The following is a 52,793-nucleotide window of genomic DNA, read 5'->3' on the forward strand; positions in this document are numbered from 1 at the left end:
ACAGCATCTTAGCTTTGTCGAACGCTGCATGGAAGACCAGCAGAAGGCCCGGCGCAACGAACTGATCGCGCGGCAGCGGCTGGAACATGAGGTTGGCAACTCGGACGGTTGAGGCCCTCCGCCTCTCACTGTGCCTTCGACCCCAGCGTTTCATAAAGGCGCCTGTACTGCTCGGCCACGATTGGCATCGCGTAGCTCTGCAGGGCATGTTTGCGCGCGGCATTCCCGTCGCGCTTCTGTCCTTGAACGTGGCAGGAACGCTGATCATCGATCACCCCCTTTAGGCAATCCGCCAAGTCCCGCGCATCAAACGGCTCGGCCAGCCGCCCGCACCCGGGGTTCGGGACCAGATCGGGCAATCCGCCGATCTTGAACCCGACGATCGGAATACCGCAAGAAAGCGCCTCGACGCCGGTGTTGGGTAGGTTGTCTTGTCGGGACGGCAACGCAAAAACGTCCGCGCACGCGTAAACAGACCGCAGTTCCTCGGGCACTGAATGTTGTCCAGTGAAATGAGCCGGAAAGGGCAGATCTACCTCATGCGCATCCGCGCCGAATATCAGAACGCGGATATCAGATCTTTCCTGTTTCAGAATCGACAAAGCTTCCTTGAGGTGCCGAAATCCTTTGCGCGGATCGCTGTCGCCCCCCATGGCCCCAAAACCGATGACAGCAGAATCGCGTGGCAGACCCAATCGGTCTCTGGCCGCGTCTCGGTCGGTGGGGCGCCAGACGTCGGTGTCGATTGCGTTGGGAATGACTGAAACGGGCCATTCCTGCGTCAAGGCGCTTTGCCGGGCGCAATCCGCCAGCCAGCGGCTGGGTGCAACAAGATGGAAAGGCCGCGTCCAAAACCGCTGTTTTGTTTTCCAAACACGGCGGTTCAGCCTGCTCGCTCGGCTATCCTGCTCGGTCGCGTAGCCGTTTTTCCAGTCATCGCCCTCAGAGTAATGCTCCACCCCACAGAACGGCCACATGTCATGCATAGTCCATACAACCGGATGAGACAGGTTTCCGATCTCGCGGATCGACATCAGATCCGAATTGACCCAGTGCAGGTTCAGAATTTGCGAGGGCTGTTTGTTCAGGTACTGCGCCAAACCCGAACGGACCTGACCCAGCGAAATCAAACCCGAGAAATCCGCTTCATGCCGGCGCCGGATACTGCGCGCCATTTCCCGTTGGATCATTCGTCCCAGACCCTTGGTCGGCTTGAACGTCGTGATGCCCGGCCCTTCCTGACCTCGCGCAACGGTCATGATCGAATTCACGCCGCTGGCGTTCAGGGCCATATGCAGCCTGTGCGCCGCAATCGCCGCGCCCCCCTCAGAACTACTGAAACTGATGTGATTTACGCGTTCCAACTCTTGTGCCTGAATTGATGCCCCAAATCTGGATTGATCCAACCGACAACGCCGTATTTTTGCGAATTCAGCGGGAACACTTGCAACACTGTCTACTGTGCCGCATAGCAGACACAACCCTTAAGACGCCAAAGTCACTGGATACATGCTCTCGTTTCTAAAACTCATCCGCCGCAAACTGTACATGGCTATCGCCCGTCCGATCGCCAAAAGGCTTCCCTATTCGGACAGAGGCGACAGGTGGTTCTACTGGCACCATTTCTTCACGCAGCACGACCGGTGGCCCGGCAAGCGCATGCTTTTCAACGATGTGCTCTACCGCCTCAAGTCAGGGCCGGAAATCGTGTCGCCCTTGCGGTTAAAAACAACAGACAAGGAACTGGCAAAGGAATTCATCGCGGAACGTGCAGGAGCGAAATACAACGTCCCCACGATTGCCGTGCTGCGCAACAAGGAAGATATCGACAAATTCGACTTTCCCGAAGAATGCGTCATAAAGCCAACGCATGGTTGCGGCGGCGTGACGATCCTGCAAGGCGGGGCGCAGCCGGACCGGGCCGCGTTGGCAGAACAGCTTACCGGCAACTACTACTATGCTGCGCGGGAACGGAACTATCGCGACTTGACCGGGAAACTGATCGTTGAACCTCTTCTGTTTCAGGGGCATGACGTGCACGACTTCAAAGTCTTTTGCTGGAAGGGCAAGGCTCGCTGTATCCTTTACGTCAACGACCGCAACGTGGCCTTCTATCGTCAGCTCTACGACACCAACTGGTCGCTCCTTCCGATCGAGCTGTCCCCCTACGGGATAGACAAACCCACCGTTGACCGCCCTCTCGTTCTGCAGGAAATGCTGGAGGTCGCGGAAAAGCTCTCGGCGCCATTCGACTTTGTGCGGATCGACTTCTACATCGACGACAAAACCCTACTGGTCGGTGAAATCACCCATTGCCACTGGGGGGCCAACGACAGATTTCTCAGCCTTGACGATGAGAAAGCGCTTTCTCGACTGATTTTCGACGAGACCTGACTGTCAATCGGTTCATTACCCAAACAGCTTGCGGGTAAGTTTTCGCAGCTTTCGGGCAAGACGCCGGTGCAACGAAGGCCTACGGGTATAATAGTCCTTCAACTGCCCCAGCGCCGCGGCGTCTTCAACAGTCTTGGCCGGCCATATCGGATCTATCGAGGTGTTCAGACCCGCTCGGCCATACGAGCTGTTGACCACGCCATGACTGCCAGAGCCGTCAAATCCGATGTTTTCGACGTAGGAGAATTGGGGGGACAAGCAAAGCCCCCTATTGCGGAAGATCGTGGCGTACCAGAACACGGCCCAAGTCTTCAGTTCCCCACTCTTATTGGCAAGAACCTGAGCCCAGAAGTCATTTGCTCCGTCCAGGTTGAAACGGTGGATGTCTTCATCCGTAAACAGACTGACCAACTCGTCCGGATCGCGCGAGTAATGGGTCCATCTATCAGCCCACGTCGCCCAGCCCCAACAACTCATGAACCGCCACAGACTCGCATGGTTCGAGCCTCTGTTCTGCGGAATATCCTCATTGTACCCGGCTATATGCCAGACATCTGGGGTATCCTTGTAACGCTCAAGAGCAAGGTTCATATATTGGAGAAAGGCTGGCGAAGTGAGGATATCATCCTCGAGAATGATCGCACGGCCATGCTCGGCCATCATCTGCGAAACACCCTCCTCGATCGATACGGCCAGCCCTGCATTCCGGTCACGTCGGCGCAGCTCGATACTTGCGAAGCCCTGCTGCGTTTCGGCGACCTGCGCAACAGCGTCAACAATCGGCTTTTCGGCATCATTGCGGGGACCGTCGATGAATACGGTCAAGGATGTCGACGCGGCCAAGGGCGATTGGGCCAGGGCGTCCAACGTCCGCCGCGTATGTTCGGGTCGGTTGAATGCGAACACGCACACAGGCGCAGGATCAACAATCTTGGTATGTCCGGATGTCATCGTACCTCACCGAAACGCCACAAGCTGACTGCCCTGAATCAACAGACAATGACACGGGCTACAAGCAAAAAACCCGAAAGCAGGTAGCTTTCGGGTTTTGGAAATTGAGATTGGCTCACGCCGAACAGCTCAGTGCAGCTTGTCACCGACCTCGGAGATCGCCGAGTCAATCAGCTTGTTGGCTTGCGCCGCAGTCATCTGCTTGGCCAGCACGGACTTGGCCGCCGCAACGGCCGCAGTAACAGCCTGGTCGCGCACTTCCTTCACCGCCGAGGCCTCGGCCGATGCGATTTGATCCTGTGCGGCAGCCAGACGACGCGCGATAGATTTCTCCAGATCCGCCTTTGCCTGTTCGGCAGCCAGAACCGAATCTTCCTTCGCCGCGGCCACGATGGCTTCGGCCTGAGTCTGCACTTCGCGCTGCTTGCGCTCGTATGAGGCCAGCAGGCTGCGCGCTTCTTCATGCAGGGCACGGGCTTCGTCCAGCTCGGCCTTGATCCCTTCGGCGCGGTTGTCCAGCGCCCCACCGATCATCGACGGAACCTTGAAATAGAACAGGACCGCAATGAATACGATGAAGCCCAGCGTCACGACGAAGTCGGTGTTCGCCAGCGAGAAGAACGGGCCGCTTGCGGCCAGCGCCGGGCTGGCGAAGCCTGCGGTCAGGATAAGAGCAAGTGTATTCCGCATGTCACTTATCCTTTCATCTGTGCGCTGACGGCACTGCTGATGGCTTTGGCATCCGCCTCGCCGCCCAGCGCAGTCACCAGTTCGGCCGCCGTATCGTTGGCAACCTGTTGAATGCTTTCCAGCGCTCCGGCACGGATTTCGGCAATTGCCTTCTCCGATTCTGCCGCCTTGGCCGCGATTTCCGCATCTGCCTTGGCAATCGCGTCATCCAGATCCGCCTGGATTTCGGCGCGCGCTTCGGCTGCGATCCGCTGAGCCTCGGCACGGGCATCGGCCAGCGCCTTGTTGTAGGCCTCTTCGGCCTCGACCGCCTTGGCCTTCAGGTCTTCGGCCGCAGCCAGGTCATTTGTAATGGTCCCCTGACGCTCGGCCAGGATCGCCGCGATGCGCGGCAGGGCCACGCGGGACAGGACCAGAAAGATGACGACCAGCGTAATGACCAGCCAGAAGATCTGGTTGGGGAACCAATCGAAGCAGAGCTGCGGCATCCCGATGGCCGAGCCATGGGAATCGACGCATTTGCCGACTGCTTCTGCAGCTATGGGTTCTGTCGCCATGATGTCCTCCGTCGGAACGTTGTCTTTACAACAGGTGGGCCGCTATGGCTTGGGCCCACCTGCGCGTAAGGATCAGGTTCCGCAGATTATACGGCGAACATCAGCAGCAGCGAGACCAGGAATGCGAAGATCCCCAGGGCTTCTGCGAATGCGATACCGATGAACAGGGTTGCGGTCTGCGAAGCAGCCGCCGAAGGGTTGCGCAGAGCGCCGGCCAGGAAGTTGCCGGCCACGTTGCCCACCCCGATTGCGGCCGCGCCGGAACCGATTGCTGCCAGGCCTGCGCCGATGTGTGCGAGATCGCCTTCCATGATGTATCTCCTTACGAATTGGAAGTTTCGATTTTGGGTTATCGTTCCTGTGCTCAGGGTCGCCCCTGATCAGTGATGCGGATGCAGAGCGTCCTTCAGGTAAACACAGGTCAGAATGGTGAATACGTAGGCCTGGATGAAGGCCACCAGGACCTCGAGGCCGTACATTGCGGTGATCGCCAGAACCGATACGGGCGAGATCACGGCGACCGCGGCGAAGCCGGCGAAAACCTTGATCACAGCGTGGCCGGCCATGACGTTACCTGCAAGACGAATGGAGTGGCTGACCGGGCGCACGAAGTACGAGATCAGCTCGATGATCGCCAGGATCGGGCGCAGCGCCAGCGGCGCGCTGGACACCCAGAACAGGCTGAGGAACCCAGCACCGTTCTTGACAAAGCCCAGAACGGTCACGGTCAGAAACACGGCCAGCGCCAGCGGAATGGTGACCGCGAAATGCGATGTCGTGGTAAACGAGGTCGGGATCAGGCCGAGGAAGTTCGCGGTGACGATGAACATGAACAGGGTCATGACATAGGGGAAGTATTTGACGCCTTCCTTGCCACAGATGTCTTCCAGCATCTTGTAGATGAAGCCGTAGGCCAGCTCGGCGATCGACTGCATGCGGGTCGGGACGATGGCGCGCTTCGAGGTACTCAGCACCAGCAGGCCGATGATGGCCAGAACCGCGAAGAACAGCCACAGGGTCACGTTGGTGGGCGTGTACCAAGCCATCTCACCGCCGAAAAGCGGCTTGACGATGAACTGGTCCATCGGATGGAAAACCAGGCTGCTGCCTTCTGCTGCGGTGGTCTCGGTCGCCACGTTCAGTCCCTCTCGTCCTTCTCGGCCTGTGTCGAGGCCGCCTGTTTCTCTTGAGCTTCTTGCGCGCTGCGGAGCATGACCTTCACGCCCGCGACAAGGCCCAGCAATGTGAACAGCACCAGGAAGATCGGGATCGTCCCGAACAGGCTGTCCAGCCCGTACCCGATGCCAAATCCGATCCCCAGACCGGAAACCATCTCGATGACCATCCGCCAGGCCAGCTCGCCCCCGGATATGTCAGAGTCCGCACGAGGTTTCGGCGCTTTGGCCTTTTTTGCCGCGTCGATCTTGGCCTCAAGCTGCGTCAGGCGCTGCTTTGGGTCGTCATCGGTCACGGGCGTTTCCCTCGCACAGTCTTGGCGCAGTTGCTAAGCGGCCTCGCGCGCAGAGTCAACGCTGTTGATGGCTCCAATTGACGCAGCTTAAGTATGTGTTTTCAAATGAATTTTATGGACATGCTCTGACTGACGATCGGGCCGCGAACAAACCATGCCGCTGGAAACATCGGATTCCGCATATTCAACCAAATGGTTGACCAAACTTTCCCGCTGTGGTTCAGCGGGGTCATGTCCGATGACCTCGATACCGTCTTTGCGGCCCTGGCCGACCCCACGCGGCGCGCGATACTGGCGATGCTGCTCGAGGATGACATGGCCGTCACCGACGTGGCCCAGCCGTTCGAGATGTCGCTGGCGGCGATCTCGAAGCACCTTACGATCCTGACCCGAGCCGGGCTGATCAGCCAGGAAAAGCGTGGCCGGGTGAAATGGTGCAAGCTGGAACCCGACGCCCTGCGCGCGGCCTCGGTCTGGATGCAGGGGTTCGGGCAGTTCGAACCCGTGAATCTGGACGCGTTCGAGCGGTTCCTGGAAAACCAGCTTTCCGCGGGTGACGAGGCCTAGCGCACTACGAAGACCGACATGCCGGCATGTTTGGCCAAGTATCCGGCATGGCTGGACAGGATGAAGTCGGTAATCCGCGGCGCATGGGTGCCCACCACGATCAGGTCGGCACCGATCTCTTCAGCGGTGCGGGCCAGGTCACCATCCACTTCGACCGCCACATCCACCGAATGAATGTTGCGGAAATCAACTTGCGCTCCGCTGGCCTGGGACAACTCGTCCGCCAGATCGGACAGATGGTCCTTGATCGCGGTTTCCGTTTGCGTGGGGTCGCCGGGCTGGTTGCTTGTCACGCTGACGATGGTGATCCGCGCGCCCTGCCACCGGGCGACCTGTGCCGCAACCTCGGCCGCTTTGCGCACTTCGGGTGGCAGATGCAGATCGACGGGAAACATTATGTGTTTGAACATCAGTCGCTCCTTTCACGCCGACAGCTTAGCGGGTTTGACATAACCGGCCCTTGATGTGACTCAATCCAAGAGGATCAGCCTTGCTGGCTGTACTCGACCCCTGTGACCACGCCGCTGGGATCGGCGCGGCATAGCCAGGGTGCCTGAGCGCCGGCCACTGCGACCTGCGTGACGGTTCCCGCCGGTTCGGCAGTTGTAGACAGAGCCTGGACATCCGCGGGGCTCCGGTTTGCCTCAGCAGCCACCAATGCCTCGCAGCTGGCTTGAAGGGTTGAATTGTCGGCGGTGTCCTGCGTACATCCAAAAACCAGCATTAGCGTGGCCGAGGCAATCAATCTGTGCATGTTCCGGTCCTTTCGGAGTTTGCCTCACCCTGCCACGAACGGGCGCTTTGGCAAAGGTCAGTCCGGCGCGGTTTGTTGCCGAGCCACCCCCAGGTCATCCCCTTTCAGCAGCAGCACAAGGGCCAGGATCGTCAGCCCGATCCCCACTAGAACCAGAAGGCCCGGCGCCGGCTGGCCCAGCGCGATCTGCCAGATGATCACCCAGCTGGGCGTCAGGTAGGTATAGGCCATGACCTTGGCCGACGGCAGCAGCAGCGTGGCGTACTGCAACAGAACGAAGGTGGCCGCGCTGGCGCAGATGGCGACGTAGAACAGGCCGATCCAGACGATCGCCGGCAGGTTGGCCCAGTCCGTTGCGCGGATGTCGGACCAGCCGAACACCGTCAGCACTGCGCACCCGGCCACCAGCGTGCCGAAGGTGAAAACGACCGGCGGCTCGCCCCGGTTCAGCTTGCGCACCATGGGCGTATAGATCGCATGGGCCACGCAGCCCCAGAAATAGATGATCTCGCCCTGCCCGATCTCGAAGGCTCGAAAGGCCAGCCAATCGGCGCGGAACACCACCCACAGCGCGCCAACCGCGCCCACGCTCAGCGCAAGGGCCATGTGCGGGGTGGTGATCTGGCGCAGCAACACCCACCCCGCCACCGCCGACAGGATCGGCGTCAGGGTGAACACCGCCGCCGCGCTGACCGGCGGCGCGGTTTTCAGCCCGTAGAACATCAGCACGAAATAGGCCGAGAACAGCCCGCCCAGCACCAGATAGCGCCACGGCGCGCGCGCCGCGCTGCGCGGCAAACCGGTCGTCATCAGCGCCGCGATGCCGATCACCACGCCGGCAATCGCAAACCGCGCGGCGTTCAACGCCGCCGGCGCGATCTCGTTGGCAATCATCGAACCCAGCGAGAAACTGCCCGCCACCAGCGCTGAGAACACCAGCATGGCCAAGTGGCCACGCGCCTGCGGGCTCATGGCAGCCAGTCCTTGGCCTGCTCCTTGAGGAATTTGAGAAAGGTCTGCACCTTGTTGGTGCGGTGCAGATCCACATGGGTTACCAGCCACAGATTGCCGGCCCATTCCGGCAGCGGCTCCATCACCTCCTGCAACTGCGGATGGCGGGCGGCCTCCCACCGGGCCATGAAGCCGATCCCCGCCCCGGCCAAAACCGCCTCGGCCACGGTGAAGTTGTTGGAACAGCGGAAGGTGATCGCCTCGGCCGGGACATTGGTGCGCAGCCAGCGTGAAAAAGGCGCGCGGCTGTTTTCATCATCCGCCCCGACGAAGGCGTGGTTGGGGAAATCCTCGACGCCCGCAGGCAGGCCGCGCCGTGCGATGTAATCCTGACTGGCATAAAGCCCGACCTCTTGCGTCATGAAGGGCTGCACCACGTTGTCCGGTTGATCTGGGGCCGCGCCGGCGCGGATGGCCACATGCGCCTCACCATATTCCAGGCGGAACAGACGGTCGCCGGTGAGATAGCGCACGATCAGGTCGGGATGGTCCTGCTGGAACGCGGTCAGCGTAGGCACCACCAGCGGCGCCAGCGAGGCCAGCGAGGTCACCACCAACTCGCCCGAGACATCGTCTCCACGCCCCTTCAGCCGCCCGACCAGTTGGTTGAACTGATCCTCGGTGGCCTGGGCCACGCGCAGCAGATCCTCGCCCGCCTCGGTCGGGGTGTAGCCGCGCGCGTGGCGCTGGAACAGCTTGACCTTCAGCCGGGCCTCGATCGCGTCGATATGGCGAATCACCGTGGCGTGGTGCACCCCCAGAACCTCGGCCGCGCCGCTGACCGTACCCATTCGCGCAACCTGATAGGCGGTGCGGACCTCGTCCCAATTGTCCATGACAAAACCAATTCTGTGCAATTTCCAACAATGCCTGTTGATTTATCCTGGTTTCGTTCGCTCACGCAATACTCATATTGGGCCCAGACGCAAAATCCGAACCCTGAGAAGGATCCACGCCATGACAAAGACCATCCTGCATATCGACGCCTCGGCCCGCCGCACCGGCTCGGCCACCCGCGACCTGTCGGCCCGCATCGTTCAACACCTGGGCGCCAGCCGCATCATCCGCCGCGACCTGGCCACGCCGCTGCCCCTGCTGACCGAGGACTGGATCGCCGCCAACTTCACCCCCGCCGATCAACGCGACGCGACCCAGCGCGACCTGCTGGCCCTGTCGGACGAGTTGGTCAAGGAACTGCAGCAGGCCGACACGGTGGTGATCGGGCTGCCGATCTACAATTTCTCGGTGCCGGCCGCCTTCAAGGCCTGGATCGACCTGGTCGCCCGCGCGGGACTGACGTTTTCATATACCGAGAACGGCCCCAAGGGCCTGCTGGAGGGCAAGCGCGCCATCCTCGCTATCGCTTCGGGCGGCACTGCCGTGGGGTCCGAGATCGACTTTGCAACCGGATACGCCCGCCATGTCCTGGGCTTCATCGGCATCCACGACGTGGATGTGGTGGCCGCCGACCGCATGGCACTGGATCCGGAAGCCGCGCTGAGCAACGCGCAGAAAGCCGTGGCCGAACTGGCCGCCTGATCCGGCCACTGGCCATCCTTGGTCAAACCGTCCAATCTGCACCCGAACAGGATTGGCAGATTGGACGGTTGCCATGAAGAAGATCGGAATTCTGGGCGGGGTCGGCTGGGCGTCGACAATAGACTATTACCGCGCCATCGCCGAGGGCGCGGGGCGCCATTATGCAGAACGCGGGTACGGATCGCCGCTTCCTGTTCCTCCGATGACCATAGAATCCGTCACCCAGGCTAAAACCCGCGCGCTGCGCGGAACTGCCGGCGACGAAGCAAGCTGGTCCGCGTTCGATGCCGTTTTCCGCGAAGCACTGATGACGCTTGAACAGGCGGGATGTGATTTCGGCATCATCGCCTCGAACACACCCCACGCCCGTTTGCATGCGATCCGGCAGGGCGTGACCATGCCGATCCTGAGTATCTTTGATGCAACCGCCGTGGCCACCAAAACGACACGCGCCAAAAGCGCGCTGGTGCTGGGAACCTCGGTCACGATGCAAGCGCGCCACTATGCGGAAAGGCTGGCGGTTGAAGGCATCACAGCCAATGACCGACTTCCCGAGGACCAGATCGCGGAAATGCAGGCCATGATTGACACCGAATTCTATGGCGGTGCCTCGGCCAATGCCCGCCACCGTCTGCTGGCATTCTGCAACCGGCACGCCGCCCCCGGAACCGCGATCCTGCTAGCCTGCACCGAATTGCCTCTGGCCTTTCCCCAACATCTTGATGACCCGGTTTTCGAGACCGACGGACACCTGTTCGTCAATCCCTCGGCCGCCCATGTCGCCGCCGCGTTGAAAGAGGCGCTGAGCGAATGATCAGGGCAGCCAGGTGACCTCGCACCCGATCCGGTCGTAGAAGGCCATCAGGTCGTCGCGCGCCATGGCCACCGTCCGGTCATTGACCAGCGGATGCATATAGATCACATCCGCGCGCCGCGCCGCGTCGTCCATGAAGAACCGCACATCGTTGCCAACGCCGTTTATCATCGCCAGCGGGCTGACCGCGCCGGGACGGATGCCGAGGTTCTGCATCAGCCGATCCGCCGACCCGAAGGACAGGTTGCCCACCCCCAGTTCGGCGCCCAGCGCCTTGAGGTCGATCTCGCGGCTCTGCTCCAGCGTCACCAGGTAGTTCCGCTTTTTCTTGTCGCGCAGATACAGGTTCTTGAGCCGCAACGCGTTTTCGCCCGGCACCATGAACTGATCCTCAACCGCCTTCGACTCTTCGACCGTCCGCAGCGGGACGTGGCTGTGCAGGCGATAGGGCAGCCCCCAATCGTCCAGCTGCGCCAGCAGTGCATCGGAACTAAGCGGCAATGTGTCCTGAAAGGCGGATGAGGCGTCCATGGTCTTCTCCCGAATATCGCGGCAGTCATGGCCGACGGGGCAAGACGATGCAACCCGGCAAGCGCGGATGGTTGACTCAGGCAGCCAATGGGCCTAAACGCCAACGCAACATCCGGAAGTGTCTGTTCTTCCGGTCCCTTGAGTCGTTCAGGGATCGCCCCCCACCAGCGAGTTTCGCCCGTGGGGGCGTTTGTGCATTGACCCGTCTGCCCCTATCTATGGGGCGCCAACCGAGAACCGGCGAAGGAGGCCGAAGGCATGTTTGAAAATCTATCCGAACGCCTCTCTGGCGTCTTTGACCGGCTGACCAAACAGGGCGCCCTGTCCGAGGAAGACGTCAAGACCGCCCTGCGCGAAGTTCGCGTGGCGCTGCTTGAGGCTGACGTGTCGCTGCCGGTGGCGCGTGCGTTCGTCAAGAAGGTGCAGGAACAGGCGACCGGCCAGGCGGTGACCAAGTCGATCACGCCGGGCCAGCAGGTCGTCAAGATCGTGCACGACGCGCTGGTCGATACCCTGCGCGGCGAGGAAGACCCCGGCAAGCTCAAGATCGACAACCCGCCCGCGCCGATCCTGATGGTCGGCCTGCAGGGCTCGGGCAAGACGACGACCACCGGCAAGCTGGCGAAACGTCTGAGAGAGAAAGAGGGCAAGAAGGTCCTGATGGCCTCGCTGGACGTCTACCGCCCGGCGGCAATGGACCAGTTGGCGGTTCTGGGCACCCAGATCGGGGTGGACACCCTGCCGATCGTGCCGGGCCAGAAACCGGTGGACATCGCCAAGCGCGCCAAGCAGCAGGCCACGCTGGGCGGCTATGACGTCTACATGCTGGATACCGCGGGCCGTCTGCATATCGACGAAGTGCTGATGGACGAAGTCGAGCAGGTCCGCAACGTGGTCGACCCGCGCGAGACCCTGCTGGTGGTCGACGGCCTGACCGGTCAGGTCGCCGTCGAGGTGGCCGAGGAGTTCGACGCCAAGGTCGGCATCTCGGGCGTGGTCCTGACTCGGATGGACGGCGACGGGCGCGGCGGCGCGGCACTGTCGATGCGCGCGGTCACCGGCAAGCCCATCCGCTTCGTGGGTCTGGGCGAGAAGATGGATGCGCTGGAAACCTTCGAGCCCGACCGCATCGCGGGCCGAATCCTGGGTATGGGCGACATCGTGGCCCTGGTCGAAAAGGCCCAGGAGACCATGGAGCTCGAGCAGACCGAGCGCATGATGAAGCGCATGATGAAGGGTCAGTTCAACATGAACGACCTGAAGATGCAGCTGGAGCAGATGATCCAGATGGGCGGCATGCAGGGCATGATGGGCATGATGCCGGGCATGGGCAAGATGGCCAAGCAGATGGATCAGGCCGGACTGGACGACCGGATCCTGCGCCAGCAGATCGCCATGATCCAGTCGATGACCAAGAAGGAACGCGCCAACCCCGCGCTGCTGCAGGCCAGCCGCAAGAAACGCATCGCGGCCGGTTCGGGCATGGAAGTCAGCGACATCAACAAGCTGCTCAAGATGCACCGGCAGATGTCGGACATGATGAAGAAGATGGGCAAGATGGGCAAAGGCAAGATGCTGAAACAGGCCATGAAAGGCATGTTCGGCAAAGGCGGGCCCAGCCCCGAGGACATGGCTGCGGGCATGGACCCCAAGGCGCTGGAAGCCGCAGCCAAGGCGATGGGCGGCAAGATGCCCGGCGGCATGCCCGGCATGGGCGGCGGCATGGCCCTGCCCCCCGGCCTGAGCGGGTTCGGAAAGAAGAAGTAAGTGACCGCGCCCGTCGCATATCCTTGGGAGGCTCCGGCCACCGGCCCCGCTGCCGCTCTGTCGGCGCGGCTGGCTGCGGACTTGCCGCGGCTGGAGACTGCGCGGCTGGTGCTGCGCGCGCCGCGGATCGGGGATTTCGACACCTATGCCGACATCCTGATGTCGGACCGCGCCAAACACATGGACGGCCCGTTTGACCGGCAGGCGGCCTGGCTGGATTTCTCGCAATACGTCGCGGGCTGGCTGCTGCGTGGGGCGGGAATGTGGGCCATCGAAGACCGCGCGGGCGGTCAGGTTCTGGGCTTCGTGTCAATCGGCATGGAATTCGGCGACCGCGAACACGAACTGGGCTATCTGCTGACCGAAGCCGCCGAAGGGCGTGGCATTGCAACCGAAGCGGCCGAAGCCGCTCGCGACTTTGCACTGGGGCCGCAGGCCCTGCCGTCGCTGGTCAGCTATGTGGACCCCGACAACGCAGCCTCGGCTCGCGTGGCCGAGCGCCTGGGCGCCCAGCGCGACCTGCAGGCCGAGGCCGGGTTCGACGAGCCGGTTCTGGTCTATCGCCACCTGCCCGGCGACGGCGATGGCGGGATGGAGGCCTACGCATGACGACCTTCGCCATCCCGACCATAGAGACCGAGCGCCTGATCCTTCGGGCACCGCATCCGGACGACCTGCCGGCCATGACAGCCTTCTACGCGACCGAGCGCAGCCACATGGTGGGCGGCCCCAGGGATGCGGCGGGCTGCTGGAACGGACTGGCGAACCGTCTGGGCCATTGGGCGCTGCGTGGCTATGGCCTGTGGCACCTGACCGAAAAGGCCAGCGGTACTTTCGTGGGCTGGACCGGCATGATCTATGTGCCGGGCTGGGACGAACCCGAGCTGGGCTGGACCCTGATGGAACAGGCCGAGGGCAAGGGCCTGGGCTTCGAGGCCGCGCAGGCCGCCCGCGACCATGCGGCGCGCCATCAGGGGCTGAACGGCGTCATCAGCTACATCGCCCACGCCAATGACCGTTCGCGCGCTCTGGCACAGCGTCTCGGCGCGACCTACGAGCGTGAGGGCGAAGTGCTGGGCAAGTCCGCACAGATCTGGCGGCATCCGAAACTCGACACGTCAACGACCGATCTGACCACCGAAAGGACCGGCCAATGAACAATCCCGTGACGCGGGCCGCGGCCTTGCTGAAAGACCACCGCGAAAGTATCGACCGGCTGGATGCGATCCTGGTCTATACGCTGGCCGAGCGGTTCAAGCACACGCAGGCCGTTGGCAAGCTCAAGGCCGAACACGAACTTCCCCCGTCCGATCCCTCGCGCGAGGCCGCGCAGATCGCACGGCTCGAAGACCTGGCGAAAGAGGCGGATCTGGACCCCGATTTTGCCAAGGCTTTCCTGAATTTCATCATTCAGGAAGTCATCCGACACCACAAGAAACACCAGAGGTGAACCCGAGGTTCAACAAACACCAGAAATAGCCGGAGCAATCCGGCCAACGCCATCCAAAGGAGATACCACAATGGCAATGAAAATTCGTCTGGCCCGTGGCGGCTCGAAAAAGCGCCCCTTCTACCGCATCGTTGCAGCGGACAGCCGCATGCCGCGTGACGGCCGCTTCATCGAGAAGCTGGGCACCTACAACCCGCTGCTGCCGAAAGACAGCGAAGAGCGCGTGAAGATGAACATGGAGCGCATCCAGTACTGGCTGGACCAGGGCGCGCAGCCGACCGACCGGATTGCCCGCATGCTGGAAGCCGCCGGCGCCAAAGAGAAAGCCGAGCGCAACAACCCTCAGAAGGGCACCCCGGGCAAGAAAGCCCAGGAGCGCGCCGAAGAGAAAGCCGCCAAGGCTGCTGAAGCCGCAGAGGCTGCTGCCGCTCCGGCCGAAGAAGAAGCTGCTGCTGCAGAAGAGTAAACAGGCGGGCGCGTGCAGGATCAGGCTTTCACCGAAGATTTCCGCACGCAGTTCGATCTGTTGATGCGGCTCCGGCGCGATGTACGCCGGTTCCGCACAGACGCGGTGGACGAGGCAGTGCTGACGCGCTGCCTCGACGCGTTTCAGCTGGCCCCTTCGGTGGGGCTGAGCGAACCGTGGCGCGTGATCCGCGTCGAAAGCCCTGCGGCCCGGACCGCGGCGCTGGAGAACTTCAAGGCGGCCAATGACGCGGCGCTGGCGGGCTACTCCGGTGACCGGGCGCAGCTGTACAGCCAGCTGAAACTGTCGGGCATGCAGGAGGCGCCGGTTCAGCTGGCGGTGTTCTGCGATGACGCCACCGACAAGGGCCAGGGGCTGGGCGCAGGAACAATGCCTGAAATGCGCCACTATTCGGTGGTCTCGGCCGTCACTTTGTTCTGGCTGACGCTGCGCGCGCATGGCCTGGGGCTGGGCTGGGTCTCGATCCTCGATCCCGACCGGCTGGCCCGCGACCTGTCGGTGCCCGAGGGCTGGCGGCTGATCGGCTATTTCTGCGTGGGCTGGCCCGAGGACTGCTCGGACACGCCCGAACTGGAAACCCATGGCTGGGAGTGCCGCCGCGGCAGCCTGCCGGTGGAAACGCGGTAGGGTGGCATGTTTGGATTGATACGCCTTCCCATCCTGCTGCTGATCGCCTTTATTGTGGGCGTGTTCTTTGAACGCAGCAATCAACGCGAAGCCTGTGACGAAATCGGTGTCTGGGAAAGTGGAATATGCGTGACAACGGGATTGCCCAATGACTGATCTGATCTGTGTCGGCAGCATCGCCGGGTCCTTCGGCGTACGCGGCGAGGTCCGCCTGAAAAGCTATTGCGCGGTACCCGAGGATATCGAGACCTACTCCCCTCTGACCGACGAGAGTGGCGCCCAGCGCTATCCGTTGATCATCACCCGCGCGATCAAGAACGGATTTGCCGCGCGTCTGGGCGGGGTCGAGACCAAGGAGCAGGCAGACGCCCTGAAGGGGCTGCGCCTTTTTGCCCGGCGCGAGCAGCTGCCATCGCTGCCGGATGACGAGTTCTATCACGCCGACCTGATCGGGCTTGAGGTCTATGACACCGGCGGCACCCTGCTGGGGCGGGTCAAATCGGTGCAGAACCACGGCGCCGACGACCTGCTCGAACTGCACGGGCCGGGGCTGAAATCGACTGTGTTCCTGCCATTCACCAAAGCGGCCGTACCCACGGTTGACCTTGAGGCCGGGCGTATCGTCGCCGACCCTCCCGAGGGCCTGCTGTGACGCGGCGCATCCTGCTGCATCTGGGCCTTCACAAAACCGGCACGACCGCCGCGCAATCCTTTCTGTTCGAGAACCGGGCGCTGATCTGGCCGCGCCACGCATTGGTTCTGCCCTATGTCACCCGCAAATCCGGGTTATCCGAAGCCGCCACGCGCCATTCGCTGTACGGGACATTCGGTACGCTGTCCGAATTCGGCAATCGCTGGCGCGAACTTCTGGCGACGCTGGATTTCGGGGAAAAGCGCGGCCTGATCCTGAGCGAGGAGAACTTCTCGGGGCTTCGCCCCAGCCGCAATTTGGTTGTGGGATACGCCGAAGCCCCTGATCTGGCCGCCTGCGTGGTCGATACGCTGCGCAACCGGCTTGTCGGGTCGGAACTGGACATCACCGTCTATCTCTCGTTGCGCCAGCGCGGCAGTTGGATCCGCAGCCTCTGGGCCCATGATCTTCAGCGCACGCGGCTTGTGCAGGATTTCGACACCTTCCGCGAGAGGCTCGAAGAGCTCCCTTCACTGCAGCAGACTGTAGACGCCGTTCGTGATCGGCTGCCCTCTGTTCGAGTGCAGACCGAATGGCTGGAAGACCTGTGTGAGCGCAGCTTTGGCCCCGGAACACCTTTTGCCGAGTTCCTAGATCTGCCGCCCGAGAAAGCCGCCCTGCTGGTCAAGCCCACTCGGTCAAACCCGGCATTGCCGCGAGAAGCGCTATCCGAAATGCTCGAGTTGAACCGATCGGGGCTGGACGAGGCGGCGCTGGTCCGACAGAAAGCCCATATCGTCGAACGCGCCCAAAACAGCCTGACCACGAACACATGACGGACAAACCTGCAAAGTCATATGGCCGTAAGGCTATTCGCCCCACGCTGAAACCGCGTGAGCTGCTGACGCCCACGCCGGACCTGCATGGCGTGTGGAAGGCCAAGGTGATCACGCTGTTCCCATCTGCCTTTCCCGGCGTATTGGGCGAAAGCCTGACCGGCAAGTCGCTGCAAGACGGGCTATGGCAACTGGAAACGGTCGATCTGCGGCAGTTCGGTGTCGGCAAGCATCGCAATGTCGACGACACGCCCGCAGGTGGGGGTGCAGGTATGGTGTTGCGGCCGGATGTACTGGGGGCCGCCATTGATCACACTATGGATGGGGTACAGGGCAACTGGCCGCTGATCTACCTCAGCCCGCGCGGACGCCGGATGGATCAGCGCATGATGCAGAACTTGGCCCGGTGCGATGGCATGACCCTGTTGTGTGGCCGCTTTGAAGGCGTTGATGAACGGGTTTTGGAGCATTACGGCATCCAGGAAGTCTCGCTGGGCGATTTCGTCATGACCGGAGGCGAGATTGCCGCGCAGGCGCTGATCGACGCCACCGTGCGACTGCTGCCCGGGGTTCTGGGCAATCAGGCCTCGACCGAGGAAGAGAGCTTTTCGTCCGGCTTGCTGGAACATCCACAATACACTCGGCCAGCCGAGTGGAACGGGCGCGAGATCCCTCCGATCCTGATGTCCGGACATCATGGTCGCATCGCCGAATGGCGTCACCAGATGGCGGAAGAGATTACCCGTGCGCGCCGCCCGGACCTGTGGGATGCCTACCTGAAGGCGCGCGGGGAAGCCGACGACTAGGGTGCACCCGCCTTCCATCGCGCCCAGATATCAGGCGAGCCATTGAAGGCGTTGATGTCCACCCGCCCCTGCACGCCGGGAACCAAACCGGTGCCGGTATACTGCCAGAACCGCCAGACTGCCTTAGGGTAGACATTGCGCGGATGCCCCGCGACCGAGCGCAGCCAGAACTCGGTCTTTGGCAGCCGTCCGATCCCTGTGTCCTCGTAGAAATCGACCGTGGTGTAGACGATCGGCCGGCGACCGTAGTGTCGCTCCAATATGTCGAGGAACCTTTCCGCCTCGGCCCGCACCGTCTTGCCATCGGGGCGCAGGGTGCAGGTTTTGGAATGAGGGGTCCATTCCATGTCCAGCACATGCGGCAGGTCGGCCCCTCGGGGAACGTTGCGAATGAACCAGCGGGCCTGCTCGGCCGCGGGGCGGCAGAAGTAGTAATAGTGATATGCACCCCACGGAACCCCAGCCGCCCGGGCGCCCTGACTGTGATCCTGGAACATCGGATCGGCCACGTCGCCCCCTTCGGTCGCCTTAATGAACACGAAACTGACCCCCGAGGCCTTGGCCTGACGCCAGTCGATCGGTCCCTGCCAGCGCGAGACGTCGAGCCCATGCACGGGATAGTGCTCGGGCCGCCGCCGCTCCCAGTCATGCGGGTCGGCATCCGCAAAGGCGGGGTACAGAACCGAAGGCCCGGAAAGTCCCGCAACCACCGGTTGGTCTACGATTTGGGGCGCCGGCGCACGACGCCCGCAAGACATCAGTGCCAGCGCAAGAACCACGCAGAAAATCGCTTTGCTCATCCTGTTGCTCTGCCTCTAAACCTGCTCTTGAATTATGATCCAGAATGCCCGATCCCCGGCACAAGGCAACGCCGCGGTACAGGTGACGGCGGATTCCCACCAAATCCACCGCGATTTGGCCTGAAAACCGGCGATTTGGGCTTGATATGCACGTCCGACTTCCCTAAACGGGCGCAATCCGGTGCCGCCTCTGGGGCGACTCCGGTGTTTTGGGTTGATCGCAGGAACGCACCTGCCCTTCTTCGGATCAGGGAAGCTGTGGAATAACCCGGACCAAAAGGAACATTCGACCTGACCTCTGGCGGGCTGCAGATCGCGGGACCCGGAGAAGACCAAGAGCTCTCAGATCGTGCCCAACTTCGTGGACCAACCACGAGCAGATAGGAGTAACTGCGATGGACCTGATCGCACAGCTTGAGGCGGAACAGATTGCCGCCCTGGGGAAAGACATCCCCGATTTCAAAGCCGGTGACACCATCCGTGTCGGCTTTAAAGTGACCGAAGGGTCGCGTACCCGTGTGCAGAACTACGAAGGCGTCTGCATTGCGCGCAAAGGTGGCAGCGGCATCGCCGGTTCGTTCACCGTTCGCAAGATTTCGTTTGGCGAAGGCGTTGAGCGTGTGTTCCCGCTGCATTCGACCAACATCGACAGCATCACCGTTGTCCGTCGTGGCCGCGTCCGTCGCGCCAAACTGTACTATCTGCGTACCCGTCGCGGTAAATCCGCCCGTATCGCAGAAGTCACCAACTACAAGCCCAAGGCTGGCGCCGAGGCGTAAGGAGCGGAAAGATGAAAAAAGACATCCATCCCGACTACCACATGATCGACGTCAAACTGACCGACGGCACCGTGATCCAGATGAAATCGACCTGGGGCGCCGAAGGCGATCAGCTGGCCCTGGAAATCGACCCCTCCTCGCACCCCGCGTGGACCGGTGGCTCGTCGCGCCTGATGGACGCCGGCGGTCGCGTGTCGAAGTTCAAAAAGAAATACGAAGGCCTGGGTTTCTGAACCAGCGCCTTTGCGGAATTTCCAAGGCCGTCCCAGAGGGGGCGGCCTTTTTTCGTTGGCCGCTTCTATTGCGCGTCCGGCACGTCTAGGTCAAAGACGACGATCCCGTCGGCACCATTCTGACACAGATCACATAGCTGACCGCCCAACCGGCGGTGTGTCGGGTGTTCGGCGTAAGCCTTCACGGCGGGTCGATCCGCAAAGCGGATCACGAACCCATCGCGATAGTCCTGCGTCTTTCCTTCGAAATCGAGATTTGGGCCGCGTTCAAAGGCCAAGGCCCCGTCCAGATCAGCGCATAGCCCGGCCAAGCCGGTCAGAACGGCGCGGCGCGCGTCCTGCGGTGCATCTGATCGGAAAGTGAAGAACACGCAGTGCAATATCATGATGTCGGTTCCTGGTTGGGCAAAGTCAGATCCAGTAGGCTAAGGCGAGCGGCAGCACCAGGATCGTCGTCAGGGTTGAGACCATGATGTACCCGGCCACTTCCGGGCCATATTCCGGAACATGCTGGTCGATGAACAGGTATGTCGCAACCGAAGACGGCATCAGGCAGCACAGGATCAACGCTCCGCGTTCGACCCCGGTAAAGCCAAACAGCCAGACAAGCGTGGTGGCGATCCCGGTTGCCAGAACGAGATGCAGACATGTCAGAACGACTGCCCGGCCAAGGCTGCCTGTCCGAAGCGTGGCCAGCGTGTGACCCAGTGTCAGCAACATCAGCGGGATCGACAGCCCGCCCAGAATGTCAAAGGATTTGGCGATCGGTTGCGGCAGGGCAAAACCCGTAGCCATCAGCGTCAGCGCGATGACAACCGCATAGATGATTGGAGACGTTGCAAGCTTGCGGGCCGAGAACTCTCCGGCCGGAATCCACATGCCGACCGTGAAAATGCTCACCAACACCACGACGACAAAAGCCATCGTATAGGCCATGCCCGCATCGCCCATTGCCAGCAGAGTGATCGGCAATCCGATATTGCCCACATTGCCATGCATCAGCGGGGTCAGAAACGCCCGCACCGGCCAGCGCAACAGCCGCAATGCCAAAAACCCGAGCACGCCGAACGCCGCAATGGCGAGGGCAGCGGCCGCCATCATGTCCAGAAACGTGGCAATCTGGATCTTGGTGGCGGACAGATGAGAGATGATCAATGTCGGATATCCCACCTTCGAGACAATCCCGCCGATCACCTTGTTGTCGAACGGTGCGCGCGCGACCGCCAGCCCGTACCCCACACCGGCACAGATCAGCACCGGCAGAACGATGTTCAATACGTTCAGGAATACGTGCTCCAAGCCGCGTCCTTGCGTCCAAGTCAGTTTGCAGACTGTGGCGGCGCACGCCCCGTTTGGCAACATCCAAGCGTCAAGCAGCGGGTATCGCGAAAAAATCCGACTTAGACACTGATATTGTCCCGCAGACCCTACAGGACCGCTTTTCTTCGCGGATCACACAACATATAGTGGGTTCAAACAACGTGTAGGCAAACACGGCGCGACTTGGGAATACAAGTATGGCACATATCATCGTTGTGGGGAACGAAAAGGGCGGCGCAGGCAAGTCGACGGTTTCCATGCATGTTGCAACCGCGCTTGCGCGTTTGGGCAACAAGGTCAGCACCCTGGATCTGGACCTGCGGCAGCGCAGCCTGGGCCGCTATTTCGAGAACCGCCGCAATTTCCTTTCCACGGAAAAGCTGGAGCTGCCCAGCCCGCGTCACCATGACCTGCCCGAGATCGACGCAAGCAAGCTCAAACCCGGCGAGAACATCTATGACCACCGTCTGTCCGCCGCCGTGGCCGAGTTGGAGAGCGACAGCGATTTCATCCTGATCGACTGCCCCGGCTCGCACACAAGGCTGAGCCAGGTGGCTCATTCGCTGGCCGACACGCTGATCACGCCGCTGAACGACAGTTTCATCGATTTCGACCTGCTGGCCCGGATCGACTCGAAGGGCGAAAAGATCCTCGGTCCCTCGGTCTATTCCGAGATGGTCTGGAACGCGCGGCAATTGCGGGCGCAGGCCGGGCTGAAACCGATCGATTGGGTGGTGGTGCGCAACCGCGTGGGCACCCAGCGCATGGTCAACAAGGAAAAGATGCAGCGCGCCATCGAGATGCTGTCGCAGCGCATCGGCTTCCGTGTTGCCTCGGGCTTTTCCGAACGTGTGATCTTTCGCGAGCTGTTCCCGCGTGGGCTGACGCTGCTGGACCTCAAGGATATCGGGGTGAAACAGCTCAACATTTCGAACATCGCTGCCCGGCAGGAGTTGCGCGACATGATGCGCGAACTGAACCTGCCTGGGGTCGAGATCGACTTCTAAGCCGTCGGCGCGTAGATCGTGAACAGCTCTTTGGGTTCGGGCACGCCGCGCAGCATATAGCGCCCGACCGAGATCAGGTCCTGTTCGCAGGGCTGAGCAGCACGGGCCACGTCATCCGAGATCAAGATACGCCGGTCCAGCGACCGGTGCATGCCTGCGATGCGCGCGGCCTGGTTCACCGCCGGGCCGATCACGGTGAAATCCAGCCGGCTTTCAGCACCGATATTGCCATAGAGGATCTCGCCCGAATGCAGAGCAAGGGTGAAATTGGCGACCGGCAGGCCGGCGGCGGCCCGTTCCGCGTTGAGCTCGGCCATACGCGTCTGCAGAACACCAACGGCGGCCAGCGCGGCGCGGGCGTCCTCGTCGATCTCGCCCACGTCGAACATGGCCATCAGACCGTCGCCCATGAATTTCAGGATATTGCCGCCACAACCCTGAACGACCTCGACCGCCACGGCCAGATAGTCGTTCAGCATGGCGATGATGTCTGACCCGGGAAGGCGTTCGGCCAGGCCGGTAAAGCCCTCGAGGTCGAAGTTCCAGATCACGGCGTCGATCTGCTGCAACGATCCGCGCCGGATTTCCCCCGACAACACGCGCCGACCCGCATCCCGTCCAAGATAAACGCGCAGCAGATCCTGCGCCATTTTCCGGTTCGAGGCCGATTTCAAGGCCAGCCCCAGATGCGGCAGAGCATATCGGATCAGATCCAGGTGAATGTCGTCGAACCCCTCGGCATGGTCCGTCGTCCACGACATCAGCACCCCCTCGGGCATCTGGTCCAGGGCGATCCGGTTTTCGGGCTCGACCTTCTGCAGAACCAGACCGGATGCAAAGTAGTCGGTGGCACCTTTCTGGTGCAACTCGTTCAAAAACGGAAATCGGCTGGGTTCGTTCTGGTCTTTCAACCTTTCACGCAGTTCCTTCGCGCCGGACTGCAGCATCGCGTAAAGCGGGCTGGAAACCCACTGATCAGGCAATTCCTCGCGGTGCTCGTAATTCTCCACGCTGCCCCCTTCGTCCCGGTACCAGTTGAAGCCGGTGCCGCCGTAAGTGGGGTGATAGGCGCTCTGAGCAGCGTGAAACCGCATCAGGGGAACGCCCGCATCCACAAGCCGCAGGCAATAGCCTTCGAGTATTTCCGACTGTTCGGCCCCTTCCAGCCCTCGGTCCAGCAACCATCCAATCAGGTCATCGGCGCGGGATTTGGGGTCGGTGGATGGCATCTTGGGGCTCCGTCTGGTCTGCACCCCACTTGGGGGCTGCGAGGCCAGCTTACCAGAGGTCAGTCCATCCCGGCCAGCCGCCGCAGCATCATCCGCAACAGCGCCGCCTCGCCCGTCGTGAACATGCCCGCCAGCCGGGCGTCATAGTCGCGGGCGATGTCGCGCAATTCGCGGTACACCGTCAGACCGGCGGGGGTCAGGGTCAGCCGCTCCATCCGGCGGTCGTTTTCATCGCGGGTGCGCCGCAGGTATCGGCGCTGTTCCAGCTTGTGCACCGCGCGGCTGATCTTGGTCTTGTGCATCTTGGCACGTTCCCCGATCTGCTTGGCGGTCATCTCTCCGTAATTGCCAAGGTGGAACAACACGCGCCATTCGGTGCGCAGCATCCCATAGCGGTTCTTGTAAACCTTCTGGAAATCCAACGAGCTTTCCTCGGCCGCCTGGTTGAGCAGGAAGGGCAGGAAATTTCGCAGGTCGAAGTCATCTTTTTCGGCGGAATCTGGCTGTGTCATGGTTGTTAGTTACAAAATCAACTATTATCCGACAAGCAGCAAACGGAGGAACCCCGATGAATCGTCCGACTGACCCGCACGCTCTGACCCAAGCCAGCACGCCCGTTGGCACCCATGCAGGCTATATGCCCGGCTTTGGCAATGACTTTGAAACCGAGGCGCTGCCCGGCGCGCTGCCGCAGGGCATGAACAGCCCGCAGAAATGCAACTATGGCCTATATGGCGAACAGCTTAGCGGCACCGCCTTCACCGCCAACCCGCCCGAGCGCACCTGGTGCTATCGCATCCGGCCGTCGGTCAAGCATTCGCACCGCTATGAAAAGATCGACTTGCCCTATTGGAAAAGCGCCCCGAATGTCGATCCGGACGTGATCAGCCTGGGCCAGTACCGCTGGGACGCGGTGCCCCATTCCGACCAGCCGCTGACCTGGCTGACCGGCATGCGCACCATGACCACCGCCGGCGACGTGAACACCCAGGTCGGCATGGCCAGCCACATCTATCTGGTCACCGAATCGATGGTGGACGACTATTTCTTCTCGGCCGATTCCGAGCTGCTGGTGGTGCCACAGGAAGGCCGCCTGCGCTTTGCGACCGAGCTGGGCATCATCGACCTGGAACCCAAGGAAATCGCCATCATCCCGCGCGGGCTGGTCTACCGCGTCGAGGTGCTGGAAGGCCCCTGCCGCGGTTTCGTCTGCGAGAATTACGGCCAGAAATTCGAGCTGCCGGGCCGCGGCCCGATCGGCGCGAACTGCATGGCCAACCCGCGCGACTTCAAGGCGCCCGTGGCGGCCTTCGAAGATCGCGAGGTGCCCTCGACCGTGACGATCAAGTGGTGCGGCCAGTTCCACACCACCAAGATCGGCCACAGCCCGCTGGACGTGGTGGCCTGGCACGGCAACTACGCGCCCTACAAATACGACCTGCGCACCTACTGCCCAGTCGGGGCGATCCTGTTCGACCACCCGGATCCGTCGATCTTCACCGTGCTGACCGCGCCTTCGGGCGTGCCGGGCACGGCCAATATCGATTTCGTGCTGTTCCGCGAACGCTGGATGGTGATGGAGGACACGTTCCGCCCGCCGTGGTACCACAAGAACATCATGTCCGAGCTGATGGGCAATATCTACGGCCAGTATGACGCCAAGCCGCAGGGCTTCGTGCCGGGCGGCATGAGCCTGCACAACATGATGATCCCGCATGGCCCCGACAAAGAAGCCTTTGAAAAGGCGTCCAACGCCAATCTGGGGCCGGACAAGCTGGACAACACCATGTCCTTCATGTTCGAGACCCGCTTTCCGCAGCACCTGACCGCCTTTGCCGCGAACGAGGCGCCGCTGCAGGATGACTACGTCGATTGCTGGACGGATCTGGAAAAGAAATTCGACGGCACGCCCGGCAAGAAATGACACCGGTGGCCCCACGGCCACCGCACCGCACAAGGAAACGCAATGCCTTTGATGAAATCCTGGGTGGCCTCGGCCAATGACGCGAACCACCCGTTTCCGCTGAACAACCTGCCCTATGGCGTCTTTTCGACCGCAGGGTCCGAACCGCGCTGCGGCGTGGCCATCGGGGACATGATCCTCGACGTGTCCGCCGCCGAGGCCGAAGGGCTGATCACGCAGGGCGACGAGCCGCTGTTCGACCTGCCCTTCTGGAACCCGTTGATGGAACAGGGACCGGCCGTCTGGGCCGCGCTGCGCGAGCGACTGACTGCCCTGCTGGCCAAAGGATCAAAAGAACAGGACAAGGTCGAACCGCTGCTGGTTCCGCAGGCCGAGGCCCAACTGCACATGCCCTTCGCCGTCAGCGAATACACCGATTTCTACGCGGGCAAGCACCACGCCACCAATGTGGGCACCATGTTCCGCGGCCCGGAAAACGCGCTGCCACCCAACTGGCTGCACATCCCCATCGGCTACAACGGACGGGCCTCGTCGGTGGTGGTTTCGGGCACCGATATCCGCCGCCCGTGGGGGCAGTTGAAATCGCCCGACCATGACCGACCCGCCTTCCTGCCCAGCCGCCGCTTCGACATCGAGCTGGAGATGGGGGCCATCGTCGGCACCCCGTCCGACGGCCCGATCACCGTGCAGGAGGCAGACGACCACATCTTTGGCTATGTCCTGCTGAACGACTGGTCGGCGCGCGACATCCAGGCCTGGGAATATCAGCCGCTGGGCCCGTTCCAGGCCAAGGCCACCGCCACCTCGATTTCGCCCTGGATCGTGACCAAGGCCGCGCTGGACCTGTTCCGCTGCGACACGCCCCCGCGTGAGGTCGAGTTGCTGGACCACCTCAAGGACTGCGGCCCGATGCTCTATGACATCGAGCTCGAGGTGACGATGGCGCCCGAGGGCAAACCGGCGTCCACCATCGCCCGCACCAACTACAAGGAAATGTATTATTCCTCGGCGCAGCAACTGGCGCATCACACCACCTCGGGCTGCCCGATGAACGTGGGCGACCTGCTGGGTTCGGGCACGATTTCGGGTCCGACGAAAGCCAGCCGCGGCTCGCTGCTGGAACTCAGCTGGGGCGGCAAGGAACCGATCACGCTGGACACCGGCGAAACCCGCAGCTTCATCGAAGACGGCGACACGCTGACCCTGAAGGGCGCGGCCCGGGGCGACGGCTACACGATCGGGTTCGGCGACTGCACCGGCACGGTGCTGCCTGCCCTCGAAGACCCATACGCACGATAAGGAGCGCCAAATGGCCAAGGCATTCGCGTCCCAGGGGGACATGACCGAAAAGAAGATCTCGTTCACCGAGGTGGGCGAAGGGCTTTATGCCTTCACTGCCGAAGGCGACCCGAACTCGGGCGTGATCATCGGCGATGACAGCGTGATGGTGGTCGAGGCCCAGGCCACGCCGCGCCTGGCGCAGAAGGTGATCGACTGCATCCGGTCCGTTACCGACAAGCCGATCACCCATGTGGCGCTGACCCATTACCACGCGGTCCGCGTGCTGGGCGCCAGCGCCTTCGGCGCGCAGCAGATCGTCATGTCGGACATGGCCCGCGCCATGGTCGTCGAACGCGGGAAAGAGGACTGGGACAGCGAGTTCCAGCGCTTCCCGCGCCTGTTCGAAGGGCATGAGAGCATCCCCGGCCTGACCTGGCCCACCACCACCTTCAACGACACGATGACGATCTATCTGGGCAACCGCCGGGTCGATCTGATGCATCTGGGCCGGGCGCATACGGCCGGTGACATCGTCATCCACGTGCCCGACCAGAACGTGATGTTCACCGGCGACATCGTCGAATATCACTCGGCCTGCTATTGCGGCGACGGGCATTTCAGCGACTGGGGCGATACGCTGGATCAGATCCAGTGGTTCGACGTCGACGCCATCGCCCCGGGGCGCGGCGATGCGCTTGTCGGCAAGGAAATGGTGAACGCCGCCATCGAGAACACCCGCGATTTCGTCGAAAGCACCTATCGCCCGGCGGCCAAGGTGGCGGCACGCGGCGGCAGCCTGAAAGAGGCCTGGGACGCGGTGCGTGCGGAGTGCGATCCGAAATTCTCGGACTACGCCATCTATGAACACTGCCTGCCCTTCAACGTGGCCCGCGCCTATGACGAGGCGCGCGGCATCGACACCCCGCGCATCTGGACCGCCCAGCGCGACCTGGAGATGTGGGAGGCCCTGCAGGGCTGAGAAATAGCCCGGCAACTTGATCCAGATCGTGTTGCCGGCCTGAAAACGATGCAACCATGGAGGAGAGCCATCGGCGCCCCGCGCCGGTGGGCAGGGAATGTGCGCCCGGCGCACAGAACTTGGGGAGAGAGCCCATGAACAAGATTTTTGAACAGCCGCTCTATGCCTATGCCCGCAGCCCCGATCAGGATGCCCCCGCCCCGGTGCGGCATCAGGTGATCGTGATCGGTGCGGGCCCGGTCGGGCTGGCCGCCGCCATCGACCTGGCCCAGCAAGGCGTCGAAGTGGTGGTGCTGGACGACAACGACAAGGTCAGTTTCGGCAGCCGCGCCATCTGTTTCGCCCAGCGCACGCTGGAAATCGCCGACCGGCTGGGATGTGCCCGGCCTATGGTGGACAAGGGCGTGCTGTGGAACACCGGCAAGGTGTTTTTTGACGACCGTAAGGTCTATGAATTCAACCTTCAGCCCGATGAGGGCTATGCCCATCCGGCCTTCATCAACCTTCAGCAATACTACTTTGAGCAGTTCATAGTCGAACGGGTCCGCGCGTTGCAGGCCCAGGGCGCGCCGATCGAGATCCGTGGCCGCAACAAAGTCGAGGCGATCGGTACCCATGACGACCACGTCAAGCTCGAGGTTGAAACGCCCGAGGGGTCGTACACGGTCGAGGCTGACTGGTTGATCGCCTGCGACGGGGCCAATTCGCCCACCCGTCGGATGCTGGGGCTGGATTTCGTGGGCCGGGTGTTCGAGGACAACTTCCTGATCGCCGACGTGATCATGGAGGCCGATTTCCCGTCCGAGCGCTGGTTCTGGTTCGACCCGCCCTTCAACCGCGGACAGTCTGCCCTGCTGCACAAACAGCCCGACAATGTCTGGCGCATCGACCTGCAACTGGGCTGGGACATCGACAAGGAACGGGAAAAGCGCCCCGAAAACGTGATCCCGCGCCTCAAGGCGATGCTGGGCGCGGATGTCCAGTTCGAGCTGGAATGGGTCAGCATCTATACCTTCCAGTGCCGCCGGATGGAGAAGTTCCGCCACGGCCGCGTCCTGTTTGCCGGCGACAGCGCCCATCAGGTCAGCCCCTTCGGCGCGCGCGGGGCCAATTCGGGCCTGCAGGACACCGACAACCTGTGCTGGAAGCTGAAGATGGTCCTTGACGGCACCGCGCCCGACAGCCTGCTGGACAGCTATGATGTCGAGCGCATCCACGGCGCAGACGAGAACATCCTGAACTCGACCCGCTCGACCGATTTCATCACGCCAAAATCGGAAATGTCGCGCATCCTGCGCGACGCGGTTCTGGACCTAAGCGAACACTATGAGTTCGCCCGCCCGCTGGTGAATTCCGGACGGCTGAGCGTGCCCTGCACCTATGACGGCTCGCCGCTGAATTCGGCGGATGCGCTGGATGGCCCGGCCGAAACGCGCCCCGGTTCGCCCTGCCCCGATGCGCCGCTGGGGGATGAATTCCTGTTGCCCAAGCTGGCAGGCAAGTTCACCCTGCTGACCATCGACGCCGAAGCCCCGGAAACGATCGAGGAAGAGGGCGTGACGGTCGAGCGACTGGCGCTGTCGGTCAAGGATGACCGCACGCTGGCGCTGAAGCGGCGGTATCTGGGCGACGCGGAAGGTGCGGTCTATCTGATCCGGCCCGACCAGCATGTGGCGGCGCGGCGCGACAGCTATGAAGACAACGCGTTCCGGCATGCGATCCGCCGGGCCATCGGCAAGGAGTAGGCACAATGGATGAACTGATCCTCACCCCGAATATCGACGGCGCGGATGATTTCTATGCCGATCTGCTGGCCGCGCACGACGGTCTGGACAAGGCCGAAAGCGACGCGCTGAATGCTCGGCTGGTGCTGGTGCTGGCCAACCACATCGGCGACCGGACCATCCTTAAACAGGCGATCGACGCGGCCAAAGCCCGATGAGCGACGTCGTCCTGTATGACTATTGGCGATCCTCGGCCAGCTACCGGGTGCGCATCGCGCTGAACCTGGCCGGGATAGGCTATCGCGCGCAAACCGTCGATCTGGTCAAGGGCGAGCAGACCGCGCCCGCGCATCTGGCGCGCAACCCGCAGGGCTTTGTGCCCGTGCTCGAGATCGACGGCGTGCAATTGACCCAGTCGCTGGCCATTCTGGACTACCTCGACCGGACGCGGGGTCTGAACCTGCTGCCGGAAGAGCCGGTTGCGCGGGCCAGGGCGCAGGCGCTGGCCCATGCCATCGCGGTGGATCTGCACCCGGTCTGCAACCTGAAGGTCGCCCGCCACGCCACGCAGTTGAGCGGCGGAAAGGGCGACATGCCCGGCGACTGGATGCGCCATTTCATCCGCCCCGGTCTGCTGGCCTTCGAGGCAATGCTGGAAGGGTTCGAGCAAGCCCCGTATTGCACGGGATCGGCGCCCGGTTTGGCCGATCTGTGCCTGATCCCGCAGATGTACAACGCCCGGCGCTGGCAGGTCGATCTGTCGGACATGCCGCGCATTCTGGCGGTCGAGGCGGCCTGCGCCGACCACCCTGCCTTTGCAGCGGCCCACCCGGACGCCCACGCGCCGGGCTGAGCCGCGCACAGGGTCTGTGTGCCGATGCGGCTGTGCACCGGCGCCGATCGGGCCTAGCCTTGTGCCGGAAATCACCGCACGAGGCCCCCGATGCCACAGATCACCGGCTATCACGCCCATGTCTATTTCGACGCCGAAACGCAGGAGACCGCCCGCCGTGTCTGCGAAGAGGCTGCACGCCTGTTCCCCGTCGAGATGGGCCACATGCACAGCCGCAATGTCGGCCCCCACCCGCGCTGGAGTTGCCAGTTGAGTTTTGCCGCAGATGCCTTCGACAAGGTGATTCCATGGCTGATGCTCAACCGGCAGGGGCTGACCGTGTTCACCCATCCTGAAACCGGCCAGCACCTGCCCGACCACCGCGACCGGGCGATCTGGATGGGCGAGATGCTGGACCTGGACCTGTCGATCTTTGACCGGCTGGGCGCCTAGCCCAGCGCCCGCGCCTGTTCCCTGAGCTTGAATTTCTGGATCTTGCCCGTCGATGTTTTGGGCAGCGGGCCGAACACCACCGTCTTGGGTGCCTTGAAATGGGCCATGTGGTCGCGGCAGAACGCAATCAGATCGGCCTCGGTCGCCTCGGCGCCCGGCTTCAGCTCGACAAAGGCGCAAGGCGTCTCACCCCATTTCTCGTCCGGTTTGGCGACCACGGCGGCCTCCATCACCGCCGGGTGCTTGTAGAGGATATCCTCGACCTCGACCGACGAGATGTTCTCGCCCCCCGAGATGATGATGTCCTTTGATCGGTCCTTCAGCGCGACATAGCCGTCGGGATGCATCACCCCCAGATCGCCCGAGGCGAACCAGCCGCCGCGGAAGGCTTTCTGCGTGGCCTCGGGGTTCTTGAGATACCCTTTCATCACGATGTTGCCCTGCATGAAGATCTCGCCCATGGTCTCGCCATCGGCCGGCACCGGTTCGAGCGTTTCGGGATCAGCCACCATCAGCCCCGACAGGGCAACGTATTTCACCCCTTGCCGCACCTTGAGCGCGGCGCGTTCCTCGGCGGGCTTGTCGCTCCATTCGTCTTTCCAGGCACACACGACCGACGGCCCGTAGGTTTCGGTCAGGCCATAGACATGAGTGACCTCGATCCCCATCCCCTCCATCGCGGCGATCACGGCGGCAGGCGGCGGGGCGCCTGCAGTCATCACCTTGATTTCATGGTCGAAATCCTTGAGGTGATCGGGTGCGTTGACCAGCATGTTCAGCACGATCGGGGCGCCACAGAAATGGGTAACCTTCTCGTCGCGGAACGCGCGGTAGATCGGCTCGTCCCGCACTGCACGCAGGCACACTGACGTGCCCGCATTCGCGGCCATGGTCCAGGGGAAACACCAGCCGTTGCAGTGGAACATCGGCAGCGTCCACAGATAGACCGAATGCTGCGGCATGCCCCAGGTCAGGATGTTCGAGGTGGCGTTCAGCGCCGCGCCACGGTGGTGATAGACGACACCCTTGGGGTTGCCCGTGGTGCCCGAGGTATAGTTCAGCGTGATCGCGTCCCATTCATCGGCAGGCAGAGACCAAGAAAATTCCGGGTCGCCCTCGGCCAGCAGGTCGTCATAGGTCAGCGCGCCCAGCTTCTCGCCACCGTCGAAACTCGGGTCCTCGATGTCGATCACTAGAATGTCGTGATCCACCTGCTCCAGCGCCTGATTCACCACGCCCGAGAATTCGGGATCGACCAGCAGCACCTTGGATTCGGCGTGGTTCAGGATGAAGGCGATGATCGGGGCATCGAGCCTTGTGTTGATGGTGTTCAGCACCGCGCCTGCCATGGGCACGCCGAAATGCGCCTCGTACATTTCGGGGATGTTGGCGGCAATGATCGACACCGTATCGCCCGTGCCCACCCCACGTGCAGCCAGCGCGCTGGCCAACCGGCGGCAGCGCGCATAGGTCTGCGCCCAGCTATGGCGCCGGTCGCCATAGACCACGGCCGGATAGTCAGGGTAAACGGCTGCCGTCCGCTCGATATAACTAAGCGGGGACAGGGCCGTGAAATTGGCCGGGCCTTTGTCCAGATCGCGCTGATAAATGCTGTGGGTCGCCATCCGCCTCTCCTCCCCAATTCGTCGGATTTTTCGTATTGAGCACAAAGGTTGCCGCAAAACAAACCCGTAAAAATACGCGAGGCGAATATACTGGAGCTACGCGATCGGGTAATCTGGCCCTACTGCGTACCGGGCTTTCGGGCTGATCTGCGGTATCTGGTTCATCCGCGCCTGCCGGGCATCGTGATTCCCGCGCGTCGCGTCTTACTGAAAGGACATGTCATGGACGGCACGTTCAACGAAAACGATCTTTCCCGCGTGGTCGAGGCCGACCGCGCCCATATCTGGCACCATCTGATCCAGCACAAGCCGTTTGAGACGAACGATCCGCGCATCATCGTCGAAGGCAAGGGCATGCGCGTCTGGGATCAGAAAGGCAAGGAACACCTGGATGCCGTCTCGGGCGGCGTCTGGACGGTGAACGTGGGCTATGGCCGCGAATCCATCTGCAAGGCCGTCTACGACCAGCTTATGAAGCTGTGCTACTTTGCAAACTCGGCGGGCTCGATCCCCGGGGCGCTGTTTGCCGAAAAGCTGATCGAGAAGATGCCGGGCATGAGCCGGGTCTACTACACCAACTCGGGGAGCGAGGCGAACGAGAAGGCGTTCAAGATGGTCCGCCAGATCGCCCACAAGAAGTACGGCGGCAAGAAGACCAAGATCCTGTATCGCGACCGCGACTATCATGGCTCGACTCTGGCGGCGATGTCGGCGGGCGGTCAGGATGAGCGCAACGCGCAATACGGCCCCTTTGCGCCGGATTTCGTGCGCGTGCCGCACTGCATGGAATACCGCAAGCACGAACTGGACGGCGCGCCCGACGAGAACTTTGGCGAGTGGGCCGCAGATCAGATCGAACAGGTCATCCTGCGCGAAGGCCCCGACACTGTGGGCGCGCTGTGCCTTGAGCCAGTGACCGCCGGCGGCGGCGTGATCGAAGCGCCCGAGGGCTATTGGCAGCGCGTGCAGGAGATCTGCAAGAAGTACGACATCCTGCTGCATATCGACGAGGTCGTCTGCGGCGTGGGCCGCACCGGCACCTGGTTCGGGTACCAGCAATATGGCGTGAAACCCGATTTCGTGACCATGGCCAAAGGCGTGGCTTCGGGCTATGCCGCGATTGCCTGCATGGTGACCACCGAGGAAGTCTTTGACATGTTCAAAGACGATGCCGCGGACCCGATGAACTATTTCCGCGACATCTCGACCTTTGGCGGCTGCACCGCCGGGCCGGCGGCGGCGATCGAGAACATGCGCATCATCGAAGACGAGAACCTGCTGGGCAATTGCGCAGCGATGGGGGATCGCATGATGGGCAACCTGCAGGCACTGATGGACAAGCACAAGGTCATCGGCGACGTGCGCGGCAAGGGCCTGTTCCTGGGTGCCGAACTGGTCGCGGATCGGGCGTCCAAAGAACCGGTGGATGAAAAGCTGGCCCAAGCGGTCGTGGCCGATTGCATGGCGCAAGGGGTAATCATCGGTGTCACCAACCGCTCGGTCCCCGGCCGCAACAACACGCTATGCTTCTCTCCGGCTTTGATCGCCACGGCGGACGACATCGACCAAATCACCGATGCGGTTGATGGCGCACTGGGGCGTGTGTTCGGGTAAACCCAGCGCGGGATAAAAGACCAAGTGAAGCCGGCGTTCTTCGCGCCGGTTTCTTTTTTTAGCTCCATTTGCTCAGGCAATAGCCTTTGTTTGAGTCAATCAGCGCATCCAGACCAAAGTCTAGGATTTGCGCCCGCTGATGACAAAATGAGTTAGCGAAAAGAAAAACCGGCCCCTCGCGGCCAAGGATCTCTGCTCATCCGCCCATACCTTGGCTTCCTGATCCGGAACGAGCTTGTTGGACTCGGCAAACCTTTTCATCAGGGTGATCATCATATTGGCCAGCCCATCTGGCCGGAGTTCGTTATCGCAAATCGTGATCGGCGTGATGCTTTCCACAGTGAAACCCGCGTCTCTCAATATCGGTGGCAGTCGTGCGGGCACGTCTCTCCCGACAAAGTGCTCGTCCCAGGCTTTTATCATCTGATCCATTCTTGCCGGATCATCACTGTACCAAACCAGACTGTCGAAATGGATGTCGCCCACGACAAGCAGACCAGCCGTCCTGAGACAGCGATGGGCCTCCGCCACCGCGGCGGCAATGTCGTCTAAATACTCGTAAACCTGAACCGACACCGCCTTGTCGAGTGACGCATCCTCGACCGGAAGTTGGCCTGCCTCACCCTCCATGATCTGGACCCAGTCATATTCGTGGCAGCGGTTTTTGGCGGAACTCCGCATCGCCTCACTTGGGTCGATGCCCAAAACACGCCCGGTCGGACCAACCGCCCGCGCGAGCTCTGCTGTCAAAAGACCGTTGCCGCATCCAACGTCCGCAATGGTATCACCCGGGGCTGGTCGCAACGCGTCAAAAGACCCTCGCCGCCGCCGGGTGACATCGGCACCTTGATACACGCTATCGAGTAGACGCGTTGTTGCTGCATCAAATTCAAGCATGGCACTCGCAAAACCAATGTTGGTCAATTCAGCACGTGCAAGCCTAGCGGTTTTTGGTCTGACTGTCTGCCTGCGCAAAAAAGCCGCCCCTTTTGGGGCGGTATTTCTTTCACTGTTTTGCGAATGAGGAGGTCAAAGGGGCAAGTACCCTAGAAACGACCCCACCCAACGGTTCCAGTTCGTGCAACCTGCGTTTTTGTGCGTCAGTTCGCCCTTTTGATTTCGACTTCATCAAATTCGAAACGGCCGGTTCCAAAGGCTGCCAGGCCTATCCCTGCACGAGCGCCCTGACCGGGGTTCGTGGGCGTTCGCTTTGAAAACAGCGTTTGAACAACCTTGGTTCCGTTGGCAAAGAAAACCACATGCGCGCCTCGGACCTGGAAGGTCAGCTTGTTCGGGGCGCCGACACGTATCGCGTCATGTCTGTCCGCATGTACCAGCCTCAATTGGCGGCCGTCCTTTTGCAGTACGTGATAGCGCCCTTTGTCGTCCACAGTGAACGCCACATATTTCCCGGACTTTCCGCTGCCAACCAGAATGCCCACACCGCTTTTGCCGCTGAACTCTCCGTCCACTACGGCAGAGATTACCATGTCCTGCGTGCTCTCCAACGAATCCGAGCCGGGAAACTTCACCCACGCCACGTCGTTGAACTGAAGGCTGCGCGCATCCTGTCTGTTCTCCATGACGAATTTTCCATCGGCCACATAAACGGCCCAGGGCGGCTTGGCCGATTGAAAGTCGATCTGCCCACCCAGCATGAGCGTCGTGTCGTCGCCATCAAAGGTTTCAACCAAAACGTCAGGAAGGTCAGGTTCGGTGATCGTGTCCTGTGATCTTGCCACTGTCGGGTGGCAGATCGCAACCGCAGTCAAGACAAGAAGGGCTTGGGTAAGTCTTTGGCAAATAGGCATTTCAGTATTCCGCATTCAATTCATCAGTGAAACTTAACAGATGATTACATCAAATGCGTGTAGTGACCATAACGGAATCCCATACTTGGTTTTCACGAAATCCAATCTGGTCGATCCAAAGAAAAAAGCCGCCCCGAACGGGACGGCCTTTCTTTCACTGTCTCTCGAAAGAGGATCAGGCAGCCAGAGCGGCCTGTGCCTTGGCGACGATCGCGCCGAACGCTTCCGGTTCGTGCACGGCCAGGTCGGCCAGAACTTTGCGGTCCACTTCGACGCCGGCCAGGTTCAGGCCGTTGATGAAGCGGGAATAGGTCAGAGCTTCGTCATGCGAACGGACAGCAGCGTTGATGCGCTGGATCCACAGGGCGCGGAAGTTGCGCTTGCGGTTCTTTCGGTCGCGGGTTGCGTACTGGTTGGCCTTGTCGACGGCCTGACGGGCAACCTTGAAGGTGTTCTTGCGGCGGCCATAGTAACCTTTGGCAGCCTTGATGACCTTCTTGTGACGGGCGTGAGTTACGGTTCCACCTTTAACGCGGGACATATCGGTATCTCCTCTTAGCGGTCGTAGGGCATGTAGCCCTTGACGATCTTGGCGTCGGGGGCGGACAGGGTCGTGGTGCCACGGGCGTCGCGGATGAACTTTTTGGTCCGCTTGATCATGCCATGCCGCTTGCCGGCCTGAGCCGACATGACCTTACCGGTCGCGGTCACCTTGAAGCGCTTCTTGGCGCTCGATTTGGTCTTCATCTTGGGCATTTCCGTCTCCTTTCAGGGTTCGGTACGAAACGCGACTCGGCATGCCACATCGGCCGGTCGCGCGATCAGATGCGCCGTTTACGCAAGTTCGGTCATGCTGGCAAGGGGTTTTTGACCCGTTCGGGTGCTTTTTGCACCGGGGTCGGGAACCGGGGCAGCGGTGCCGCCCCGGTTGGTGTCATCAGTCGGCGAACTTGCGGATTTCGCCGCTTTTCAGTCGCGCGCTGTACGAGGCCAACTCCTGGCGCACCACTTTCATCAGGAAGTAGAGCGCAAAGACGTTGACCACGGCCATGGCAAAGATCGCCGCGTCCGAGAAGTCGATGACCGGACCCAGGTTGGCCGCAGCCCCGATCACCACGAAGACGCAGAAGATCAGCTTGAACGCCAGCTCCTTGGTGTGGCCCTCGCCGAACAGATAGGTCCAGGCCTTGAGGCCATAGTAGGACCAGCTGATCATGGTCGAGAAGGCGAACAGGATCACCGCGATGGCCAGGATGTAGGGGAACCAGCTGAAGGCGCTGCCGAAGGCGGCCGAAGTCAGGCTGACGCCCGAGTTGCCATCCACGGTTGCGATCGCCGTGCCCGCTTCGTTCAGCACGTACAGGCCGGTTGCCGGGTCGATCACCAACTGCTGGGTGATGATGATCACCAGCGCGGTCATGGTGCAGATCACCACGGTGTCGATGAACGGCTCAAGCAGCGAAACAAAGCCCTCGGTGATCGGTTCCTTGGTGCGGACGGCCGAGTGTGCAATGGCCGCCGAGCCAACGCCTGCCTCGTTCGAGAAGGCGGCGCGCTTGAATCCCTGGATCAGAGCACCGACCATGCCGCCGGCGACACCCAGACCGGTGAAGGCACCAGCGAAGATCTGACCGAAGGCCCAGCCGATCATGTCGGCGTTCATGATGATGATGACCAGAGCAGTGGCGACATACAGGATGCCCATGAACGGCACGACCTTCTCGGTCACGCGGGCGATCGACTTCAGGCCGCCCACGATGACCATGAACACCACGGCCGCGAAGACCAGGCCGGTGATCCAACCGGGATAGTCACCGACAATACCCGCGATCTGCTGGTGCGCCTGGTTGGCCTGGAACATGTTGCCCCCGCCCAGCGCGCCAAGGATACAGAAGATCGAGAACAGGACCGCCAGGATCTTGCCGCCGGGCAGACCCAGCTCGGCAAAGCCCTTGGACATGTAGTACATCGGGCCGCCCGAAACGGTGCCGTCTTCGTACTCGTTGCGGTACTTCACACCCAGCGTACATTCGGTGAATTTCGACGCCATGCCCAGAAGGCCGGCGAGGATCATCCAGAAGGTCGCACCGGGTCCGCCGATGCCGACCGCCACCGCGACGCCCGCGATGTTGCCCAGGCCGACGGTACCGGACAGGGCCGTTGCCAGCGCCTGGAAGTGACTGACCTCGCCCGCATCGTTGGGGTCGGAATAGTCACCTTTGACCAGGCTGATCGCATGGCTGAAGAACCGCATCTGCACAAAGGCGAAATACAGCGTGAACACCGTCGCGGCCACGACCAGCCACATCACGATCCAGGGAAAGCTCGTCCCCGGAAAAGGTGCGAAGATGAAGCTGACGAAGGGGCCCGTCAGATTCGCGAAGGCCTGGTTGATCTTTTCATCCAGACCGGGGGCCTCCTGCGCAAATGCGGGGTTGGCCAGCAGGGCCGCGGCCGCACCGGACAGGCCCAGGGTTTTGATCGATTTCATGTCTGCTCCTCCCGTCAGTTCACGACTGTGACCGGAACGTCGGCGTGCATGACCAGATTCTGGGTCGAACTGCCGAAGATTCGCTTTTTGATGCCGTCAGCCGAGGATCGTCCCACGACGATCTGCGATCCGCCGTTTTCGACCGTGATCGCGTTCAGCGTTTCGGCCACATCGCCATGGCGGACAATACCGCGGGCGCTGAAGCCTGCGGCCTTCAGGGCCTCGACGGCGGGTTCCACCACGCGGCTGGTGGCAAGCGCGATCTCCTCTTCGCGCCGCTTGTGCCGCAGGGCGTTTTCCTCGGGAGTTTGGAAAGTATAGGGCGACCATTCGATGACATAGGCAACCAGCAGTTCACACGATCCAATCCGACTTGCCAGATCCTTGGCAAAGCCGACCGCGCGATCTCCGGTCTCTGTCCCGTCCAGTCCTATGACAATTTTCGTTGTCATCTCGTTCCTCCGTTTTTGTTGATTTGGCCGGGGCCCGTGCCCCCGGCAGGGCAGCCGGAACCTGGAACTCGTTTTACAAGACTGCCCTTCGGTCAAGTATCAGGAAAAATCACTAGGAAAAGGAGATTTTTTCGGTCTATTTTCAGGAAAATATGCCGCCAGACCTCAAAAACGCAGGGAAATTGCCTGATGGACAGGGATTTGGATAAGATCGATCAACGGATATTGGCCGAGCTCGAGGCCAATGGACGCCTGCCAATAGTCGAACTGGCGGCCCGAGTAAACCTGACCAACACGCCGTGTTCCGAGCGGGTAAAACGGCTGGAAAAGAGCGGGTACATCACCGGCTACAGCGCGGTGATCGACAAAGAGAGGCTGGGGCTGGGGCACTTGACGGTGGTGCAGGTTTCGCTGACGGCCACAGCCGAACACTCGCTGGACCGTTTCAACGAAGCCGTGCGACGAGTACCTGAAATCGAAACCTGCCTGATGGTCGCCGGATCATTCGACTACATGCTGACCGTACGGACACGCGACATCGCGCATTTCCGAACGGTGTTGGGCGACAAGATCAACAAGCTTCCGGGGATACACCAGACAAGCTCGTTCACGGTGATGGAGACCGTAAAAGAGCCTGTCGGCGCCAAAGCAAGACCCGGCGGACCGGGTGGCTGATCCTATTCGGGATCCGTCGAGTAGATCAGTCGCTCGTCGCAGGGGGCGACGCGCAGGATGTTGGTCGAGCCTGGCACGTTGAACGGGACACCGGCGGTCACCACGATCTGATCCGAGGCGCCGGCAAACCCGCTGGCTCGCGCCGCGCGCGCCGCATTGACCACGGCGCTTTTGAACCGCTCGAGCTCGGGCGTCATCACGCAGTGACAGCCCCAGCTGAGACACAGACGCCGCGCGGTGCCCCGCAGCGAAGTCATGGCGATGATCGGGACACCGGGACGCTCGCGGGCGGTGAGCAGTGCGGTGGTGCCGCTTTGGGTAAAGCAGCAGATCGCCTTGATGTCGGTCTTTTCGGCGATTTCACGGGCCGCGGCCACGATGCCGTCGGCAACGGTCGTTCCCTTGGTCTGGCGCGAAGCGTCGATGATCTGTTTGTAGGTTGGGTCGGCTTCGACCTCGATCGCGACCTTGTTCATGGTCTGAACGGCCTCGATCGGATACGAGCCCGCGGCCGACTCGGCGCTCAGCATGATGGCGTCGGTTCCCTCATATATGGCAGTGGCGACGTCCGACACTTCGGCGCGGGTGGGCATCGGGCTTTCGATCATGCTTTCCAGCATCTGGGTGGCAACGATAACCGGCTTGGCGGCAGCGCGGCACTTTCGGACCAGTCGCTTTTGAATCGGAGGCACGGCCGAGACCGGGAGTTCGACGCCCAGATCGCCACGGGCGACCATGATGCCGTCCGATGCGTCGAGGATTTCGTCGAACGCCTCGACCGCCGCGGGTTTTTCAATCTTGGACAGGATGGCGGCGCGGCCGTCAGCCAGGGCGCGCGCTTCGTACACGTCCTTGGCCCGCTGCACGAAGCTCAGCGCAAGCCAGTCGACGCCCAGCTGGCAGACGAACTCCAGATCGTCCCGGTCCTTCTCCGACAGGGCCGCCAGCGGCAGCACCACGTCGGGCACGTTCACACCCTTGCGGTTCGAGATGGTTCCGCCGATTTCAACTTTGCAATCCGCGAAATCGGGGCCGCATTTCTCAACCACAAGCCGGATCTTGCCGTCGTTGACCAGCAGATGCGCCCCCGCTTCCAACGCCTGAAAAATCTCGGGGTGCGGCAGGCAGACCCGGCTGACATCGCCCGGAGTTTCGTCCAGATCCAAACGGAACGCGGCACCTTCGACCAAGTCCTCTGCATCATTCGCAAACACACCGACCCGCAGTTTCGGGCCCTGAAGGTCCGCCAGAATGGCGATCGGGCTATCGAGGTCCTTTTCGATCTGACGGATGATCCGGTGGCGTTCACGGATTTCGTCGTGGCTGCCATGGCTCATGTTCAGGCGGAAAACATCGGCGCCGGCCTCGTGCAGAGCACGGATCATATCATAGTCGTTGGACGCCGGGCCCAGCGTCGCCACGATTTTCACATTTCTCAGGCGTCGCATCGATCTTGCTCTCCTTGATGGTCGAATGTTACCGCAAACAATAGTCGGTTTGCTTATTGCGCAATTCCCTTTCCGAGGCAACTGTCCTACACCTGCGGCAAACAAGATGACAGGCTCATGACATACACTCCGTTTTACGTGCACGGGGCGGATCGCCCGTCCCGCTGGCTGATCACGTGCGACCATGCCACCAACATCGTACCGCCGCAGATCAACGGCGGCGACCTCGGCCTTCCGCGTGAGGACATGGAGCGCCACATCGCCTATGACGTGGGCGCCTACGAGGTATCGAAACATCTGGGCGAGATCCTGAACGCGCCGGTGATTGCCGCCAATTTCTCTCGGCTGGTGATCGACCCGAACCGGGGCGAGGACGACCCGACCCTGTTGATGAAGCTGTATGACGGGTCGATCATTCCGGCCAACCGTCACGCCGACGCCGCCGAGCGCGAACGGCGCCTGAACCTGTGCTATCGCCCCTATCACGAAGCGCTAGCCAAGATGGCCGCCCTGCCTCACGCCGTAATCGTGTCGATGCATTCCTTCACGCGCCAGCTGCGGGGCCGCCCGCCGCGCCCCTGGGACGTCGGCATCCTGCACACCGCGGACGAGCGGTTCTCGGCCCCGCTGATCGAGCGCCTGCGGGCCGAGGAGGATCTGTGCGTCGGCGTGAACGAGCCCTATACCGGCGTGCTGCCGGGGGATGCGATCGACCGGCACGCCACCGCCTTTGGTCGCCCCAACGCGCTGATCGAGCTGCGCAACGACCTGATCGCCGATCATGCCGGGCAGCGCGCCTGGGCCGAGCGGCTGGCCCCAATCCTGAACGATGCGCTGGCCGCAAGCGGGCTGTAACGCTGGAAAAATCCGCGACCAAACGACGCCCGTGCTCTTGCGCGGCGCGCGGGCGGCCCCCATTTTTGGGGTGAAAGGAGGCCGTCATGACACCTGAAACCCTGACAGCCTTTTTCGGCTGGATGACCGTTCTGAACTTTGCGGTCCTGCTGCTGTCGACTCTGATGGTGGTGGCCCTGCAGGACCGCATCGCCGCCATTCACGGCCGCATGTTCCAGATGGACAAGGCCGAGGTCAGAAAGGCCTATTTCAAGTATCTTGCGAACTACAAGATCCTGACCCTGATCTTCTGCCTGATGCCCTGGATTGCCCTCAAGCTGGTCTGATCCGGCGCGCGTTGTGCAATGGCCTCGGGCTTGCTAGGTCTGGATCAAATCCCACGAACCGGAGCCCTACCATGGACCCCCAGACCGAGATCGAACTTCAGGCCGCCGCTTTCCGCCGTCTGCAGAAACACCTGATGCAGGACCGCACCGACGTTCAGAACATCGACATGATGAACCTGGCCGGGTTCTGCCGAAACTGCCTGGCGCGGTGGTATCAGGAGGCGGCCAATGAAAAAGGCATCGAAATGGGCAAGGACGAAGCCCGCGAGATTTTCTATGACATGACCATGGATGAGTGGAAATCCAAATACCAGACCGAGGCCAGCCCCGAGAAACAGGCCGCCTTCAAGGTCGCGTTCGAAGAGAACGTGGGCAAAACAGACTGACGCCTTAACGAAAAGGCCCGCCAGATCGGCGGGCCTATGCATTCAGATCGCTGCCTTCAGGCTTTCGTCCAGATAGATCTCGCGCAGCCGCGTGGCGATCGGGCCCGGCGTGCCGTTGCCCAGCACCACGCCGTCGATCTCGACCACAGGCATTACGAACGCGCTGGCCGAGGTGGTAAAGGCCTCGTCGGCTTCTTTTGCTTCGTCGATGGTGAACAGGCGCTCCTCGACTTCCATCTGCGCCTCGGCCGCCATGCGCAGTACCGCCTTGCGGGTAATCCCGTGCAGGATGTCGTTCGACAGCGGGCGGGTAACGATCTTGCCGTTCTTGACGATATAGGCGTTGTTGCTGGTGCCTTCGGTCACATACCCGTCTTCGATCATCCAGGCATCATCGCACCCTGCGGCCTTGGCCATCATCTTGCCCATGGAGGGGTACAGCAGTTGCACCGTCTTGATGTCGCGCCGGCCCCAGCGGATATCCTCGATCGAGATGATCTTGGCCCCTTTCTTCGCCGCCGGGTTGTCAGCCAGCCCGGGCTTGTTCTGGGTGAACAGCACCAGCGTCGGCTTGGTGTCTGCCGAAGGGAAGACAAAATCGCGGTCGCCATCGCTGCCGCGGGTGACCTGCAGATAGACCAGCCCCTCGTTGATACCGTTCAGCTCGACCAGCTTGCGGTGGATTTCGAGCAGCTCGTCCTTGGTGCAGGGTTCGGCCATCTGTAATTCGTCCAGAGACCGCTTCAGGCGCACCGCGTGACCCTCGAAGTCGATCAGCTTGCCGTCCAGCACGCTGGTCACCTCATAGACGGCATCCGCCATCAGAAAGCCTCGGTCGAAGATCGAGACCTTGGCTTCGGTCTCGGGCAGGTATTCGCCGTTCACGTAAACGGTGCGGGTCATGTCATATCCTTCTCGTCCTTGGTCTGCGCCCATTCCTCGCCTCAGCGCGTCACCCCCAGAGCGCCGCCTGCGGCGGGTGTACTCCGGCCTCGTCGAAAACCAGCGGGGTGTCGCGGTCTTCGGCCAACAGAAGCGGGCCGTCAAGGTCCGTCACCAGCGCACCCTGCGCCACCAGTGTCGCAGGTGCCATCGCCAAAGAGCTGCCGACCATGCAGCCTACCATGATGCCATAGCCCTCGGCCTGCGCTGCGCGGCGTAGTTCCAGCGCCTCGGTCAGACCGCCGGTCTTGTCCAGCTTGATGTTGATCACGTCATATTTGCCCTTCAGACCGGGCAGGCTGGCGCGATCGTGGCAGCTCTCGTCGGCGCAGACCGGCACCGGGCGATCGAGTCCGATCAGCGCCTCGTCATCGCCGGCGGGCAGCGGCTGTTCGACCAACGCGACGCCCAAACGCACCAGATGCGGCGCCAGATCGGCATAGACCTCAGCCGACCAGCCCTCGTTGGCATCCACGATGATCTTTGCATCCCGTGCCCCGGCTCGCACGGCCTCGAGCCGCGGCATGTCGTCGGGCGTGCCCAGCTTGATCTTCAACAGCGGACGATGCGCGTTCTTCGCCGCCTGCGCCCGCATGGCGTCGGGCGTGTCCAGCGACAGGGTATAGGCAGTGATCTCGGGTTTGGGCGCGGGCAGGCCGGCCAGTTCCCAAGCGCGCTTGCCCGCGCGCTTCGCCTCAAGGTCCCACAGGGCGCAATCGACCGCATTGCGCGCGGCACCGGCGGGCAGCAGGTCCATCAGCGACTGGCGCGTGAAGGCCTCTGGCAAACCGCGGATCTCGGCCTCGACCGACTCCAGCGTTTCGTCATACCGGGCATAGGGCACACATTCACCCCAACCCTGATGCGTCCCATCCGTCAGGCGCACCGTCAGTACTTTGGCCTCGGTCCGCGACCCGCGCGAGATGGTGAACACCTGCGCCAGCCGGAACACATCACGAGAGACGTCGATCTGCACGCGCGCCCTCCTTTGTTTTTGCAGTTTCCAGCGCCGGAGGCAGGTATCCTCGCCATCGGCGCCCCGGTTGGATCACATCGCGGCCAGCGCGTCCACCAGCTTGCCCGCGCCGAACCGGTACGGATCCGTGGTCGGCAGGCCCATCTCGGCCTCGACCTTGGCGATGTAGGCTTTCGCGTCCTCCTCGCTCAGGTGCTGCGTGTTGATCGACACACCCGCGACCTGACAGGCGGGGTTCGCCACGCGCGCCAAAGGCAGAGCCGTGTCGCGCAGTTGTTCCAGCGTCGGCAAGGAGTATTCCGGCAGACCGCGCATATGGGTGCGTGTCGGTTCGTGGCACAGAACCAGAGCATCCGGCTGACCGCCATGGATCAAAGCCATGGTCACGCCGGAATACGAGACATGGAACAGCGACCCCTGCCCCTCGATGTGATCCCAGTGATCGGGATCGTTCTCGGGCGTCAGGTATTCTACGGAACCGGCCATGAAGTCAGCCACCACGGCGTCAAGCGGAACGCCCTGCCCGGTGATCAGAATGCCGGTCTGGCCGGTTGCGCGGAAGGTCGATTTGTTGCCGCGCTTGCGCATCTCGGCATCCATCGACATGGCCGTGTACATCTTGCCCGCCGAACAATCGGTGCCCACCGCCAGACAGCGCTTGCCGCTGCGCTTGCGCCCGTTGGCGATCGGGTAGCCCACCGTGGGCACGCGAACGTCATGCAGCGTGCAGCCATGGGTCTGGGCCGCGGCCACCAGATCGCCTTCGTCGCGCAGCAGGTTGTGCAGGCCCGAGGCCAGGTCATAGCCCATTTCCAGCGCGGCGATCAGGACCTCTTTCCAGGCCTGGCTGATGACGCCACCGCGGTTCGCGACACCGATGACCAGTGTCTTGGCGCCGGCGGCCTTGCCTTCGGCCAGGGTCATGTCGGTCAGACCCAGATCGGCCTTGCAGCTCTCCATCCGCAGCTGACCCACGGCGTTTTCCGGGCGCCAGTCCCGAATGCCGATCGCGACCTTGGCGGCCAGTTGGTCGGGGGCATCACCCAAAAACAGCAGATACGGTGTCTCGATCATCGCGCGCTCTCCTTTTCTTCCGCCCCAACCTATTGAAGGCCGTCAACGAGCGTTTCTCGTTTTCCTCCGACCTCCTGCACCTCGACCGGAGAATTTTGCAAGATTCGCCAGAACGACGCAAAAAGCTTCGAAATTTTCAAAATGATGAAACTTTGACCGCCGAGTTCCGGGGGCTGCGCACAGCTTTCTGCAACAGCATTGCCGCAACTGCACAATCAGGCTTGCGCAGGGTCGCGCAATTTAATACCCAATTGCCAACTGAAATCGCAATTTCATTACTCAGTGAGGTGCCGATGAGCTTTCGTATCCAACCCGCCGCCCCGGCGCGACCAAACCGCTGTCAGCTGTTCGGCCCCGGATCCAACACCAAGCTGTTCCCCAAGATGGCCGCCTCGGCCGCGGACGTGATCAACCTCGACCTTGAAGATTCGGTGGCCCCGTCCGACAAGGACGCCGCCCGCGCCAACGTGATCGAGGCGCTGAACACCGTGGATTGGGGCAACAAGTACATGTCGGTGCGCATCAACGGGCTGGATACGCCCTATTGGTACCGTGATGTCGTTGACCTGCTGGAACAGGCCGGCGACCGGCTGGATCAGATCATGATCCCCAAGGTGGGCTGCGCCGAGGATGTCTATGCGGTTGATGCCCTGGTCACTGCGATCGAACGCGCGAAGGGCCGCACCAAGCCCATCAGCTTTGAAGTCATCATCGAATCCGCCGCCGGCATCGCCCATGTCGAGGACATCGCGGCCTCCTCTACACGCCTGCAGGCCATGAGCCTGGGCGCGGCCGATTTCGCCGCCTCGATGGGGATGCAGACCACGGGAATCGGCGGCACGCAGGAAAACTATTACATGCTGCGCGAGGGCCAGAAATACTGGTCGGACCCGTGGCACTGGGCGCAGGCTGCCATCGTGGCGGCCTGCCGCACCCATGGGGTGCTGCCGGTCGACGGTCCGTTCGGCGACTTCTCGGACGACGAAGGCTATATCGCGCAGGCGCGCCGTTCGGCGACGCTGGGCATGGTCGGCAAATGGGCGATCCACCCCAAGCAGATCGCGCTGGCCAATGAGGTCTTCACCCCGTCGGACGAGGCGGTGGCCGAAGCGCGCGAGATCCTGGCCGCGATGGAGCAGGCCAAGGCCAATGGCGAAGGCGCCACGGTCTACAAGGGGCGGTTGGTCGACATCGCCTCGATCAAGCAGGCCGAGGTAATCGTGGCGCAAGCCGAACTGATTGCCGCAAACGGCTGATGGGGAATTATGAGAAAAGGCGCTCGTTTTGTGCGCCTTTTCCTGACTTCGGTTGGCCTCAGCGGCCGAACACGTTGTTTGGGGTCCAGGTAAACTTCTCACCCTGCTTGCCGGATTTCATCATCAGGCAGGACGTTCCCAGCTTCTGGAAATAGATGATCTTCAGAGGGTACCAGCCCGCCTTTGGAACTTCGACTTCCGTGCGCTGGTTGGCTTCACACCCCTGGATCCCAGTGACTCGACCGATCTGCTGGCCACCGACATAGGCCTCGATCCCGTCATTGGACCAGGTTTCAAGCTCGTAAATGCCCGGAGAATCAAAGCGCATGTACCCGGTGATTTCAGCGGCAACATTGTAGGGGTCCGTGAATGTCAAAACCGGCTCACCCTTGTTGGTGTCGGCGTAGTCCAGCCCGCGCAGTGGCTTGCCCGGCTTGGCCTTGGACAACACGCTTTTGGCCTGGCTCAGATCGCGGATCTTTCGCTGAGTACCCTGCCCCACATATTTCACGTTCAACCCCGCCTTGGGATTGGGCTGCGGGTTGGCGGGCTGCAATTTCAAAGGCGCGGCGAATGCGGCACCGGCGACAATCGCCACAACGGCCGCCAATGCGCCTGTCCGAACAAAACTCATGATCGTGTCTCCCTGACATCGCGCCCTGTTCGATCTGATGCCGAGTTTCTGGCGCTTTCAGGCTGACGATATTCCGGGATACATATGCCTGCAAGGTCCTTGCGGCAGTGGGTTCAAGCTCAGGCCCTCAGGTCTTTCGGGGATCCCATGACCACGTAGGACGTGATCGAGGTGACATGGGGCAACGTGCCCAATACGTCGGTATGGAAGGTCTTGTAGGCCGAGAGGTCGGCGCATTCCACCCGCAGCAAGTATTCGATCGTACCGGTGATGTTGTGGCATTCGACCACTTCGGGCGCCAATTGCACCGCTTTTTCAAAACCTTCCTGGGCGGCCTTTGTATGCTCACCCAGTCCAACGCCGATATAGGCGACGAAACCGACGCCCATCGCCGCAGGGTTCAAAACGGCGCGATACCCGCTGATGACGCCCGACCGCTCAAGCTCTTGAACCCGGCGCAGACAGGCTGACGGCGAAAGCCCTACGCGGTCCGCCAGTTCAAGGTTGCTGATCCGGCCATTCCGGGCCACCTCTTGCAATATTTGCTGATTCTTGAGGTCAATATTCGCCATTTGTTGCAAGCTTTATGTAATCGAGCGCGAAATCGCAATTTCATTTGACCATACATGGGCGATCTTTGCGCCATGACTTACGATATTCTACTAGCGCTGGTCGCCTTTGCCTTTGTCTCGTCCATCACGCCGGGGCCGAACAATCTGATGCTCATGGCCTCAGGGGCAAATTTCGGGTTCCGGCGGACGATCCCCCATATGCTGGGTATCGGCTTGGGCTTTATGCTGATGGTTTTGTTGGTCGGCGCAGGATTGGTGCAGGTGTTCGAGGCCTATCCCGTCAGCCACGTGATCCTCAAAATCGCGTCGGTGGCCTATCTGCTATTCCTCGCGTGGCGAATTGCCAATGCGGCTCCCTCCAAGGGCCCGAGGCACGTCGGACGGCCCATGACGTTTCTGCAGGCGGCAGCGTTTCAGTGGGTGAACCCCAAAGCCTGGGCCATGGCGCTGACGGCAACGACGGCCTATGCCCCGGGCCAGACCCTGCAAGCCATTGCGCTGGTTGCCCTTGTATTCGGCTGCGTGAATCTGCCATCTGTCAGCACCTGGACGGTTCTGGGCGAGCAGATGGCGCGCGTGCTGACAAACCGGCGACGTCTGACCGTGTTCAACTGGTCGATGGCGGTTCTTCTGCTGATTTCGTTGTACCCGGTGCTGTGGCCGGGCTGAAGTCGCCGGCCCGCGTACCTTTTCGTCCCACGCGGGAAACGCACCCCGACATGCGGTGCCGAGTTGCATCCGGGGCGACCTCGGGTCATATAGCGGAGAACTTTCGCGTTGAGAGGCGTCATGACCCAGTATCTGGATTTCGAAAAACCGCTGGCCGAGATTGAAGGCAAAGCTGAAGAGCTGCGCGCCCTGGCCCGCGCCAACGAAGAGATGGACGTAGCGGACGAAGCCGCCGCGCTGGACGCCAAGGCGGCCAAGCTGCTGGACGAGTTGTACAAGGACCTGACGCCCTGGCGGAAATGCCAGGTGGCCCGCCATCCCCAACGTCCGCACTGCAAGGATTATGTCGAGGCCCTGTTCACCGAATTCACCCCGCTGGCTGGCGACCGCAATTTTGCCGACGATCTGGCGGTCATCGGCGGCCTGGCACGGTTCAACGACCAGCCGGTGATGGTGATCGGCCATGAAAAAGGCTCGGACACCAAATCGCGGATCGAGCGCAACTTCGGCATGGCCCGCCCCGAAGGCTATCGCAAAGCCGTGCGCCTTATGGAAATGGCTGGTCGGTTTGGTCTGCCGGTGATCACCTTGGTGGATACTGCCGGCGCGTATCCGGGCAAGGGCGCGGAAGAACGCGGGCAATCCGAAGCGATCGCCCGTTCAACCGAGATGTGTCTGAAAATCGGTGTGCCGCTGGTGTCTGTCATCATCGGCGAAGGCGGCTCGGGCGGCGCGGTGGCCTTTGCCACGGCCAACCGGGTGGCGATGCTGGAGCACTCGATCTATTCGGTGATTTCGCCCGAGGGTTGCGCATCGATCCTGTGGAAAGATGCCGAAAAAATGCGCGAGGCCGCCGAGGCGCTGCGCCTGACCGCGCAGGACCTGCACAAGCTGGGCGTCTGCGACCTGATCATCCCCGAACCCAAAGGTGGCGCACATCGCGACCGCCCGGCTACGATCGAATCCGTGGGCAAGGCGATCGCCAAGATGCTGAAGGATCTGAACGGCAAGGATGCCGCCGCGCTGATCAAGGACCGGCGTCAGAAATTCCTGGACCTGGGGTCCAAAGGACTGGCGGCCTGATCCGTCAGCCCCCCAATGAGCGCAACAAACTGACCGAGGGCACGCCCGTAACGGGCATGCCCTTGGCTTGCTGATACGCGGTTATGGCCGCGGTGGTATTCTTGCCAATCACCCCATCAGCGCCTTGCGTGTCATACCCGGCAGCAGTCAGACGACGCTGCAACTCTTTGCGATCTTCCAGCGTCAGGCCGGTTTCGTCGGGCCCGAAAGACGCCAGAAAGGGTGCGCCACCGGCGATCCGATCCGACAGGTGCCCGACCCCGATCGCGTAGCTGTCCGAGTTGTTGTAGCGTTTGATCACCTGGAAATTGCGGAACACCGCTATGCGCGGCCCGGGTTTCTGCGGCTGCAGGATTGCAACCGGTGTGCCCGAATTTGCCGCCGCAGATCCGACCTCACCCCCCCAAGGCTGGCCCCGCACCCAACCCGCCCGCGACAGGTAGGCAGCCGTCGAAGCCAGCGAGTCCGTCGGATCGTCGGACCAGATGTCGCGTCGGCCGTCTCCGGTGAAATCCACGGCGTAGGCCAGATACGAGGTCGGGATGAATTGCGTATGCCCCATGGCACCGGCCCAGCTGCCGGTCATGTTCGCCGGCGACGTGTCACCGTTCTGAAGGATCTTCAACGCCGCAATCAGCTGGCTTTCGAAGAACGCCCCGCGACGCCCGTCATAGGCCAGCGTGGAAAGGGCCGAAATCACGGGCACATCGCCCCGCCGCTGCCCATAGCGGCTTTCCAGCCCCCAGACCGCCACCACGACCTCTTTCTCCACGCCATAGCGCGACTCGATCTGCGTGAGGGTGGCATTGTGGCGTTGCAGCATCTGCTTGCCGGTACTGATCCGCTCGTCGGACGCGGCGATGGCCAGATAGTCTTCGAGCGAGCGCTTGAACTCGACCTGGTTGCGGTCGCGTTCGATCACATCTGGTAGGTAACCGGCACCCTGAAACGCCCGGTCGATAGTCGCTTGCGAAATACCCTGCCCCGCCGCGCGCGCCTTGAAACTTGCAACCCAAGAATCCCAGCCGGCATTGGGCACTGCCCGCATTCGCGACACGGTTGTTCCGGTTGGCGCGGGCCCGCCCGCGCAGGCGCTCAGGAAACCTGCACCGAGACCCAGTGAGAATGTCCGTCGATTGATCATGGCTGAAATCTGCTCTTGTTTGTTGTTGGCAGCAGCGTAGCGCAGCAAATGCCTTGAGGCCAGCTTCGCAACCGCCACCCGTTTGGATTTTTCACTTTGGGCAAAGGCCCGCTCAGCTGACCAGCAGGCGCAGACCCTGGGTCACATCCGATCGCACCGCCAACCGCAAACCCGGCTCGTCCCCCGCCTTCAGAGCGGCGATGATCAGTTTGTGGTAATGCGGCGGTTCGGTCCGTCGCAGGCGGCCATAAAGAGCGCGCATGGTCGGACCAAGCTGCAGCCAGACGGTTTCGGCCATCGCTAGCATGGCCGGAGCCTGCGCACGCAGATAAAGCGTGCGGTGAAACTCAAGGTTCGTTCGGATGTAGCCGACCGCATCACGCTTGGTCACCATTTCGGCCACGGTCATGTTGATGCTCTGCAACCGGTCGATCAGAGCCATATGCGCCCGAGGCAGCGCACGGCTGGCCAGCTCGACCTCCAGCAGGGCCCGCAGCGCGGCCAATTCTTCGATCCGGTCGTTGCTGAGTTCGGGCGTGGAGACCCGACCCGAGTTGGACAGAAAGAGCGCCCCTTCGGCGGCCAGACGGCGCACGGCTTCGCGCGCCGGCGTCATGGACACACCGAACTCCTTGCCTATTCCGCGCAGCGTCAGCGCCTGACCGGGCGGGATTTCTCCATGCATGATTCGAGACCGCAGGGCGCGGTATACCTGATCATGGGTCGCGATCTGAGAGTCGGAGCTGCGGGTGGTCAACATGCCCTCATGTGATCACAAATCCCCGTGAGGTCAACCGGCGGGCGCATCGAACCTGTAACGGTGCAGTTCGGCCCCATTGTCACGCAGCCAGTGCCGGGCCGCTTTGTACGGGCCGAACAGGCGCTCGACCTGCGCCCAGAACGCCGCCGAATGGTTCATCTCGGCCAGATGCGCGACCTCATGAGCCGCGACATAATGCAGGATTTCAGGGGGCGCCAGGATCAGCCGCCACGAAAACATCAACCCTCCCGCTGCGCTGCACGACCCCCACCGCGACCGTGTATCGCGCAACGTCAGGCTGGAGTACTCCCGCCCCAGCATGGCTGCATAGTCGTCGCAGGCTTCGATCAAGCGATCACGCGCCAACTCTTTCAAAAAGCGGGCGAGGCGCCGCGCCTCGGCCCCTTCGGGCACCGCAACCTGATCGGCGTGTAAACTGACCCGGCGCCCCTCCGCCGGTACGATTCGCCTTGGCACACCTTCGACCGGCAGGGTTTCCCCGAAGCCGACCGACGCCGGAACGGGCCGCGCGCCAAGATGCTGGCGGATCCAGTCCTCCTTTGAGCGCGCAAAGCCGATCGCCTCGGATTCGGACACACCCTGCGGATAAGTCAACGTAACCCGGCCATCCAACTGGGAAATCCGCAGGCTTATGCGGCGTGCCCGCGCCGATTTGCGCAAGGTCAGCGCAACGGGAGGCTGTCCGGGCAATGAATGTCGCCCCATGGTGCGATCTCCTTGGCGCAAAGGCTTTGACAGTACCCGCCGCATGTGGCAGGTGACCTGAATCGTTGATACGACTCACCTGATATCAAGGGGAATTGACATGCCCAAGGAAGAATGGGGCGTAAAGCGCGTTTGTCCGACCACTGGCAAGCGGTTTTATGACCTGAACAAGGACCCGATCATCAGCCCCTACACCGGCGAGATCGTGGAATTGGAAACCGGCAAGAGCCGGATGATCGCAGCCGACGCCGAAGATGCAGCGTCGGTCAAGGCGCGCGAAGCCTCGTCCGATGACGAACTGCTGGACGATGATGACGCAGTCGATGTCGATCTGGACGATGATCTGCTTGAGGACGACGACGAAGACAACGTCTCGTTGGACGACATCACCGACGTCGCGTCGGAAGACGAAGACTCGTGATCCGGCCGGGGCGGCGCAGGCTGCCCCGCGCCCCGACGCACCCCGTGCGCCGCGCATCTTTTTTCGCCGAATCCGATTTTTTGGTCTTGCACTCGCGCACGTCGTTTCATAAACGTCCGTCCACCGCACAGGCGGTACCGGAAAGGGGCCTTAGCTCAGTTGGGAGAGCGCTTGCATGGCATGCAAGAGGTCAGGGGTTCGACTCCCCTAGGCTCCACCAAATCCCCTCCCATTGCATCCAGTCCGCCACTCGGGCTACACCTGCGCCGATCCGATGCCCGTGGTTCTTTCCAGTATGTCCACGCCCTGCTGTTTCCAGAAGTGCAGAAGGTCGATGAAGATCCAGTTCTCGGCCAGCTTGTCGCCTGCGCGGCGATAGATGTCGATCACCCGAAACTCACCGGGCGTT

The 52,793-nt window shown here is 61.9% G+C and carries 68 protein-coding genes and 1 tRNA gene (2 of these 69 only partly in view); 35 read left to right on the forward strand and 34 right to left on the reverse strand.

Annotated features, from left to right (window positions below; all coding sequences use genetic code 11):
- Window positions 1-112, forward strand: partial view of an FCD domain-containing protein gene (locus ACR0JC_RS17150; RefSeq protein WP_170343398.1) — the final stretch only. 665 nt of this gene lie to the left of the window's left edge; 112 of the gene's 777 nt are visible here — the last part of the coding sequence; the start codon falls outside the window, past its left edge; its stop codon occupies window positions 110-112.
- Window positions 113-125: 13 nt separating this feature from the next.
- Here ACR0JC_RS17150 and ACR0JC_RS17155 read toward each other — a convergent pair whose 3' ends face one another.
- Complete coding sequence (locus ACR0JC_RS17155) at window positions 126-1,481, reverse strand: glycosyltransferase (RefSeq protein ID WP_367646429.1); 1,356 nt, start codon at window positions 1,479-1,481, stop codon at window positions 126-128.
- 67 nt (window positions 1,482-1,548) lie between these two features.
- Between ACR0JC_RS17155 and ACR0JC_RS17160 the strand changes: the two genes are divergently transcribed.
- Window positions 1,549-2,394: an ATP-grasp fold amidoligase family protein gene (locus ACR0JC_RS17160; RefSeq protein WP_170343396.1), complete on the forward strand. Its 846-nt coding sequence runs from the start codon at window positions 1,549-1,551 to the stop codon at window positions 2,392-2,394.
- A gap of 15 nt (window positions 2,395-2,409) precedes the next feature.
- Here ACR0JC_RS17160 and ACR0JC_RS17165 read toward each other — a convergent pair whose 3' ends face one another.
- From ACR0JC_RS17165 to ACR0JC_RS17190, 6 genes are all read right to left on the reverse strand, one after another.
- Window positions 2,410-3,345 (reverse strand): glycosyltransferase family protein, encoded by a 936-nt coding sequence (locus ACR0JC_RS17165; RefSeq protein WP_170343395.1) that lies wholly within the window; start codon window positions 3,343-3,345, stop codon window positions 2,410-2,412.
- A gap of 129 nt (window positions 3,346-3,474) precedes the next feature.
- Entirely contained in the window at window positions 3,475-4,035 is a 561-nt protein-coding gene (locus ACR0JC_RS17170; protein WP_093965218.1) for a F0F1 ATP synthase subunit B, read from the reverse strand.
- Between the two features lie 5 nt (window positions 4,036-4,040).
- Complete coding sequence (locus tag ACR0JC_RS17175) at window positions 4,041-4,592, reverse strand: F0F1 ATP synthase subunit B' (protein WP_170343394.1); 552 nt, start codon at window positions 4,590-4,592, stop codon at window positions 4,041-4,043.
- Window positions 4,593-4,678: 86 nt separating this feature from the next.
- The gene (locus ACR0JC_RS17180; protein ID WP_005981269.1) at window positions 4,679-4,903 is read right to left on the reverse strand and encodes a F0F1 ATP synthase subunit C; all 225 of its coding nucleotides are present in this window, start codon (window positions 4,901-4,903) and stop codon (window positions 4,679-4,681) included.
- A 69-nt stretch (window positions 4,904-4,972) separates the two neighbouring features.
- Window positions 4,973-5,728: a F0F1 ATP synthase subunit A gene (locus ACR0JC_RS17185; protein ID WP_093965215.1), complete on the reverse strand. Its 756-nt coding sequence runs from the start codon at window positions 5,726-5,728 to the stop codon at window positions 4,973-4,975.
- Window positions 5,729-5,730: 2 nt separating this feature from the next.
- The gene (locus ACR0JC_RS17190; RefSeq protein ID WP_170343393.1) at window positions 5,731-6,063 is read right to left on the reverse strand and encodes an AtpZ/AtpI family protein; all 333 of its coding nucleotides are present in this window, start codon (window positions 6,061-6,063) and stop codon (window positions 5,731-5,733) included.
- 231 nt (window positions 6,064-6,294) lie between these two features.
- On the opposite strand from ACR0JC_RS17190, the gene ACR0JC_RS17195 reads away from it, so the two are divergent.
- Window positions 6,295-6,630, forward strand: coding sequence for an ArsR/SmtB family transcription factor (locus tag ACR0JC_RS17195; RefSeq protein WP_093965326.1), 336 nt, complete (start codon window positions 6,295-6,297; stop codon window positions 6,628-6,630).
- On the opposite strand, the gene ACR0JC_RS17200 is transcribed toward ACR0JC_RS17195, so the two are convergent.
- From ACR0JC_RS17200 to ACR0JC_RS17215, 4 genes are all read right to left on the reverse strand, one after another.
- Window positions 6,627-7,040, reverse strand: a complete 414-nt coding sequence (locus ACR0JC_RS17200; protein ID WP_170343392.1) for a universal stress protein — start codon at window positions 7,038-7,040, stop codon at window positions 6,627-6,629. The genes ACR0JC_RS17195 and ACR0JC_RS17200 overlap by 4 nt on opposite strands.
- A 74-nt stretch (window positions 7,041-7,114) precedes the next feature.
- Window positions 7,115-7,384, reverse strand: a complete 270-nt coding sequence (locus ACR0JC_RS17205; RefSeq protein WP_141138530.1) for a hypothetical protein — start codon at window positions 7,382-7,384, stop codon at window positions 7,115-7,117.
- A gap of 57 nt (window positions 7,385-7,441) precedes the next feature.
- Entirely contained in the window at window positions 7,442-8,356 is a 915-nt protein-coding gene (locus ACR0JC_RS17210) for a DMT family transporter (RefSeq protein WP_170343391.1), read from the reverse strand.
- Window positions 8,353-9,231, reverse strand: coding sequence for a LysR family transcriptional regulator (locus ACR0JC_RS17215; protein WP_170343390.1), 879 nt, complete (start codon window positions 9,229-9,231; stop codon window positions 8,353-8,355). Before ACR0JC_RS17215 ends, ACR0JC_RS17210 begins: the two co-directional genes overlap by 4 nt.
- Window positions 9,232-9,352: 121 nt before the next feature.
- Here ACR0JC_RS17215 and ACR0JC_RS17220 point away from each other — a divergent pair, with 121 nt between their 5' ends.
- Complete coding sequence (locus ACR0JC_RS17220) at window positions 9,353-9,934, forward strand: FMN-dependent NADH-azoreductase (protein WP_170343389.1); 582 nt, start codon at window positions 9,353-9,355, stop codon at window positions 9,932-9,934.
- A gap of 73 nt (window positions 9,935-10,007) precedes the next feature.
- Window positions 10,008-10,748: an aspartate/glutamate racemase family protein gene (locus ACR0JC_RS17225; RefSeq protein ID WP_170343388.1), complete on the forward strand. Its 741-nt coding sequence runs from the start codon at window positions 10,008-10,010 to the stop codon at window positions 10,746-10,748.
- Here ACR0JC_RS17225 and ACR0JC_RS17230 read toward each other — a convergent pair whose 3' ends face one another.
- Entirely contained in the window at window positions 10,749-11,279 is a 531-nt protein-coding gene (locus tag ACR0JC_RS17230; RefSeq protein WP_170343387.1) for a prolyl-tRNA synthetase associated domain-containing protein, read from the reverse strand.
- 258 nt (window positions 11,280-11,537) lie between these two features.
- Between ACR0JC_RS17230 and ffh the strand changes: the two genes are divergently transcribed.
- The 10 genes from ffh to trmD all read left to right on the forward strand — a co-directional run bounded on the left by ffh (window position 11,538) and on the right by trmD (window position 17,883).
- Window positions 11,538-13,046 carry a signal recognition particle protein gene (gene ffh, locus ACR0JC_RS17235; RefSeq protein WP_170343386.1) on the forward strand — a complete coding sequence of 503 codons (1,509 nt, stop codon included), beginning with the start codon at window positions 11,538-11,540 and terminating at the stop codon, window positions 13,044-13,046.
- Entirely contained in the window at window positions 13,047-13,655 is a 609-nt protein-coding gene (locus ACR0JC_RS17240) for a GNAT family N-acetyltransferase (protein ID WP_170343385.1), read from the forward strand.
- Window positions 13,652-14,203, forward strand: a complete 552-nt coding sequence (locus ACR0JC_RS17245) for a GNAT family N-acetyltransferase (protein WP_170343384.1) — start codon at window positions 13,652-13,654, stop codon at window positions 14,201-14,203. Before ACR0JC_RS17240 ends, ACR0JC_RS17245 begins: the two co-directional genes overlap by 4 nt.
- Window positions 14,200-14,496, forward strand: coding sequence for a chorismate mutase (locus tag ACR0JC_RS17250; protein ID WP_170343383.1), 297 nt, complete (start codon window positions 14,200-14,202; stop codon window positions 14,494-14,496). The genes ACR0JC_RS17245 and ACR0JC_RS17250 overlap by 4 nt, the downstream gene beginning before the upstream one ends.
- 70 nt (window positions 14,497-14,566) lie before the next feature.
- Window positions 14,567-14,962, forward strand: a complete 396-nt coding sequence (rpsP, locus tag ACR0JC_RS17255) for a 30S ribosomal protein S16 (RefSeq protein WP_093965193.1) — start codon at window positions 14,567-14,569, stop codon at window positions 14,960-14,962.
- Between the two features lie 12 nt (window positions 14,963-14,974).
- Window positions 14,975-15,610 (forward strand): 5,6-dimethylbenzimidazole synthase, encoded by a 636-nt coding sequence (bluB, locus tag ACR0JC_RS17260; RefSeq protein ID WP_170343382.1) that lies wholly within the window; start codon window positions 14,975-14,977, stop codon window positions 15,608-15,610.
- Between the two features lie 6 nt (window positions 15,611-15,616).
- Complete coding sequence (locus tag ACR0JC_RS17265; RefSeq protein WP_170343381.1) at window positions 15,617-15,766, forward strand: hypothetical protein; 150 nt, start codon at window positions 15,617-15,619, stop codon at window positions 15,764-15,766.
- On the forward strand, window positions 15,759-16,262 hold the full coding sequence (gene rimM / locus ACR0JC_RS17270; protein ID WP_170343380.1) for a ribosome maturation factor RimM: 504 nt from the start codon (window positions 15,759-15,761) through the stop codon (window positions 16,260-16,262). The genes ACR0JC_RS17265 and rimM overlap by 8 nt, the downstream gene beginning before the upstream one ends.
- The gene (locus tag ACR0JC_RS17275; RefSeq protein ID WP_170343379.1) at window positions 16,259-17,077 is read left to right on the forward strand and encodes a hypothetical protein; all 819 of its coding nucleotides are present in this window, start codon (window positions 16,259-16,261) and stop codon (window positions 17,075-17,077) included. Before rimM ends, ACR0JC_RS17275 begins: the two co-directional genes overlap by 4 nt.
- Complete coding sequence (gene trmD / locus ACR0JC_RS17280) at window positions 17,074-17,883, forward strand: tRNA (guanosine(37)-N1)-methyltransferase TrmD (protein ID WP_170343378.1); 810 nt, start codon at window positions 17,074-17,076, stop codon at window positions 17,881-17,883. Before ACR0JC_RS17275 ends, trmD begins: the two co-directional genes overlap by 4 nt.
- Here trmD and ACR0JC_RS17285 read toward each other — a convergent pair.
- The gene (locus tag ACR0JC_RS17285) at window positions 17,880-18,683 is read right to left on the reverse strand and encodes a glycoside hydrolase family 25 protein (protein ID WP_170343377.1); all 804 of its coding nucleotides are present in this window, start codon (window positions 18,681-18,683) and stop codon (window positions 17,880-17,882) included. The two genes, trmD and ACR0JC_RS17285, sit on opposite strands and share 4 nt — an antisense overlap.
- Window positions 18,684-19,078: 395 nt before the next feature.
- Here ACR0JC_RS17285 and rplS point away from each other — a divergent pair, with 395 nt between their 5' ends.
- The gene (gene rplS / locus ACR0JC_RS17290) at window positions 19,079-19,462 is read left to right on the forward strand and encodes a 50S ribosomal protein L19 (protein WP_039541573.1); all 384 of its coding nucleotides are present in this window, start codon (window positions 19,079-19,081) and stop codon (window positions 19,460-19,462) included.
- Window positions 19,463-19,473: 11 nt separating this feature from the next.
- Window positions 19,474-19,695, forward strand: a complete 222-nt coding sequence (gene rpmE, locus ACR0JC_RS17295) for a 50S ribosomal protein L31 (protein ID WP_093965180.1) — start codon at window positions 19,474-19,476, stop codon at window positions 19,693-19,695.
- A gap of 65 nt (window positions 19,696-19,760) precedes the next feature.
- On the opposite strand, the gene ACR0JC_RS17300 is transcribed toward rpmE, so the two are convergent.
- Both ACR0JC_RS17300 and ACR0JC_RS17305 read right to left on the reverse strand, forming a co-directional pair.
- A complete protein-coding gene (locus ACR0JC_RS17300) occupies window positions 19,761-20,081 on the reverse strand; it encodes a Dabb family protein (protein WP_170343376.1) in 321 nt (106 codons plus the stop codon).
- 25 nt (window positions 20,082-20,106) lie between these two features.
- The gene (locus tag ACR0JC_RS17305; protein WP_170343375.1) at window positions 20,107-20,994 is read right to left on the reverse strand and encodes an AEC family transporter; all 888 of its coding nucleotides are present in this window, start codon (window positions 20,992-20,994) and stop codon (window positions 20,107-20,109) included.
- Window positions 20,995-21,212: 218 nt separating this feature from the next.
- Here ACR0JC_RS17305 and ACR0JC_RS17310 point away from each other — a divergent pair, with 218 nt between their 5' ends.
- Window positions 21,213-22,022: a division plane positioning ATPase MipZ gene (locus ACR0JC_RS17310; protein WP_093965175.1), complete on the forward strand. Its 810-nt coding sequence runs from the start codon at window positions 21,213-21,215 to the stop codon at window positions 22,020-22,022.
- Here ACR0JC_RS17310 and ACR0JC_RS17315 read toward each other — a convergent pair.
- On the reverse strand, window positions 22,019-23,251 hold the full coding sequence (locus tag ACR0JC_RS17315; protein WP_170343374.1) for an adenylate/guanylate cyclase domain-containing protein: 1,233 nt from the start codon (window positions 23,249-23,251) through the stop codon (window positions 22,019-22,021). The genes ACR0JC_RS17310 and ACR0JC_RS17315 overlap by 4 nt on opposite strands.
- Window positions 23,252-23,310: 59 nt before the next feature.
- Window positions 23,311-23,763 (reverse strand): MarR family winged helix-turn-helix transcriptional regulator, encoded by a 453-nt coding sequence (locus tag ACR0JC_RS17320; RefSeq protein WP_093965172.1) that lies wholly within the window; start codon window positions 23,761-23,763, stop codon window positions 23,311-23,313.
- A gap of 56 nt (window positions 23,764-23,819) precedes the next feature.
- Here ACR0JC_RS17320 and hmgA point away from each other — a divergent pair, with 56 nt between their 5' ends.
- From hmgA to ACR0JC_RS17355, 7 genes are all read left to right on the forward strand, one after another.
- Window positions 23,820-25,175, forward strand: coding sequence for a homogentisate 1,2-dioxygenase (gene hmgA / locus ACR0JC_RS17325; protein WP_170343373.1), 1,356 nt, complete (start codon window positions 23,820-23,822; stop codon window positions 25,173-25,175).
- Window positions 25,176-25,217: 42 nt separating this feature from the next.
- Window positions 25,218-26,474 (forward strand): fumarylacetoacetase, encoded by a 1,257-nt coding sequence (gene fahA / locus ACR0JC_RS17330; RefSeq protein ID WP_170343372.1) that lies wholly within the window; start codon window positions 25,218-25,220, stop codon window positions 26,472-26,474.
- A gap of 10 nt (window positions 26,475-26,484) precedes the next feature.
- Complete coding sequence (locus ACR0JC_RS17335) at window positions 26,485-27,435, forward strand: MBL fold metallo-hydrolase (protein WP_170343371.1); 951 nt, start codon at window positions 26,485-26,487, stop codon at window positions 27,433-27,435.
- Between the two features lie 134 nt (window positions 27,436-27,569).
- Complete coding sequence (locus ACR0JC_RS17340; RefSeq protein ID WP_170343370.1) at window positions 27,570-29,180, forward strand: FAD-dependent oxidoreductase; 1,611 nt, start codon at window positions 27,570-27,572, stop codon at window positions 29,178-29,180.
- Between the two features lie 5 nt (window positions 29,181-29,185).
- Entirely contained in the window at window positions 29,186-29,377 is a 192-nt protein-coding gene (locus ACR0JC_RS17345) for a DUF2783 domain-containing protein (RefSeq protein ID WP_149776332.1), read from the forward strand.
- Entirely contained in the window at window positions 29,374-30,012 is a 639-nt protein-coding gene (gene maiA, locus ACR0JC_RS17350; protein WP_170343369.1) for a maleylacetoacetate isomerase, read from the forward strand. Before ACR0JC_RS17345 ends, maiA begins: the two co-directional genes overlap by 4 nt.
- Window positions 30,013-30,102: 90 nt before the next feature.
- Window positions 30,103-30,444 (forward strand): DOPA 4,5-dioxygenase family protein, encoded by a 342-nt coding sequence (locus ACR0JC_RS17355; protein WP_170343368.1) that lies wholly within the window; start codon window positions 30,103-30,105, stop codon window positions 30,442-30,444.
- Here the strand turns inward: ACR0JC_RS17355 and ACR0JC_RS17360 are convergent.
- Window positions 30,441-32,069, reverse strand: coding sequence for an acyl-CoA synthetase (locus ACR0JC_RS17360; protein WP_170343367.1), 1,629 nt, complete (start codon window positions 32,067-32,069; stop codon window positions 30,441-30,443). The genes ACR0JC_RS17355 and ACR0JC_RS17360 overlap by 4 nt on opposite strands.
- A gap of 222 nt (window positions 32,070-32,291) precedes the next feature.
- Between ACR0JC_RS17360 and ACR0JC_RS17365 the strand changes: the two genes are divergently transcribed.
- On the forward strand, window positions 32,292-33,683 hold the full coding sequence (locus tag ACR0JC_RS17365; protein WP_170343366.1) for an aminotransferase family protein: 1,392 nt from the start codon (window positions 32,292-32,294) through the stop codon (window positions 33,681-33,683).
- A 120-nt stretch (window positions 33,684-33,803) separates the two neighbouring features.
- Here ACR0JC_RS17365 and ACR0JC_RS17370 read toward each other — a convergent pair whose 3' ends face one another.
- From ACR0JC_RS17370 to ACR0JC_RS17395, 6 genes are all read right to left on the reverse strand, one after another.
- The gene (locus tag ACR0JC_RS17370; RefSeq protein WP_170343365.1) at window positions 33,804-34,580 is read right to left on the reverse strand and encodes a methyltransferase domain-containing protein; all 777 of its coding nucleotides are present in this window, start codon (window positions 34,578-34,580) and stop codon (window positions 33,804-33,806) included.
- A 203-nt stretch (window positions 34,581-34,783) separates the two neighbouring features.
- Complete coding sequence (locus ACR0JC_RS17375) at window positions 34,784-35,425, reverse strand: LamG domain-containing protein (RefSeq protein WP_480763998.1); 642 nt, start codon at window positions 35,423-35,425, stop codon at window positions 34,784-34,786.
- A 244-nt stretch (window positions 35,426-35,669) separates the two neighbouring features.
- The gene (gene rplT / locus ACR0JC_RS17380) at window positions 35,670-36,035 is read right to left on the reverse strand and encodes a 50S ribosomal protein L20 (protein WP_170343363.1); all 366 of its coding nucleotides are present in this window, start codon (window positions 36,033-36,035) and stop codon (window positions 35,670-35,672) included.
- 14 nt (window positions 36,036-36,049) lie between these two features.
- A complete protein-coding gene (gene rpmI / locus ACR0JC_RS17385) occupies window positions 36,050-36,250 on the reverse strand; it encodes a 50S ribosomal protein L35 (RefSeq protein ID WP_039523697.1) in 201 nt (66 codons plus the stop codon).
- A gap of 181 nt (window positions 36,251-36,431) precedes the next feature.
- Window positions 36,432-37,985: an alanine/glycine:cation symporter family protein gene (locus ACR0JC_RS17390; RefSeq protein WP_170343362.1), complete on the reverse strand. Its 1,554-nt coding sequence runs from the start codon at window positions 37,983-37,985 to the stop codon at window positions 36,432-36,434.
- Between the two features lie 14 nt (window positions 37,986-37,999).
- Window positions 38,000-38,437 carry a universal stress protein gene (locus tag ACR0JC_RS17395; RefSeq protein ID WP_093965150.1) on the reverse strand — a complete coding sequence of 146 codons (438 nt, stop codon included), beginning with the start codon at window positions 38,435-38,437 and terminating at the stop codon, window positions 38,000-38,002.
- A 189-nt stretch (window positions 38,438-38,626) separates the two neighbouring features.
- Between ACR0JC_RS17395 and ACR0JC_RS17400 the strand changes: the two genes are divergently transcribed.
- Window positions 38,627-39,112 (forward strand): Lrp/AsnC family transcriptional regulator, encoded by a 486-nt coding sequence (locus ACR0JC_RS17400; RefSeq protein WP_093965149.1) that lies wholly within the window; start codon window positions 38,627-38,629, stop codon window positions 39,110-39,112.
- A 2-nt stretch (window positions 39,113-39,114) separates the two neighbouring features.
- Here the strand turns inward: ACR0JC_RS17400 and pyk are convergent, their stop codons facing one another.
- A complete protein-coding gene (gene pyk / locus ACR0JC_RS17405; protein ID WP_170342769.1) occupies window positions 39,115-40,560 on the reverse strand; it encodes a pyruvate kinase in 1,446 nt (481 codons plus the stop codon).
- A gap of 117 nt (window positions 40,561-40,677) precedes the next feature.
- Between pyk and ACR0JC_RS17410 the strand changes: the two genes are divergently transcribed.
- From ACR0JC_RS17410 to ACR0JC_RS17420, 3 genes are all read left to right on the forward strand, one after another.
- Window positions 40,678-41,415 carry an N-formylglutamate amidohydrolase gene (locus ACR0JC_RS17410; RefSeq protein ID WP_093965145.1) on the forward strand — a complete coding sequence of 246 codons (738 nt, stop codon included), beginning with the start codon at window positions 40,678-40,680 and terminating at the stop codon, window positions 41,413-41,415.
- Between the two features lie 86 nt (window positions 41,416-41,501).
- Window positions 41,502-41,741, forward strand: coding sequence for a DUF6868 family protein (locus tag ACR0JC_RS17415; RefSeq protein WP_093965143.1), 240 nt, complete (start codon window positions 41,502-41,504; stop codon window positions 41,739-41,741).
- A 71-nt stretch (window positions 41,742-41,812) separates the two neighbouring features.
- Complete coding sequence (locus ACR0JC_RS17420) at window positions 41,813-42,127, forward strand: DUF1244 domain-containing protein (protein WP_170343361.1); 315 nt, start codon at window positions 41,813-41,815, stop codon at window positions 42,125-42,127.
- Between the two features lie 42 nt (window positions 42,128-42,169).
- On the opposite strand, the gene ACR0JC_RS17425 is transcribed toward ACR0JC_RS17420, so the two are convergent.
- From ACR0JC_RS17425 to dgcN, 3 genes are all read right to left on the reverse strand, one after another.
- Window positions 42,170-43,030: a D-amino-acid transaminase gene (locus tag ACR0JC_RS17425; RefSeq protein ID WP_170343360.1), complete on the reverse strand. Its 861-nt coding sequence runs from the start codon at window positions 43,028-43,030 to the stop codon at window positions 42,170-42,172.
- Between the two features lie 49 nt (window positions 43,031-43,079).
- Window positions 43,080-44,045: an N-acetyl-D-Glu racemase DgcA gene (gene dgcA / locus ACR0JC_RS17430; protein WP_170343359.1), complete on the reverse strand. Its 966-nt coding sequence runs from the start codon at window positions 44,043-44,045 to the stop codon at window positions 43,080-43,082.
- A 72-nt stretch (window positions 44,046-44,117) separates the two neighbouring features.
- Window positions 44,118-45,119 carry an N-acetyltransferase DgcN gene (dgcN, locus tag ACR0JC_RS17435; RefSeq protein ID WP_170343358.1) on the reverse strand — a complete coding sequence of 334 codons (1,002 nt, stop codon included), beginning with the start codon at window positions 45,117-45,119 and terminating at the stop codon, window positions 44,118-44,120.
- Window positions 45,120-45,412: 293 nt separating this feature from the next.
- On the opposite strand from dgcN, the gene ACR0JC_RS17440 reads away from it, so the two are divergent.
- Window positions 45,413-46,375 (forward strand): L-malyl-CoA/beta-methylmalyl-CoA lyase, encoded by a 963-nt coding sequence (locus ACR0JC_RS17440; protein ID WP_170343357.1) that lies wholly within the window; start codon window positions 45,413-45,415, stop codon window positions 46,373-46,375.
- 58 nt (window positions 46,376-46,433) lie between these two features.
- Here ACR0JC_RS17440 and ACR0JC_RS17445 read toward each other — a convergent pair whose 3' ends face one another.
- Window positions 46,434-47,009: a PA14 domain-containing protein gene (locus ACR0JC_RS17445; RefSeq protein ID WP_170343356.1), complete on the reverse strand. Its 576-nt coding sequence runs from the start codon at window positions 47,007-47,009 to the stop codon at window positions 46,434-46,436.
- Between the two features lie 119 nt (window positions 47,010-47,128).
- A complete protein-coding gene (locus tag ACR0JC_RS17450; RefSeq protein WP_170343355.1) occupies window positions 47,129-47,581 on the reverse strand; it encodes an Lrp/AsnC family transcriptional regulator in 453 nt (150 codons plus the stop codon).
- Between the two features lie 72 nt (window positions 47,582-47,653).
- Between ACR0JC_RS17450 and ACR0JC_RS17455 the strand changes: the two genes are divergently transcribed.
- Both ACR0JC_RS17455 and ACR0JC_RS17460 read left to right on the forward strand, forming a co-directional pair.
- Window positions 47,654-48,250: a LysE family translocator gene (locus ACR0JC_RS17455; RefSeq protein ID WP_170343354.1), complete on the forward strand. Its 597-nt coding sequence runs from the start codon at window positions 47,654-47,656 to the stop codon at window positions 48,248-48,250.
- A gap of 120 nt (window positions 48,251-48,370) precedes the next feature.
- Window positions 48,371-49,333 (forward strand): acetyl-CoA carboxylase carboxyltransferase subunit alpha, encoded by a 963-nt coding sequence (locus tag ACR0JC_RS17460; RefSeq protein WP_170343353.1) that lies wholly within the window; start codon window positions 48,371-48,373, stop codon window positions 49,331-49,333.
- A gap of 4 nt (window positions 49,334-49,337) precedes the next feature.
- Here the strand turns inward: ACR0JC_RS17460 and ACR0JC_RS17465 are convergent, their stop codons facing one another.
- The 3 genes from ACR0JC_RS17465 to ACR0JC_RS17475 all read right to left on the reverse strand — a co-directional run bounded on the left by ACR0JC_RS17465 (window position 49,338) and on the right by ACR0JC_RS17475 (window position 51,963).
- A complete protein-coding gene (locus ACR0JC_RS17465) occupies window positions 49,338-50,477 on the reverse strand; it encodes a lytic murein transglycosylase (protein WP_170343450.1) in 1,140 nt (379 codons plus the stop codon).
- Window positions 50,478-50,589: 112 nt separating this feature from the next.
- Window positions 50,590-51,237 carry a GntR family transcriptional regulator gene (locus ACR0JC_RS17470; protein ID WP_093965127.1) on the reverse strand — a complete coding sequence of 216 codons (648 nt, stop codon included), beginning with the start codon at window positions 51,235-51,237 and terminating at the stop codon, window positions 50,590-50,592.
- Between the two features lie 30 nt (window positions 51,238-51,267).
- Window positions 51,268-51,963 (reverse strand): M48 family metallopeptidase, encoded by a 696-nt coding sequence (locus tag ACR0JC_RS17475; RefSeq protein ID WP_254430826.1) that lies wholly within the window; start codon window positions 51,961-51,963, stop codon window positions 51,268-51,270.
- Window positions 51,964-52,063: 100 nt separating this feature from the next.
- On the opposite strand from ACR0JC_RS17475, the gene ACR0JC_RS17480 reads away from it, so the two are divergent.
- Complete coding sequence (locus ACR0JC_RS17480; protein ID WP_170342794.1) at window positions 52,064-52,384, forward strand: TIGR02300 family protein; 321 nt, start codon at window positions 52,064-52,066, stop codon at window positions 52,382-52,384.
- A gap of 144 nt (window positions 52,385-52,528) precedes the next feature.
- A tRNA-Ala gene (locus ACR0JC_RS17485) sits at window positions 52,529-52,604 on the forward strand.
- Between the two features lie 35 nt (window positions 52,605-52,639).
- Here the strand turns inward: ACR0JC_RS17485 and ACR0JC_RS17490 are convergent.
- On the reverse strand, window positions 52,640-52,793 hold the final stretch of the coding sequence (locus tag ACR0JC_RS17490; protein WP_170343351.1) for an ester cyclase. The gene runs 854 nt beyond the window's last position; 154 of the gene's 1,008 nt are visible here — the last part of the coding sequence; the start codon falls outside the window, past its right edge — the gene reads right to left on this strand; the stop codon is at window positions 52,640-52,642.

This window comes from Ruegeria sp. CH5, assembly GCF_056537025.1.

Excerpts from the sequence above, each read along its gene's own strand:
- ACR0JC_RS17285 (WP_170343377.1), bottom strand. The coding sequence starts at position 18,683 with ATGAGCAAAGCGATTTTCTGCGTGGTTCTTGCGCTGGCACTGATGTCT.
- trmD (WP_170343378.1), top strand. The coding sequence starts at position 17,074 with ATGACGGACAAACCTGCAAAGTCATATGGCCGTAAGGCTATTCGCCCC.
- ACR0JC_RS17440 (WP_170343357.1), top strand. The coding sequence starts at position 45,413 with ATGAGCTTTCGTATCCAACCCGCCGCCCCGGCGCGACCAAACCGCTGT.
- ACR0JC_RS17160 (WP_170343396.1), top strand. The coding sequence starts at position 1,549 with ATGGCTATCGCCCGTCCGATCGCCAAAAGGCTTCCCTATTCGGACAGA.
- ACR0JC_RS17315 (WP_170343374.1), bottom strand. The coding sequence starts at position 23,251 with ATGCCATCCACCGACCCCAAATCCCGCGCCGATGACCTGATTGGATGG.
- ACR0JC_RS17400 (WP_093965149.1), top strand. The coding sequence starts at position 38,627 with ATGGACAGGGATTTGGATAAGATCGATCAACGGATATTGGCCGAGCTC.
- ACR0JC_RS17205 (WP_141138530.1), bottom strand. The coding sequence starts at position 7,384 with ATGCACAGATTGATTGCCTCGGCCACGCTAATGCTGGTTTTTGGATGT.
- rplT (WP_170343363.1), bottom strand. The coding sequence starts at position 36,035 with ATGTCCCGCGTTAAAGGTGGAACCGTAACTCACGCCCGTCACAAGAAG.
- ACR0JC_RS17475 (WP_254430826.1), bottom strand. The coding sequence starts at position 51,963 with ATGGGGCGACATTCATTGCCCGGACAGCCTCCCGTTGCGCTGACCTTG.
- ACR0JC_RS17200 (WP_170343392.1), bottom strand. The coding sequence starts at position 7,040 with ATGTTCAAACACATAATGTTTCCCGTCGATCTGCATCTGCCACCCGAA.
- ACR0JC_RS17460 (WP_170343353.1), top strand. The coding sequence starts at position 48,371 with ATGACCCAGTATCTGGATTTCGAAAAACCGCTGGCCGAGATTGAAGGC.
- ACR0JC_RS17220 (WP_170343389.1), top strand. The coding sequence starts at position 9,353 with ATGACAAAGACCATCCTGCATATCGACGCCTCGGCCCGCCGCACCGGC.
- ACR0JC_RS17395 (WP_093965150.1), bottom strand. The coding sequence starts at position 38,437 with ATGACAACGAAAATTGTCATAGGACTGGACGGGACAGAGACCGGAGAT.
- ACR0JC_RS17195 (WP_093965326.1), top strand. The coding sequence starts at position 6,295 with ATGTCCGATGACCTCGATACCGTCTTTGCGGCCCTGGCCGACCCCACG.
- ACR0JC_RS17245 (WP_170343384.1), top strand. The coding sequence starts at position 13,652 with ATGACGACCTTCGCCATCCCGACCATAGAGACCGAGCGCCTGATCCTT.
- ACR0JC_RS17180 (WP_005981269.1), bottom strand. The coding sequence starts at position 4,903 with ATGGAAGGCGATCTCGCACACATCGGCGCAGGCCTGGCAGCAATCGGT.
- rpmE (WP_093965180.1), top strand. The coding sequence starts at position 19,474 with ATGAAAAAAGACATCCATCCCGACTACCACATGATCGACGTCAAACTG.
- ACR0JC_RS17410 (WP_093965145.1), top strand. The coding sequence starts at position 40,678 with ATGACATACACTCCGTTTTACGTGCACGGGGCGGATCGCCCGTCCCGC.
- ACR0JC_RS17265 (WP_170343381.1), top strand. The coding sequence starts at position 15,617 with ATGTTTGGATTGATACGCCTTCCCATCCTGCTGCTGATCGCCTTTATT.
- ACR0JC_RS17465 (WP_170343450.1), bottom strand. The coding sequence starts at position 50,477 with ATGATCAATCGACGGACATTCTCACTGGGTCTCGGTGCAGGTTTCCTG.
- hmgA (WP_170343373.1), top strand. The coding sequence starts at position 23,820 with ATGAATCGTCCGACTGACCCGCACGCTCTGACCCAAGCCAGCACGCCC.
- ACR0JC_RS17355 (WP_170343368.1), top strand. The coding sequence starts at position 30,103 with ATGCCACAGATCACCGGCTATCACGCCCATGTCTATTTCGACGCCGAA.
- ACR0JC_RS17165 (WP_170343395.1), bottom strand. The coding sequence starts at position 3,345 with ATGACATCCGGACATACCAAGATTGTTGATCCTGCGCCTGTGTGCGTG.
- ACR0JC_RS17170 (WP_093965218.1), bottom strand. The coding sequence starts at position 4,035 with ATGCGGAATACACTTGCTCTTATCCTGACCGCAGGCTTCGCCAGCCCG.
- rpmI (WP_039523697.1), bottom strand. The coding sequence starts at position 36,250 with ATGCCCAAGATGAAGACCAAATCGAGCGCCAAGAAGCGCTTCAAGGTG.
- ACR0JC_RS17420 (WP_170343361.1), top strand. The coding sequence starts at position 41,813 with ATGGACCCCCAGACCGAGATCGAACTTCAGGCCGCCGCTTTCCGCCGT.
- ACR0JC_RS17425 (WP_170343360.1), bottom strand. The coding sequence starts at position 43,030 with ATGACCCGCACCGTTTACGTGAACGGCGAATACCTGCCCGAGACCGAA.
- ACR0JC_RS17230 (WP_170343387.1), bottom strand. The coding sequence starts at position 11,279 with ATGGACGCCTCATCCGCCTTTCAGGACACATTGCCGCTTAGTTCCGAT.
- ACR0JC_RS17215 (WP_170343390.1), bottom strand. The coding sequence starts at position 9,231 with ATGGACAATTGGGACGAGGTCCGCACCGCCTATCAGGTTGCGCGAATG.
- ACR0JC_RS17360 (WP_170343367.1), bottom strand. The coding sequence starts at position 32,069 with ATGGCGACCCACAGCATTTATCAGCGCGATCTGGACAAAGGCCCGGCC.
- ACR0JC_RS17415 (WP_093965143.1), top strand. The coding sequence starts at position 41,502 with ATGACACCTGAAACCCTGACAGCCTTTTTCGGCTGGATGACCGTTCTG.
- ACR0JC_RS17390 (WP_170343362.1), bottom strand. The coding sequence starts at position 37,985 with ATGAAATCGATCAAAACCCTGGGCCTGTCCGGTGCGGCCGCGGCCCTG.
- dgcN (WP_170343358.1), bottom strand. The coding sequence starts at position 45,119 with ATGATCGAGACACCGTATCTGCTGTTTTTGGGTGATGCCCCCGACCAA.
- ACR0JC_RS17470 (WP_093965127.1), bottom strand. The coding sequence starts at position 51,237 with ATGTTGACCACCCGCAGCTCCGACTCTCAGATCGCGACCCATGATCAG.
- rpsP (WP_093965193.1), top strand. The coding sequence starts at position 14,567 with ATGGCAATGAAAATTCGTCTGGCCCGTGGCGGCTCGAAAAAGCGCCCC.
- ACR0JC_RS17310 (WP_093965175.1), top strand. The coding sequence starts at position 21,213 with ATGGCACATATCATCGTTGTGGGGAACGAAAAGGGCGGCGCAGGCAAG.
- ACR0JC_RS17480 (WP_170342794.1), top strand. The coding sequence starts at position 52,064 with ATGCCCAAGGAAGAATGGGGCGTAAAGCGCGTTTGTCCGACCACTGGC.
- ACR0JC_RS17445 (WP_170343356.1), bottom strand. The coding sequence starts at position 47,009 with ATGAGTTTTGTTCGGACAGGCGCATTGGCGGCCGTTGTGGCGATTGTC.
- ACR0JC_RS17175 (WP_170343394.1), bottom strand. The coding sequence starts at position 4,592 with ATGGCGACAGAACCCATAGCTGCAGAAGCAGTCGGCAAATGCGTCGAT.
- rimM (WP_170343380.1), top strand. The coding sequence starts at position 15,759 with ATGACTGATCTGATCTGTGTCGGCAGCATCGCCGGGTCCTTCGGCGTA.
- ACR0JC_RS17210 (WP_170343391.1), bottom strand. The coding sequence starts at position 8,356 with ATGAGCCCGCAGGCGCGTGGCCACTTGGCCATGCTGGTGTTCTCAGCG.
- ACR0JC_RS17370 (WP_170343365.1), bottom strand. The coding sequence starts at position 34,580 with ATGCTTGAATTTGATGCAGCAACAACGCGTCTACTCGATAGCGTGTAT.
- ACR0JC_RS17250 (WP_170343383.1), top strand. The coding sequence starts at position 14,200 with ATGAACAATCCCGTGACGCGGGCCGCGGCCTTGCTGAAAGACCACCGC.
- ACR0JC_RS17450 (WP_170343355.1), bottom strand. The coding sequence starts at position 47,581 with ATGGCGAATATTGACCTCAAGAATCAGCAAATATTGCAAGAGGTGGCC.
- fahA (WP_170343372.1), top strand. The coding sequence starts at position 25,218 with ATGCCTTTGATGAAATCCTGGGTGGCCTCGGCCAATGACGCGAACCAC.
- ACR0JC_RS17365 (WP_170343366.1), top strand. The coding sequence starts at position 32,292 with ATGGACGGCACGTTCAACGAAAACGATCTTTCCCGCGTGGTCGAGGCC.
- maiA (WP_170343369.1), top strand. The coding sequence starts at position 29,374 with ATGAGCGACGTCGTCCTGTATGACTATTGGCGATCCTCGGCCAGCTAC.
- ACR0JC_RS17225 (WP_170343388.1), top strand. The coding sequence starts at position 10,008 with ATGAAGAAGATCGGAATTCTGGGCGGGGTCGGCTGGGCGTCGACAATA.
- ACR0JC_RS17340 (WP_170343370.1), top strand. The coding sequence starts at position 27,570 with ATGAACAAGATTTTTGAACAGCCGCTCTATGCCTATGCCCGCAGCCCC.
- rplS (WP_039541573.1), top strand. The coding sequence starts at position 19,079 with ATGGACCTGATCGCACAGCTTGAGGCGGAACAGATTGCCGCCCTGGGG.
- ffh (WP_170343386.1), top strand. The coding sequence starts at position 11,538 with ATGTTTGAAAATCTATCCGAACGCCTCTCTGGCGTCTTTGACCGGCTG.
- ACR0JC_RS17320 (WP_093965172.1), bottom strand. The coding sequence starts at position 23,763 with ATGACACAGCCAGATTCCGCCGAAAAAGATGACTTCGACCTGCGAAAT.
- pyk (WP_170342769.1), bottom strand. The coding sequence starts at position 40,560 with ATGCGACGCCTGAGAAATGTGAAAATCGTGGCGACGCTGGGCCCGGCG.
- ACR0JC_RS17335 (WP_170343371.1), top strand. The coding sequence starts at position 26,485 with ATGGCCAAGGCATTCGCGTCCCAGGGGGACATGACCGAAAAGAAGATC.
- ACR0JC_RS17455 (WP_170343354.1), top strand. The coding sequence starts at position 47,654 with ATGACTTACGATATTCTACTAGCGCTGGTCGCCTTTGCCTTTGTCTCG.
- ACR0JC_RS17300 (WP_170343376.1), bottom strand. The coding sequence starts at position 20,081 with ATGATATTGCACTGCGTGTTCTTCACTTTCCGATCAGATGCACCGCAG.
- ACR0JC_RS17345 (WP_149776332.1), top strand. The coding sequence starts at position 29,186 with ATGGATGAACTGATCCTCACCCCGAATATCGACGGCGCGGATGATTTC.